Source organism: Caenimonas soli, from assembly GCF_013155545.1.
GTDB lineage: Bacteria > Pseudomonadota > Gammaproteobacteria > Burkholderiales > Burkholderiaceae_C > Ramlibacter > Ramlibacter soli.
In genome coordinates this window covers 111,789-169,459 of record NZ_JABJVV010000010.1, presented here as the reverse complement: position 1 = coordinate 169,459, position 57,671 = coordinate 111,789, and the positions used below count along the sequence as shown (strand labels likewise).

Genomic DNA, 57,671 nt, shown 5'->3' with positions numbered 1-57,671 from the left:
CCGACCATCTGGCCGGCGGCGATCGGGTCCAGCTCTGGATTCACGGCCATACCCACGACAGCTTCGACTACGACCTGAACGGCACCCGGGTGGTCTGCAACCCGCGCGGCTATGCCCGCGACGGTGTCAACGAGAACGCGCGCTTCGACCCGCACTTCATGGTCGAGGTCTGAGCCTTGCTGTCACCTTTTGTCGGCATCGAGCGTCTAACGACAAAGAAGCCGAGAAAGTTGAAATGCCTGCCCTGAACGCCATCTCCATCAGCCACACGGCTGCCGGCAACGCCGAGACCGACGTCGAGCTGGCGTTGAGCGCGGCGAGCGGGAACGCCATGGCCTTCGAAACCATCGTGCGCCGCAACAACCGCCTGCTCTTCCGCACCGCGCGCGGCGTGGTGCCCGACGACGCCGAGGCCCAGGACGTGGTGCAGGAAACCTATCTGCGCGCGTTCACCAATCTGCGCTCCTACCGCGGTGACGCGACGCTCGCCACCTGGCTCGCCCGGATCGCCATCAACGTGGCGGTGACGTCGCAACGCAAGAAGGGCCGTCTCGTGCAGTTGCAAGAAAGCGGCAGTTCCGCAGACCCGGACCCCGAGGAGCACGTCATGCCCCTGCACAGCCAAGACGACGAAGCCCCGGACGCCGCGGCCGAGCGCAAGGAAATGCGCGACCTGTTGCAAGCGTCGATCGAAGACCTTCCCGTGATCTATCGCAGCGTTTTCATCCTGCGCGCCGTCCAGGACCTCAGCGTGGAAGAGACTGCTTACTGCCTGGCCGTCAGCGAGGACGTGGTCAAGACCCGCTTCTTGCGGGCCCGGGCGATGTTGCGCGACAGGCTGGCGAGCCGCGTCGAGATCTGCGCGCAAGAGACATTCAGCTTCGCCGGGGAGCGCTGCGACGCCGTCCTCGCCCACGTCATGGCGCAGCTGCTGGAGCAGGGCTTGGTCCGGCTCCACTAAAAGGCCGCCCCTTTTTTCAACACCCACACCAAAGGACTCTCCATGAATAACCACCTCATCGTGCCGCCGGCTCAACTGTTCCAGGCGCGGCGCCGCGCGCTGGCTGTATCCGGGGCGGTCCTGTCGGGCGCCGCCGTGGCCCTGTTGGGCGGCCGCGATGCAATGGCGGCAGGCAAGAAAGCCAGCCAGGGGGAGCTCGAGGCGGACATCCGCATCCTGAACACGGCGCTGGGCGCGGAATTCGAAGCGATCGCCGCCTACCAGGTCGGCGCGGAGAGCGGCTTGCTGACCAGCGGCGTACTGCCGGTGGCCGTGCAGTTCCAGGGCCACCACAAGGAACATGCGGACGCGCTCGCCGCCACCGTGCGCAAAATGGGCGGCAAGCCGGTCGGCGCGAAAGCCCAATACTCGTTTCCGCTGGAAAAGCTCAAGAACCAGTCCGACGTGCTCCGATTCGCGGCCGGACTCGAAAAGGGCGCTGTTTCCGCTTACCTGGGCGCCGTGCCGCTCTTTGCCGATCGGTCGCTGTCGCAAGTCGCGGCCAGCATCTTGGGTGACGAAGCGATGCACTGGGCGGTGCTGCGCCAGGTGCTGGGCGAGTCGCCCGTTCCTTCGGCTTTCATGTCATGAAGCAGCGCCGGGCCCTGCGCGTCATGGTGGCTTTGGCAAGCCTGGCGATCGCGGGGCTGGCGAGCGCCGCGATCGACGAGGGCGCCCTGCGGCGCGGCGAGCAGGTGTATGCGCGCTGCGCCGCCTGCCATGCCGTCGAAAGCAACCGGACCGGACCGCGGCACTGCGGCCTGTTCGGCCGGCGGGCCGGCACGGCGCCGGGCTACACCATGTATTCGCAGGCCCTGCGCAATTCCAGGATCGTCTGGGATGCCCGCTCGCTGGACGTTTTCCTGCAGGACCCGATGAAAACCGTCCCGGGAACCACGATGGGGTACGCCGGGGTCAAGGATCCGAAGGAGCGCGGCGATCTGATCGCCTGGCTTCGCGAATCCACCCGCGCCGGGCAGTCGTGCAAGCTGGGCCAATAGGCGCCCGTCATCGAGGAGAAGACGTGATCAAGCAAATCTTGCGTGTGCGGGCGCTGCAACTGGCGGGCGCCGCGGCTGCCGCGGCAGCGGTGGTGATGGGTTGTGGGGGCGGATCCGGCAACGGCGAGGCGCAGCAGGCCGCGCTGGTCGCCCAGGGAAAGCAGATCTTTCGCTTCGACACCTTCGGCGACGAGGCGTTCTGGACCGACACGTTGAGGATGCACGAGGTCATCAGCGCCGCGGTCGATCCGGTGACGGCGCTTTCGGTGGGCTTGAAGGTCGATGCCGAAGCATTGCCCGCGGCCGTGGTCGACGGCATCAGGAACGGCAGCGTCGATCTCAACAGTCCCGCCACCACCATCGCCTTGCTCAAGCTGGATGCCGTGATTGGCGTCAAGGGCACCGTACAGACCGTGGGCGGCAAAGACGCGTTGGTTCGCGTCGGCATCACCTGCGCGCTGTGCCACTCGACTGTCGACAACTCGTTTGCGCCCGGCATAGGCAAGCGGCTGGACGGCTGGGCGAATCGTGACCTGAATCCGGGCGCCATCATCGCCTTGTCGCCGGCGCTGACCTCGGCCATGAAGGCCGTGTACAACTCGTGGGGAAAAGGCAAGTTCGACCCGCGCCACAACATCGACGGCCGCAACAAGCCGGTCGTGATTCCACCGGCCTTTGGGCTCGACGGCATCCACCGCATCACCTTCACCGGTGACGGCGAGGAGCTGGCCTACTGGAACCGCTATGTCGCGGTGGCCGAAATGGGTGGGCTGGGCAGTTTTGTCGAGCCGCGCCTGAACCTGGCGATCACGAACGGAACGGTGGACCTCGTCACCAGCAAGTTGCCCGCGCTGCAGGCCTACCAGTTGACGCTCAAGGCGCCGGCTCCGCCTCCCGGCAGCTTTGACGCAGCGGCGGCGGCGCGCGGCAAGCTGGTCTTCGAAGGGGCGGGAAAATGCGCGAGCTGCCACACCGGCACCAGTTTCACGGATGCCAATTCCATGCTGCATCCGCCCGGCGATTCGATGGCCGAGCCCGAGACCCCCAGCTATGCGTCGCGCTCGGCCACCAAGCAGTACCGCACCTCGCCGCTGCGTGGCGTCTGGCAGCATGCGCCGTATTTCCATGATGGCTCGGCGGCCACCCTGGACGACGTCGCACAAACCTACACCACCAGGAAGTCCCTTGGCTTGAGCGCACAGGAAGTGAGCGACCTGGCGCACTACCTCCGGTCGCTGTAGCCTTGGTGGATGGCTAGCGTTCGATCAGGAAGCGCGTGACCCGCGGCGGTTCCTCGCCGATGTGAAACGCCAGCTTGCGGTCGCGCAGCTGCACGTCGGCGGCCGTGACGCGGTCGAAGCGGCGCAGGTGCTCGGTCCACGATTCGTCGGTAACCTGTTCGACGACGCGGGCCGGGTCGTACAGGTCCTGCAGTACCTGCCACTCCAGCGCACCCTGGCTGATGCGGCTGCGACGGCTTTCCTGCATCAGCTCCATGAACTCGGCCGTTCGCGCCGGGTCGATGCGGTATTCGATGTTGACCTGGATGCGGCCCGGCCTGGGCGGCACCTGCGCCTGCGGCACCTTGAAGACGTTGGAAGGCGTCAGGTCCTCCTCGATGCCGCGGTCGACCACCAGGCGCTGGGCCAGGGCCATCAACACGACGCTGGACACCGCGGCGGTCGCCAGCGCGTCGTGGATGCCGGTCCAGGTGGCGACCTGCCCCCAGAGCGCGGCGCCGGCTGCGGTGGAGCCCATCAGGGCCATCTGGTAGATAGACATGCCGCGGGCGCGCACCCAGTCGGGCAAGGCCATCTGGGCCGCCACCGTGAGCGAGTTGGCCACGGTGATCCAGGCCATGCCGCCCATCATCATGCCGGGAACGGCCACGTAGATGTTGGGCGCGAAGGCGACTATCAGCGTCGCTGCGGATTGCAAGGCCGTGCCCGTGAACAGCAGCGTTTGCAGCGGCATCAGCTTGCGCAGGCGTTGCATCTGGAGAGCGGCGACGATGGCGCCCGCGCCCATCGACGCCAGCAGCACGGTGAAGGTGCCGGCCTGCCCGCCCGGCAGGCTGCGCGCGACCAGGGGCAGCAGTGCCAGCAGGGCGGTGGAGTGCAGGAAAAAGAGCGAGATGCGCAGCAGCACGGCGCGCAGGCGCCCCGACTGCCAGACGTACTGGATGCCGACCCGCATGGCGCTGGCCAGCCGCTCGCGGCCCAGCGGGCTTTCCTTGTGCTCGCGGCGCCAGCGCATGACGATCACACCGGCGGAGATCGACAGCACCGCATTGAGCGCGAAGACCCAGGCGCTGCCCGCGCTGGCGATCACGGCCCCGGCAACCAGCGGCCCGATGATGCGCGAAGCGTTCATCGACACGCCATTGAGTGCCAGCGCGGCGGGGAGTTGCGGGCGCGGCACCAGCTCGGGCACGATGGCCGCGAACACCGGCCAGCGCATGGCCAGCCCCACGCCGTTGCAGAAGGTCAGCGCCAGCAGCAGCGGCGCCGTCATCCAGCCCATCATCACGATGAGGCAGGTCACCGTGGCGATGCCGGCCACCCAGAATTGCGTGAGCATGAGGAAGCGCCGGCGGTCCAGGATGTCGGCCAGTGCGCCGCTGGGCAGGCCCAGCAGGAATACCGGCAGCGTGGAGGCCGATTGCACCAGCGCCACCCACAGCGGCGAGGGCGCCAGCGAGGTCATGAGCCAGGCGCCGGCCACGTCGTTCATCCACATGGTGGTGTTGGCGGCCAGCCAGGTGAACCACAGCATGCGAAACACCGGGTTGCTCAGCGGCGCCAGCGCCGAAGGCGATTCGTCGGCGGCCCGGACGGCCGCGGTTTCGGGGGGAGGATGCTCCGGCATGTTCGCTGTGCGCCCTAGAAACGGCGCTCCAGCACCATCTGGTCGTTGTCGCGCTTCATCTGGAAGCGGGTGAGGAAACTGTTGCCCAGCAGGATGTAGGGCATGGGATGGGGCGTCACCAGGGCCTCCACGTTGTGCACCTCCACGTCGCCGATGCGTACCGATGCGAGTGTCATGTGCCAGGCGGTCACCGTTCCGTTGGCGGTGCCGGCGTAGCCCTGCTGGCCGGTCTTGTAGTTCAGTCCCAGGCGTTCCGCATCCGACACGCCCATGCCGACCAGGGTGGCGCCCGTGTCCACCATGAACTGTACGGCGCGGCCGTTGATGGCGCCTTGCGTCAGGAAGTGCCCGCCGCTGGCGGCCGTCAAGACGATCTTGGAGCCGCGATTGGAGCTGACGTTGCCTCCCACGCTGGCCGGCGCGTCGCCCACCCGCAGGGTGTGGCGCTTGCCGTTGATCTCCAAGGTTGCCTGGTCGCCGGACGTCGAAACGACCTTCACGCCCTGGTGCGTGTCGCCGGGCGCCACCGACCTGGGGGCCGAGCCATCGACGATCAGCAGCGCCTTGTTGCCCAGCATGCCTTGCAGCGCCACCGACTGCGCGCCGGCGGCCAGACAGGCAAGCAACGCCGCACCTGCGACCAGGAACTGAATCGGCTTAATCACGGAAATTGTCGAAGGACAGCGGGACGTCGTCGATTTCCTTGCGGATCAGGGCCATGGCGGCCTGCAGGTCGTCGCGCTTGGCGCCGGTGATGCGCACCGCGTCGCCCTGGATCGCGGCCTGCACCTTGAGCTTGCTGTCCTTGATGAGCCGCGTAATCTTCTTGGCCTGTTCGGTCTCGATGCCGTTGCGCACCTTCAGCACCTGCTTGACCTTGTCGCCGCCGATCTTCTGCATTTCTCCCTTGTCCAGGAAGCGCACGTCGACGTTGCGCTTGACCAGTTTGGCCGTGAGGATGTCTTCCACCTGGCTGAGCTGGAACTGGGCGTCGCCGAAAAGCGTGATCTCCTTGTCCTTGAGTTCGAGGGCGGCGGACGTGCCCTTGAAGTCGAAACGCGTGCCGATTTCCTTGGCGGCGTTTTCGACGGCGTTCTTCACTTCCACCATGTTCGGTTCGCAGACTGTGTCAAATGACGGCATGGGCTCCCCCAGAGCTCTTTGTGCTGATGCGACAATTCTCCCATGATCGTGGAGCAAAACGTACCGCTGCAGGCGCACAACAGCTTTGGCATCGTCGCCAAGGCCCGGACGCTGGTGCGGGTGCGTTCCGAAGCCGACGTCCAGCAGGTGCTGGCGCACCCGGAGTACGGCTCCATCCCCAAGTTCATCCTGGGCGGCGGCAGCAACATCGTGCTCACGGGCGACGTCAGGCCGCTGGTGCTCAAGGTCGAGGTTGCCGGCCGCCGCCTGATCGAGGACGGCCCGCGGGCCCAGGTGGTGGAGGCCGGTGCCGGGGAAAATTGGCACGAATTCCTTACCTGGACGCTGGACCAGGGCTGCCCCGGCCTGGAAAACCTGGCCCTCATTCCCGGAACGGTGGGGGCCTCCCCGGTGCAGAACATCGGCGCCTACGGGGTGGAATTGCAGGACCGGTTCGAGTCGCTGGATGCGATCGACCTGTTCACCGGCAAGACCTTCAGCCTGGACGCAGCCCAATGCGCCTTCGGCTACCGCGACTCGGTCTTCAAGCACATCGCGGCCAAGGAGGGTGATTTCGGCCTGGGCGGCCGGGCCATGATCCTGCGTGTGCGGTTTCGCCTGCCCAAGCCCTGGAAGCCGGTGCTGGGCTACCTGGACCTCGAGCGCAAGATGCAGGAATCGGGGACCCGCCAGCCCACGGCGCGGCAGATCTACGACTGGATTTGTGCCATCCGCAGCGCCAAACTGCCCGATCCGAGGGTGATCGGCAACGCCGGCAGCTTCTTCAAGAACCCAACCGTGACGCCCGAGCAGTGCCAGGACATCATTGCCCGCGAGCCCAACATCGTCCATTACCCCATGCCCGACGGCAGCGTGAAACTGGCGGCCGGCTGGCTGATCGACGCCTGCGGCTGGAAGGGCAAATCGGTGGGAAACGCCGGCGTCTACGAAAAGCAGGCCCTGGTGCTGGTCAATCGCGGCGGCGCCACCGGCGGCGAGGTGGTGACGCTGGCGCGGGCCATCCAGACCAGCGTGTACGAGCGCTTCGGCATCCGCCTGGAACCCGAGCCGGTGGTCGTCTAGGCCCAGGGTGTCGGTCTTGGCCTACGCGCCGGGGCAGGCAAAAGCGCCATAGTTCGCCCGGATGACCCGGCGATTCCACAGAACGAGACAGGCCGCCTCCGTCGCTTTGGCCGCCCTCGTGATCGCCGCCGCGGCGATCGCCCAGGAGCCTTCCTTTGCCATCGACGTGCGCGCGCCCTCATCGGTGCGCCCGCTGCTGGAGCAGCATCTGGAACTGCGGCGTTACCGCGAAGTCACCGACCTGGACGATGCCGAACTGGCCCGCCTGATCGTGCTGGCCGAACGAAATGTGCGCGAACTGGTGGGCACGCTGGGCTTTTTCGATCCGCGCATCGCCATCCGGCGCGAGCAAGACGCCGCCGGCAAGCCGGTCATCGTGGTCGAAGTGGAGCCTGGCGAAGCGACCCAGGTGGCGAGCGTGAAGATCGAATTCGAAGGCGACATAGCGCAGACCACCGATAGTGGCGCCGTCACCCAGCGCGAGGAAATCCGCAGCGGCTGGCGCCTGCCGACCGGCCACCGCTTCACCCAGGACGACTGGGACCGGGCCAAGACCAACGCGCTGCGGCAGCTGGTGATGCGCCGCTATCCCGCCGGCCGCGTGAGCTACAGCCTGGCGGACATCGATGCGCCGGCAGGCCGGGCCGAGCTGGGATTGCGGCTCGATTCCGGCCCGCTGTTCCGCCTGGGCTCGATGCAGATAAGCGGCATCGAGCGCTATGACTCCAGGCTGGTGCCCCGGCTGGCGCGGCTGCCGCCGGGGAGCCTGTACGACCAGGAGGCGATCGTGCAGGCCCAGTTGCGGCTGTCGGGCAGCGGCTACTACGAGTCGGCGTTCATCTTCGTCGACCCCGAGGGCGACCCCAAGGCCGCGCCGGTGCAGGTTACCGTGCGCGAGACCCCGCTGCACAAGGTCGTGCTGGGCCTGGGCGTGTCCACGGACAGCGGGGTGCGCGCTTCGGCCGAGTACCGCAACAACCGGGTGCCCGGCATCGGCTGGCGCGCGGTGACCAAGCTGCAGCTGGAGCGCAAGTCGCCATTCGTGGAAACGGAATGGACGGCCATTCCCGGCGAAGACGGTTGGCGCTGGGGCGTACTGGCCCGCGCCGAGCGCGTGGACGACGGCGTGCTGCTGACACATGGCCAGCGGTTGAGAGTGGGCCGCAGCTGGGCCGGCGATCACATCGAGCGCAACGTCTACGCCCAGTACGACCGGGCCACCGTCAAAGTGCAACCCGGCGCGCCCGCCACCGTGCTGGACACGGGTGACGGGACGGCCGTGAGCGCCAATTACGTATGGAAAGGGCGGTACTTCGACAAGACGCCGTTTCCCTCCAGCGGCTTCGGCCTCGGGTTCGAGTTGGGAGGCGGCCTGACGCTGACCGGCAGCAAGAGCCCGTTCCAGCGCACCGTGGTGCGCTGGCTGGGCGTTCGCCCGCTGGCGCAGGGCCGGTTGCAGCTGCGAACCGAAGCGGGCGCGGTGCTGGCGCGTTCGACTGCGCGGGTTCCCTCGACCCAGCTGTTTCGCACCGGCGGAGACACCACGGTGCGCGGCTACGGCTACCGCGATATCGGCGTCGAGCTCCCGAGCGGATTGATTGCACCCGGCCGCTACATGGTGGTCGGCAGCGCCGAATGGCAGCGGCCCATCCAGCGTGCCGGTGTCGAAACCAATTGGGAGAGCGCGCTGTTCGTGGATGGGGGGGCGGTGGCCAACCGAGTGGGCGACCTGCGGCCCGTCTTTGGCGCCGGTGCGGGCGTGCGCTGGAAAAGTCCCCTGGGCCCGTTGCAGGCCGACCTGGCTTATGGCTTCAAGGCCAAGCGGGTCCGGCTGCACATGAACATAGGGGTCACGTTTTGAAGTCGCGTGCCGCCCGGGCCTTGAAGGGCCTGGCCGCCTTGGTGGCCGGGCTGGCAGTGCTGCTGGTGCTGGCGGCCGCGGGGCTGTGGTGGTGGGCCGGAACCGAGGGCTCGGTTGACTGGACGCTGAGGCAGCTCGCGCGCTGGCAACAGGTCACGGCCGAAGGTGTGCAGGGCAGCTTGCGTTCCGGCATGCAGGCCAAGCGGCTGCTGTGGGAAGCGGAAGGGCTCAAGGTCGAAGCCACCGACGTTCAGCTGGCCTGGCAACCCATGGCGCTGATCGTGGGCGTGGTGCAGCTCGACCATGCACGCGCGTCGACGCTACGGATCGAGGATCGGCGCCCGCCCAAGCCGCGAGTTGTCCCGGTGTCTCTGCTGATTCCGCTGCGAGTCACGATCGACGAAGCGAAGTTGGGCCAAGTGAAATGGGTGGCGGCCGCCAACTCATTCGAAGCCTCGGACGTCGCCGGCAGCTACAGCTTCAACGGCTTGCAGCACCAGGTGAAGCTGGACAGCCTGCGCTGGGCGGGGGGGCGCTACTCGGGGCAGGCGAGCGTGGGGGCGCTGGGCGCACTGCCGGTCGATGCGGCGCTGGAGGGGCGCTTCGAAACGCCGGTGCCGGGCAGCGCGAAGAAGCTCCCGCTGGTCTTCACGGCGACGCTGCGCGGGCCGATCGCCGATCTCCAGGCCCGCGCCTTGCTCGAAGGACAGACGGCTTCGCCCAGCGGCACTGCGCTTGCGACGGCCACCGCGCGCGTGACGCCTTGGGCGCTGCAGCCGGTGCCGCAGGCGCAGGCCGATTTTCGCCAGCTGGATCTGGGCGCGTTGTGGCCGCAGGCGCCCCGCACCAGCCTGGCCGGCCAGGTGCGGCTGCAGCCGGCAGGCACGGGAACCTGGGTGCTCAACACCGAATTCATGAACGAGCAGCCAGGACCCTGGGACAAGCAGCGGCTCCCGATCGAGCGGCTGAGCGCCAGCGGCGAATGGCGGCAGTCGGGACAGGCGCTGGTGCGCAGCCTGCAAGCGCGCGTTGGCGGCGGCAGCATCCAGGGCAGCGGGCAGTGGCAGGGCGCGAGCGGCTGGGCGATGGAAAGCAAGTTGACGGGCGTCAATCCCGCCGCGGTGCACAGTCTGATGGCGCCGCTGGCGGTGGGCGGGCGCGCCGACCTGAAAGGCGAAGGCAAGGCCGTCGCGTTCGACGTCGACCTGAAGGCCCAGGGCGCTGGGTCGAAGCGGTCGCCTGCTGCGGCGAACGAGCTGGCCGCGACCGTTCGAGCGCTCGAGCTGCGCGAGGCCATGGCCCGCGGCCGTTGGGCCGATGGCTTGTTGTCGCTGGCCGTGCTCGAGGTCCGCACGGCCGATGCGACGCTGACGGCCTCGGGCGAGGTGCGCCCCGATGCGCGCGCAGGCAGCGGCCGTGCCGACCTGCAGGCGCCTGGCCTGCAGGCGAAGGCGCAAGGCAAGCTGGCGGAAAGCAGCGGCGGTGGAACCCTCAATGCGTCGGCCACTAACCTGGCCCAGGCGCTGCGCTGGCTGGCGCGCCTGCCCGGCGTGCCTGAGGGCTTGCGCGAAATGCAGGCCGCCGGCCGTGCCGAGGCGCAGCTGGCGTGGCAGGGCGGTTGGCGCGATCCCGCCGTGCAAGCCAATCTGGCCGTGCCATTGCTCGATCTGCGCACCGGCGCCGCCGCGCCCTGGAGCGTGCGCGATGCCACTGCCACGGTGAACGGGCGGCTGAGCGATGCCCGGCTGGAAGCGCGCGGACGGGCGGAACAGGGCCAGCGCCGCGTGAGCCTGGATCTGTCGGGGCAGGGTGGTCGGCGCTCGCAAGCACCGGCCGTGTGGCAGGGACAGCTGGCGGCACTCAGGCTGTCCGCCAGTGATCCGGCAACGGGTACAGGTACCTGGACGCTGGGCCTGCAACGGGCCGTCGGTATGCGCTGGTCCACCGGCAGCTTCGACGCGGGAGCAGGCGAGGCCTTGCTCACCGCGCCGGCGCGCGCTCAAGCGGGCCGCGCTGCGGCAAGCGATCCCCCGGCCGTGCTGGCCTGGGAGCCCGTGCGCTGGCGCACCGGCGAACTGCGCACGGCGGGCCGTGTGACCGGGCTGCCCCTGGCCTGGATCGAATTCGTCGGCGGGCCGCAGCTGGCCGGCTCGGCCTTGTCGGGCGACATGGTGTTCGACGCGCAGTGGGACGCCAGCCTGGGCGCCACGCCGCGCTTGCGCGCTTCGCTGGCGCGCAGCCGCGGCGATGTCACGGTGCTGGCTGAAACGGCGGACGGCGCCTCGACGCGGGTGCGGGCGGGCGTGCGCGATGCGCGGCTGTCACTCGTGAGCGAGGGCGAGGCGGTGACAGCGACGTTGCGTTGGGACAGCGAACGCGGCGGCACGGCCGATGGCCAGCTGGCCACGCGGCTCGCGCGCGGCGGCGCCGCCGGCTGGTACTGGCCGGACAACGCGCCCTTGTCGGGCGGGCTGCGCGCGCAGCTGCCGCGAATAGGCGTGTGGTCATTGCTCGCGCCGCCCGGTTGGCGCCTGCGCGGATCCCTGGGCGCAAATGTTTCCGTCGCCGGAACGAGAGCGGATCCGCAGCTGGGAGGCACGCTCGCCGCCGACGATCTGGCGCTGCGGTCGGTCGTGGATGGCATCGAGTTGCAAGGCGGCCGCCTGCGCGCGCATCTCGACGGCCGCCGGCTGCTCATTGACGAGTTCCTGCTGCGCGGCCCGGGCCCGGCCGGAACCGGCGGCAGCCTGGTGGCCAGCGGGGAGGGCAGTTGGACAGCCAATGGCCCGCAGGCGCAAATGACGGCGCAGGTGGATCGCCTGCGCGCCAGCAACCGCTCGGATCGCCAAGTCACCGTTTCGGGCACGGTGGCGGCGAAGCACGACGCCTCCGGCACCGTGGTGAACGGCAACCTGAAGGTGGACCGGGCCTTGGTCATCCTGCCCGAACAGAACACGCCGAAACTGGGTGACGACGTGGCCGTGCGTGGCGCCGCGGGTCCGGTCACGCAGACCGAAGCGAAGGCATCGGAACAGGCGGCGCGGCCGCCGGCCCGGAAGCTTGTGCTGGCCGCTGAGCTCGACCTCGGCGACGAATTCCGCGTCCAGGGCCTCGGCATAGACACGCGCCTGCGTGGCAGCCTGGCGCTTTCCGGTCAGTCGATCACGGCTCCGCGCCTGGTCGGGACCATCCGCGCGGAGGGCGGCGAGTACCGTGCCTATGGCCAGCGCCTCGACATCGAGCGCGGCCTGGTGCGATTCACCGGGCCTATCGACAACCCGTCGCTGGATATTCTGGCGATCCGGCCCAACCTCGTGCAGCGCGTCGGCGTGCAGGTCACGGGGCGAGCGCTGGCTCCATTTGTCCGGCTGTACTCCGAGCCGGACCTGCCCGAAGCGGAAAAGCTTTCCTGGCTGGTGGTTGGCCGGCCTTCGGCCAGTGGCGGTGCCGAAGCGGCCTTGCTGCAGCAAGCCGGGATGGCGCTGCTTTCCAGCCGTGGCGGCGGCAGCAAGCGCGGGATCGCGGCGGCGCTCGGGCTGGACGAACTCTCGTTCAAGCGCGAAGGCAGCGACGGCCCGGCCATCACCCTGGGCAAGCGCTTCGGCCGCAACTTCTACGCTGCCTACGAGCGGTCGCTGTCCGGCGCACTGGGCACGCTGTACATCTTCTACGACCTCACGCGCCGGGTCACGGTGCGGGCCGAAACCGGCACGCGCACGGCCGTGGACCTGATCTTCACGTTCTCATTCGATTGAGCAGCTGGCCATCGGAGCCGGGCCGCTTGAACAGGGGCGAGGTGGCGCTGCTCATCGCCAGCTCGGAGGCAGCCGACAGCAGCGCAGGCCCGAGCTCCGACATGCGTTGAGCCGTGAGCCGCTGCAGCGGGCCGGCGATGGTGATGACGGCGACCGCGCCGCGGCCCTTGCGCAGCACCGGCGCGGCCATCGCGGTCATGCCCGGCGCGTACATCTCCACGATCATGCTGAAGCCGCGCTTGCGGTCTTCGTCGAGCACTTTCATCAGCGCCTTGAACGTGGTCGGCGCCTTCGGGCCGAAGTCGCGCGGGGCGCCGAAGCCCTGCTTCGCGACCAGTTCCGTGGCGCGTTCCTCCGACAGCGTCATCAGCCACGCATGCCCGCCGGCGCTGCACGACAGGCGAACATCGATTCCCATGTCGGGGTCGTAGCGCAGGCCGGAGCGCGCGCCTTGCGCCTTCGCCACGAAGGTGAGGCGGTCGCCATCGACCAATGCCAGCCTGACCAGCTCGCCCGAGGCGTCGGCGAGCCGGTCGATGATGGGCTGGGCGACATCGACGATGCCGGCCGCGCTGAGGAAGCCCAGGCCCAGGGCGGGCAGCTTGATGGTGAGGGCGTAGTCGCCAAGCTCGCGCAGCTGCCGCACGTAGCCGCAGCGCATGAGGTCGGCCAGCAGCCGGTGGCAGGCGCTGCGCGGAAGCTGCAGTTCGTCGGCCATCGCGACAAGGGCCGCCCCCTCCGGTTGCGAGGCCAGCAGCTCGAGGATGCGCATCGTTCTCTCGACGGTGCCCGAGGGCGCGGCGGCGTCTGGATTTGACATAGTGAAATGAAGTTCCGTCGTGGAATGGTGTTCTGACCGGCTTCCTATGATGCCCCAGCCGCGACTCCATGGTGGGATCGCGCTTCCATCCAAGGAGACATCCAGTGAAGACCCTCTTTCGCGGCGCCCTGCTCGGCACCGCCTTGGCTTTGGCGGCCGTTGCCGCCCCGGCGCAGGACGTCCAGGAACGCGTCATCAAGTTCGGCCACCTCAACAACACCGACCATCCCGTCAGCATGGGCGTCAAGCGCTTCGCCGAGCTGTTGGCCGCCAAGAGCGGCGGCAAGCTGAAAGTGCAGGAGTTCCCGTCCAACCAATTGGGCAACGAGCAGCAGCAGCAGTCCGCGCTGCAGGGCGGCGTGCAGGAAATGTCGGCGCCGGCGACCACGTCGCTGGCCGGCATCGTGAAGGAATTCGGCCTGGTCGACTTCCCGTTCTCGGTCGCGAATTTCGCGCAGGCCGATGCGCTGCTGGACGGGCCGCTGGGCCAGGCGCTGATCGCCAGGCTGCCGGAAAAGGGGCTGGTGGCCCTGGGCTACTGGGACCTGGGCTTTCGCAACGTCACCAACAGCAAGCGCGCGATCACGAAGGCCGAGGACCTGGACGGCCTGAAGATCCGCGTCATCCCCAACCCGGTGTTCCTGGAAACCTTCAAGGCGTTCAAGGCCAACCCGGTGCCGATGCCGTTTGCCGAGTTGTACGGCGCACTGGAGTCCAAGGCTGTCGACGGCCAGGAGAACCCTTTCTCGGTGATCCTCTCGAACAAGTTCTTCGAAGTGCAGAAGCACGTGAGCGCCACCAACCACGTGTACGCCGCCAACATCATGCTGGTCAGCAAGCGCTTCTGGGACCGCCTTTCGCCCGCGGAGCAGCGGATGATGCACGAGGCCGCCAACGAGTCGCGCGCCTACCAGCGCCAGGCCAGCCGCGCCGCCGCGCAGAAGGCCGTTGCCGAACTGCAGGCCAAGGGCATGCAGTTCAACGAAGTATCGCCGGCCGAGCAGGGCCGCATGCGCGAGATCGCCAAGCCGGTGACCGACAAGTTCGCCGCCAGCTACGACCCCGCCGTGGTCAAGCTGTACAACGACGAGTTGGCCCGGATCCGCAAATGAAAATCCTGGTATTGCACGGGCCGAACCTCAACCTGTTCGGCCGCAGGGAGCCCCACATCTACGGCACGACCACGCTGGCGGAGATCGACGGCCAGCTGGCCGCGCTGGCCGCGGAACTCGGGGTCGAACTCGAAACGCTGCAGTCCAACCATGAAGGCGACCTGATCGACTTCCTGCACCGGAACATCGACAGCGCGGCGGGCGCGCTGGTGAACCCGGCGGGGCTGACGCAGCACGGCGTGCCGCTGCACGACGCGATCAAGGCCATGCCGTTCCCGGTGCTCGAAGTCCACATGTCCAACATCGCGGCCCGGGAGCCCTGGCGCAGCCATTCGATCATTTCGCCGGCGGTGAAGGGCACGCTGCAGGGCCTGGGGCCGCTGTCGTATCTGCTCGGTCTGCGCGGCATCGTGGCGCTCGCGCAGCAAGCGGCCGCAGGCTAAGTGCGGTTTGAAGGGCGGTTGCGCCGGCCGGGCGCCGCCCTCTATACTTCATGAATGAACGAACTAGTACACGCGAAACGGGCGCGCGGCGCGGCGCCGGCGCGCAAGGAGACCGGGCGCACCAACGACCCGGAGCGGACCCAGGCGAACATCCTCGAAGTGGCGGAGGCCGAGTTCGGCGAGAAGGGGCTGGCCGGCGCGCGCATCGACGAGATCGCCGCCGCGACCCGCACCAGCAAGCGGATGATCTACTACTACTTCGGCAGCAAGGAAGGGCTCTACCTGGCCGTGCTCGAAGAGGCGTACCGGCGCGTGCGCGACATCGAGTCCGAGCTGCACCTGCAGGACCTGGAGCCGGAGCAGGCGCTGCGCCGCCTGGTCGCCTTCACCTTCGACCATCACCTGGCCCACGAGAGCTACATCCGCCTCGTGATGTCGGAGAACATCAACCGCGGCCAGTACCTGGCGCAGAGCCAGCGCATCCAGGAACTGAACGTGCCGGCGATCGAGGCGATCGGCAACCTCTACAAGCGCGGCATCGCAAGCGGCGCCTTCCGCAAGGGCCTGGACCCGGTGGACATCCACGCGTCGATCTCCGCGTTGAGTTTCTTCAACGTCTCCAACGCCCACACCTTCGGGCTCATCTTCAAGATCGACATGAAGTCGCGGGCCTACATCACGCACCGGCGCGACAACGTGGTCGAGATGATCGCGCGCTTCGTCCGCAAGATCTGATCCGCGCGGCGCGTGGAACCGGGACAACCTCGGGTTTTCCCTGGAAATAAAACTAACCAGTCCGTACAAAATACGGGGCAAGGAGACAGCGTGCTGCAAAAACTGATCGACGGCATCTGCCGACTTTTCTCGGTCCTGATGGTCGTGTGCCTGGGATTGATGGTCGTCATGGTGTTCGGCAACGTCGTGCTGCGCTACGGCTTCAACTCGGGCATCACCGTCTCGGAAGAACTGTCGCGCTGGCTTTTCGTGTGGATGACCTTCCTGGGCGCCGTCGTCGCCCTGCGATCGCACGGCCACCTGGGCACCGACACGCTGGTGTCGCGCCTGCCGGTGCGGGGCAAGAAGATCTGCCTGGGCGCGACGCACCTGATCATGCTCTACATGTGCTGGCTGATGGCCAAGGGCGGCTGGCAGCAGGCTGTCATCAACACCGGCACCACCAGCGCGGTGATGGAGGCCTCGATGGCCTGGTTCTTTGCCAGCGGCCTGGTCTTCGCCGTGCTCGGCGGGCTGATCATCGCGCACGACTTCTGGAAGCTGGTTTCCGGGCAGCTCGCCGATGACCAGCTGATCGGCATCGTCGAATCCGAGGAAGACGTGGCCGCCGCCGAGGCCGCGGCCCTCCAGAAAGCAGGGCGCGCATGACCATCACCATCTTCCTGGGTTCGCTGCTGGGCGCCATGGCGCTGGGCGTGCCGATTGCCTTCGCGCTGCTGGCGTGCGGCGCCGCGCTGATGTGGCACATGAACATGTTCGACGCGCAAATCCTGGCGCAGAACACGCTCGAAGGCGCCAACAGCTTCCCGCTGCTGGCCGTGCCCTTCTTCATGCTGGCCGGCGAGATCATGAACACCGGCGGGCTCTCGCGCCGCATCGTCCACCTGGCGATGACGCTGGTCGGGCATGTGCGCGGCGGCCTGGGCTACGTCGCGATCATCGCGGCGGCCCTCATGTCGGCGCTGTCCGGATCGGCCGTGGCCGACGCCGCGGCGCTGGCCGCTCTGCTGCTGCCGATGATGAACAAGGCCGGCTACGACAAGGCGCGCTCGGCGGGCCTGCTGGCGTCCGCCGCGGTGATGGGCCCCATCATCCCGCCCAGCATCGGCTTCGTCGTGTTCGGGGTCGCGGCCAACGTGTCCATCTCCAAGCTCTTCATCGCCGGCATCTTCCCCGGCATCCTGCTGGGCGCCTCGCTGTGGGTGACGTGGTGGTTCCTGGTGCGCAAGGAACGGACCGAGCCGCCGCCGCGCGCGACCCGGGGCGACGTCATCGCGGCCTTCAAGGACGCGACCTTCGCGCTGGGCCTGCCGCTGATCGTGATCGTCGGGCTGAAGTTCGGCGTCTTCACGCCCACAGAAGCGGCCGTGGTCGCCGCGGTCTATGCGCTGTTCGTCTCGATGGTGATCTACCGCGAGCTGAAACTCTCCCAACTCTACGGGCTGTTCCTGGCAGCGGCGCAGACCACGGCGGTGATCATGTTCCTGGTGGCCGCGGCGATGGTCTCGGCCTGGATGATCACGGTGGCCAACCTTCCCGCCGAGGTGGTGAAGCTGCTGCAACCGCTGCTGGACCAGCCGAAACTGCTGATGTTCGCCATCATGCTGCTGACCATGGTGGTGGGCACCGCCATGGACATGACGCCGACCATCCTGATCCTCACGCCGGTGCTGATGCCGCTGGTGAAGGCCGCCGGCATCGATCCGGTCTATTTCGGCGTGCTGTTCATGATCAACAACTCGATTGGGCTGATCACCCCGCCGGTCGGCACCATCCTCAGCACCGTGGCCGGCGTCGGCAAGATGAGCATGGACGAGGTGACCAAGGGCGTCTGGCCGTTCATGCTGGCCCAGTTCACGATGATGTTCCTGATGGTGCTCTTTCCCTCCCTGGTCACCGTGCCCGCCCGCTGGCTGTACGGCTGATCGCCGATCCAACTTACCCACTGGAGACAAGACCATGAAAAGACAATTCCTCAAGACGCTGCTCGCCGCTGCCGTGCTGGCCTCGTTCGGCCTCGCCCACGCCCAGACCAGGACCATCAAGTTCGCGAACCAGAACGCCAAGGGCCACCCGATCGTGAACGGGATGGAGAAGTTCGCCGAACTGGTCGAATCCCGCTCCGGCGGCAAGCTCAAGGTCACCGTATTCCCGGGCGGCGCGCTGGGCAGCGACCAGGCCAACATGTCGGCGCTGCAGGGCGGCGCGCTGGAGATGGCGTCCATGAACTCCGGCATCTTCGCCAGCGTGGTGAAGGACTTCGCCATCTACGACTTCCCCTTCCTCTTCGCCAACCCCAAGGAGGCGGACGCGGTGGTGGACGGTCCGTTCGGTAAGGCCCTGCACGCCAAGCTGGAAGACAAGGGCATGGTGGGCCTGGCCTACTACGAGCTGGGTTTCCGCAACATCACCAACAGCAAGCGCCCCATCGCCAAGGTGGAGGACATCGCCGGCCTCAAGCTGCGCGTCATCCCCAACCCCATCAACGTGGACTGGGTGAGCGCGCTGGGCGCCAACCCGACGCCGCTGCCCTTTCCCGAGCTGTACGCCGCGCTGGAGCAGAAGGCCGTGGACGGACAGGAGAACCCGGTCGCGACCATCCAGGGCGCCAAGCTCTACGAGGTTCAGAAGTACATGACGCTGACGAATCACCAGTACAACCCGCAGTCCGTCGTGATCAGCAAGAAGTTCTGGGACACGCTGTCGGCCGACGAGAAGAAGATCGTGCAGGACGCGGCCACCGAATCGGCGAAGTACGAGCGCGAGCAGTCGCGCGCCGCGGCCGGCACCATCCTGGAAAGCCTCAAGAAGAGCGGCATGCAGGTGACCGAGCTGCCCGCCGCGGAATTCGGCAAGCTGCGCGACAGGATGAAGCCGGTGATCGCCAAGCACTCGGCCAGCGTCGGCGAGGCCACGGTAAATTCGATGATGGCCGAGCTGGACAAGCTGCGCAAGTGAGCAGGGCCGCCGCCTGACCGTGAACAAGATGTCCCCGCAGATCGACGGCCAGACCGAGCTGATCGCCCACCTCGGCTTCCCGACGCATTCGTTCAAGGCGCCGATGATCTACAACCCCTATTTCGCGTCGATCGGCGTGAACGCGGTGGTGGTGCCGATGGCGTCCCGGCCCGAGTCTTTCGCGCAGGTCCTGCGCGGGCTGTTCACGCTGGAGAACATGCGCGGGGCGCTGATCACCATGCCGCACAAGGTGAGCGTGGTGGAACTGCTCGATGAAGCCACGCCCACCGTGAAGGTCGCGGGCGCGTGCAACGCGGTCAAGCGCCTGCCCGACGGCCGGCTCAGCGGCGAGCAGTTCGACGGCGAAGGCTTCGTGCGCGGCCTCAAGCGCAAGGGCCTGCGGCTGGCGGGCGCGCGGGCGCTGGTGGTCGGCTGCGGCGGCGTGGGCTGCGCCATCGCGGCGTCGCTCGCCGGCGCGGGCGTGGCCGAGATCTCCGTGTACGACGTGCAGCCCGGCGCGGCCGAGGGCCTGGCCGGGCGTCTGGGCACGCACTATCCGGCGGTGGCCGTGAGCTGCGGCCACAACGATCCGGCGGAGTTCGACCTGGTGGTCAACGCCACGCCGCTGGGCATGAATCCCGGCGATCCGCTACCGGTGGACGTGTCGCGGCTGGACTCGCGCACCTGGGTCGGCGAGGTGGTGATGAAGACCGAGACCACGGCGTTCCTGCAGGCCGCGAAGGCGCGCGGCTGCCCGGTACAGGTCGGCACCGACATGCTGTTCGAGATGATCCCGCCCTACCTCGAATTCTTCGGATTCCCGACGACCACCCCCGAGGCGCTGCGCTCGGTGGCCCGCCTGCAGTACTGAAAAAGAAGGCGACTCGAATGAGCGACCTGCTGCTTCATCCCGAACACGCGCGAGAGCCGATGCAGGCCTCGTTCAGCGACGAGGCCAACCCGCTGGGCCTGGACGGCGTCGAGTTCGTCGAGTACGCCACCTCCAAGCCGCAGGCGCTGGGCCATGTGCTGGAGATGATGGGGTTCCGGCCGGTGGCGCGGCACCGCTCGCGCGAGGTGCTGCTGTACCGCCAGGGTTCGCTCAACATCGTGGTGAACGCGCATCCGGTGAGCGGCGAGGATGCGCCGGCCCCCGACGAGGCCCCCGTGATCAGCGCGATCGCGCTGCGCGTGCGCGACGCGCGCGCCGCCTGGCGCTACGTGCTGGAGCGGGGCGGCTGGGAAGTGCCGGCGCATCCCGAGCCGATGGAGCTGAACATTCCCGCGATCCATGGCGTGGGCGGCAGCCGCATCTATTTCGTCGACCGCTACCGCGAGTTCTCGATCTACGACGTGGACTTCATCCCCATCCCGTCGGTGGACCCGGCGCCGCCTGCCGTCGCGGGCATCCATTTCTTCGGCATCGTCCAGTACATCGGCCTGGCGCGCAGCTACGACTGGATCGAGTTCTATTCCGAGCTGTTCGGCACCGAGACCATTCCGGACGCGCAGCGCTTCGGCATCATGCCCTCGGGCAAGCTGCTGCGGGCGCCGGCCCTGGCGCCCGCCAACTCGTTCATGCTGCAGCTCGTCGAGCCGGAGCTGGACGCGTTGGAGGAGTCCCGCGAGCACCTGCAGCGCATCGGCCTGGGCGTTCCTGACGTGCTGGCCGCCGTGCGGGCGCTGCGTGCGCGCGGCGTCGAATTCGTCGAGACCGAGGCAGCCCACACCGAGCGGCGCGGGGCCATCACCAAGACCTACCTGGGCAGCGTCGTGTTCGAGCTGGTGCACAGCGGCGGTGCCGCCGCGCAGGAAGCCGCATGAACGGTACCGCCGGCCATCACGACGCCCTGTTCGGCTTCGGCATGGACACCATCACGCTGGCCGGTCCGCTCGAGGCCAAGCTCGATGCCATGCAGGAGGCCGGCTTCAGCCAGGTGATGCTCAAAGCCAATGACCTGGTGGGGCACCCGCAGGGTTGGAAGGCCGCCGTGCGGGCAGTGCGCGCCAGCGGCCTGCGCGGCACCGGCTTCCAGGTGCTGCGCGATTTCGAGGGATTGAGCGGGCACCTGCACCGCTACAAGGTCGACATCGCCAAGACCATGCTGGAAATGTGCGCGGCCCTGGGCTGCGACGTGCTGCTGGCCTGTTCCTCGACGTCCACCCATGCCAGCGCCGACCTGGACGTGATCGCGCGCGACCTGCGCAAGCTCGCCATGCTGGCGGTGCCTTACGGCATCCGCATCGCGTACGAGGGGCTGTCGTGGGGCCGCACGGTCAACGAGTTCACGACCGCCTGGGACGCCGTCTGCCGCGCCGACAGCCCCAACCTCGGCGTCGGCCTGGATTCGTTCCATATCCTGGCGGCCAAGACCCCGCTGGCTGCCATCGCCGAGCTGGATCCGGCGAAGATCTTCCTGGTGCAGTTGTCGGACTTCATGTGGCAGGAGACCCGCACCTTCGAGGAGCGGATGGCCACCGCGCGCACCTTCCGCGTGTTCCCCGGCGAGGGCGTTCACACGCAGCAGCTGGTGGAAATGATGGCCAAGCTGGACGCGCTGGGCTATGCGGGCGACTACAGCTTCGAAGTTTTCAACGACGACTACGTGCAGATGCCGTTGCCGATGGTGGCGCAGCGCGCCCGCCGCTCGGCGCTGTGGCTGGCCGAGGACGTGCTGCGCCGCTCGGTGCCGCTGCCCAACCAGCTTCGGCTGCGCCGGCCGTCCCAGATTTCCTAACGCAATCCTGACACGGGCGGTGATACGCTGCCGTCCCATGAGCACCAACGTCTCCGAGAGGACAACGACGCCGACCGCGCGCGATTGGGCCATGGTGCTGTTGCTGCTCGCGGCAGCCACAGGCGTGGGGTTTCTTTTCGAGGGCCATGTATCACTGACCAGCCAGGCCATGTTCTATGTCCTGGCGGTGGTCATAGCGGCCTACAGCCTGCCCAGGGTGCCATCCTTGGTGTCCGCCTTCGGCGCGGTGACGGCTCTCAACTTTTTCTTCGTGCCGCCGCGGTGGACCTTCGAGGTCGAAAGCCAGGAACACCTGATTTCCCTCTTCGCCATGTTGACAGTGGCCCTGGTCATCAGCCACCTGGCTGCAGCCCTGCGGCGCGAGACGGCAGCTGCTCACCTGAACGAAGAACGGGCGCGCCAGCTCCAGGCGCTGGCGACGAATCTCGCCGACGTTTCAGACCCCGAGGTCGTCCTGGCAACGGGACGCGAGGCATTCGACGCCGCTTTTTCCGGCCCGTGCGTGATCGCCGGCTTCAACCGGCAAGGCGAGGTCGACTCGCCAGCCGGGCTGCGCGACGGGATGCTGTGTTGCATGCGGGAGGCCGCCACGCTGGGCCCCGGGACCGGCCGCTGGCCGGGACTCAATGCCTGGTACCTGCCGCTCGGCTACAAGGGGAAGATGCACGGGGCCGTTTGTGTCCAGAACATATCGGCGGCGGACCACAGCGGCCGCGAACACGCCCAGGCCCTTTGCACGCTGATAGCACAGGCACTTTTGCGCCTGCAGTTGACTCTATCCATGCAGGCGGCCCAGGAAGAATCCCAGCGCCACCATATTCAAAGCACTTTCCTGGCAGCAATTTCCCATGATTTGCGCACGCCCCTGGCGGCCATCGTGGGCGCCGCGTCATCGCTGCAGACGCAGCGGGACAAACTCAACCCGGCGGAGCAGGAGCGCCTTGTGGGCAGCATTCTCAGCGAAGCGATCTACCTCTCCACCCTCACCGAAAACACCCTTCAACTGGTGCGCCTGGGTAACGCCGGCGTGCTCAACCGCGATTGGGAATCCATGGAAGAAATCGTGGGGGCGGTGCTTGCCAGGGTCCGGCAGCGGGACCCTGCCCGGCGCATCAAGTCCAAGGTGCCGGCCCAGTTGCCTTTGATACTGGCCGACCCCGTGATGCTGGCGCAGCTGCTGGAAAATCTGCTGGACAACGCCTTGAAGTACAGCACCGACTCCATCGAGCTGGAGGTGTGCCGGAGCGGGCACGAGCTGCATGTCTGTGTCAAGGACCGCGGGCCTGGCATCGCCAAAGGCGAAGAGCTGAGGATTTTCGAGCCCTATCGGCGCAACGACTACTCCGGCACGCGGGGAGCCGGCCTCGGCCTGGCCGTGTGCCGTGCTATCGCGGATGCCCACGGCGGCACTTTGACGGTAGCATGTCGCAAGGGCGGGGGAAGCAGCTTCATGCTGACCCTGCCACTGGACCCGGCACCTCCCCAAGAACTGCCATGACTTTGCGTGTCCTCGTTGTAGAGGATGACCGCGAGATACGGTCGATGATGCAGTCCTCACTCGCCGTCGAGGGCTTCCAGGTCGCGACCGCCGTGTCGGTCAGCGAGGCCAAGGCGCTCTTGCACAACCTGCTGCCGGATGTCGTGGTGCTCGACCTGGGATTGCCGGATGGCGACGGCATCGAGCTCGTGCATGAGGTGCGCAAGCACCATTCACTTCCCATCCTGGTGGTCTCGGCCCGTCACCAGGAGTCGCAGAAGATCCAGCTTCTGGACGCCGGCGCCGACGACTACCTGATCAAACCATTCAGCGTCGGCGAACTGCTGGCACGGATCAGGGTAGCGCTGCGGCACCGGGGCACCGCAATCTCCCCGGCGCTCACCATCCACGAACTCGATGGTCTGCGGATCGACCTCAACTTGCGGCTGGTGCAGCTCGATGGCGTGCCCCTGCACCTGACCCCTACGGAATTCAAACTACTGGCGCGGCTGGTGCGCAACGCCGGCCGGGTCGTGACACACCGCCAGTTGCTGACAGACGTGTGGGGGCCCGATTTCTCCGACCACACGCACTACCTGCGGCTCTACATGGGCCAGCTCAGGGCCAAGATCGAGCGCGACCCTGCCGAGCCACGCCACCTGCTGACCGAGGCGGGTGTCGGCTACCGGCTTGCAGCCGATTGATGGGCGTCCTTATGCTTTCCTGATGCGTCCACGGGCAGACTGCGTTCGTGTTCATCTGTCAGTGAAAAGCAATGACAAATTCTTCCGGCGGGGAAACCCGCGCGGCACTCACGCTGGGTGCCCTGGGGGTCGTCTATGGAGACATAGGGACGAGCCCGCTCTACACCATGAAGGAGGTTTTCAGCCCCCACACCGGGATTCCCCTCGATGCCCAGCACCTCATAGGCGCGGTGTCCGTCATCTTCTGGGGGCTGATGATGGTGGTCACGCTGAAATATGTTCTGTTGATCCTTCGCGCCGACAACCGCGGTGAGGGAGGAATCATGGCCTTGACCGCGCTGGCCGCCAAGGCGGCCGGGACCACGCGGCGTCGGCGGATCGCCTTGCTTCTGGTGGGTGTTTTCGGCGCCGCGCTGTTCTACGGCGACAGCATCATCACCCCCGCGATATCCGTACTCAGCGCCGTGGAGGGACTGGAGGTGGCCACGCCCGCATTCAAGCCCTACGTATTGCCTATTTCGATCGCGGTCCTCATCGGCCTTTTCGCCGTGCAGCGATTCGGCACGGGGCTGGTGGGCAAGCTGTTCGGACCGGTTATAGCGATGTGGTTCGCCGTGCTTGCAGTGACCGGCATCGTCGAAATCGCGCAGCAGCCGGCCATCCTGGCGGCCCTTGACCCGCTGCAAGCACTGTCTTTCATGAGCGCGCAGGGCTGGCACATGTTCGTGGTCCTGGGCGCCATCGTCCTGGCCGTCACCGGGGCGGAAGCGCTGTATGCCGACCTGGGTCACTTCGGCAAACGCCCCATACAGCTTGCCTGGGCCGGGCTGGTCCTGCCCTCGCTGGCGCTGAACTACATGGGGCAAGGGGCGCTCCTGATGCGTGACCCGACGGCGCTGGCCAATCCATTCTTTCGACTGTTCCCGTCGGCCTGGCTCATTCCTGCGGTCGTACTGGCGACGGTGGCCACGGTGATCGCATCGCAGGCCGTCATCACGGGCGCCTTTTCGATGACCAAGCAGGCGATACAACTGGGGCTTTTGCCGCGAATGCACGTCCTGTACACATCGGCCAAGGAAATAGGCCAGATCTACATGCCGCTGGTCAACTGGACACTGTTGGCCGCCGTCTTGCTGGCCGTCGTGGGGTTCGGCAGCTCATCCGCCCTTGCATCGGCCTATGGCCTTGCCGTCACCGTCACCATGTTCACGACAACGCTGCTGACCTTTTTTGTGGTCCGGCACGCCTGGAAGTATCCGCTGCCGTTGGCGATTGGGGCAACGAGCGTCTTCCTGGCGCTCGACCTGCTCCTGGTCATTGCCTGTTCCCTGAAGTTCATGCAGGGCGGCTGGTTCCCGCTGGTGCTGGGCATCCTGGTTTTTTCCATCATGGCAAGCTGGAGACGCGGGCGCGAATTGCTTGTTGAAAGCATCGGCCAGGGAGACCCTGAGCTCGTTCCTTTCGTCGAGGCTCTCGTCGCCAACTCGGTTCATCGCGTTCCGAGAACGGCTGTTTACGCAGTCGCGTCTCCCCATACCGTGCCGCAGGCCCTGATGCACAACCTGAAGCACAACCAGGTCTTGCACGAACGCAACCTGATACTCACCGTGGTATTTCACGACGTACCGTGGATTTCGCCGGCCGAACGCGTAACCGTCGAGCCCTTGGCGGCAGGATTCTGGCGGATCCAGGTCAACTACGGCTTCAAGGACTCACCCGATATTCCAGCGGCCCTGGAACAATGCAGTTCGCACACGCTTCCCATCAACCTGTTCGAAACCTCGTATTTCCTCAGCCGTGAAATCGTTGTGCCGACGAAGGGGGCGGGGATGGCGGATTGGCGGGAAGGGCTGTTCGCCTTCATGTCCCGGAACGCAGGCAATATCGCGGACTTCCTGCGGCTTCCGAACAACTGCGTCATCGAGTTGGGAACGCGGATTCAGATCTGAGCCGCCCTCGTTTGGAGCTGCGCGTCTTCCGGAATCACCAACGCGTACCCGCGCTCTTTCAGCGCAATGATCACGTACTCCAGCACGCGCAACGAGTGCTCGCGGCCCTGGTGGAGGACGATGATCGCGCCGGGGCAGAGGTGGGGGAGGATGCGCGCGAGGATTTCCCGGGGGTCGGATCGCACGGCGTCGAAGCCGCGCGCGGTCCAGCCGATGAGGCGCATGCCGCGTCGGGCGAGGGTCGGGTGCACGGTGAAGTTCTTCATCCCCACCGGCGCGCGGAACCAGCGCGGCGCCGTGCCCGCGGCCGTGGCGATGGCGCGGTTGCAGGCGTCGATCTCGCTGGCCACGCGTCCCGGCGGCGAGCACCAGAAACTGCCCGACGGATGCGCGTGCGTGTGATTGGCCACCGTGTGGCCGCGCGTCAGCATCTCCTGAACGACGTCGATGTGCTGTTCGGCCAGGACGCCCTTCACGAAGAACGTGGCTTTGACGTCGTGCCGGTCGAACAGGTCCAGCACCGCGCGCGTGTCGTCCGTCGGACCGTCATCGATGGTCAGCCACACTTCGTTGCGCGACGTCGCGAAGTGCGTGATCACGGGCCCGAGCCACTGCACGTTCGGCCGCAGCGTGGGATAGAGCAGCAGCATGTGCGACAGTGCCACCAGTCCCGCGCCGGCCAGCGGCGCATGCGGCCAGAGAACGATCAGCGCCAGCGGCGCCGCGATCGCGAAGCCCAGGATCAAAGCTCGGATGAGAGACCTCTCGCGGCCTGCTCCATCATGAGATGCCGACGAGTGGTCGTGCGAACGCCGCAGGCCGTAGTGCGTCGGCTGGAGCGAATGGTCAGGCGTATGTCGTATGGCTCGATTCCTCATGGATCCCGGGTCAAGCCCGGGATGACGGCCCGTTAGCCAACCGGGTACTAGTCCTTGTCGTTACCCAGGCTCGGCAACGCCGCCCCGCCGCCGACGGAGAGCAACCCAGCCTTGGTATAGATACCCAGCTTCTCGCGCGTGTCCACGATGTCGAGATTGCGCATGGTGAGCTGGCCGATGCGGTCTTTCGGTGAGAAGCTCGACTCGCCCTTTTCCATGGTCAGCCGCTCCGGCTTGTAGGTGAGGTTGGGGGACTCGGTGTTGAGCAGCGAGTAGTCGTTGCCGCGGCGCAGTTCGACCGTGACTTCGCCGGTGACGGCGCGCGCGACCCAGCGCTGGGCCGATTCGCGCAGCATGATGGCCTGCGGGTCGAACCAGCGGCCCTGGTACAAGAGGCGCCCCAGCTTGCGGCCGTTGTCGCGGTACTGCTCGATGGTGTCCTCGTTATGGATGCCGGTCACCAGCCGCTCGTAGGCGATGAACAGCAGCGCCAGGCCCGGGGCCTCGTAGATGCCGCGGCTCTTGGCCTCGATGATGCGGTTCTCGATCTGGTCGCTCATGCCCAGGCCGTGGCGCCCGCCGATGCGGTTGGCTTCCAGGATCAGCTCGACCGGGTCGGCGAAGGTCTTGCCGTTCAGCGCGACCGGCTGGCCTTCCTCGAAGCGCACGGTGACTTCCTCGGCCTTCACGGCGACTTCGTCCTTCCAGAAGGCCACGCCCATGATCGGGTTGACGATCTTGATGCCGCTGTTCAGGTGTTCCAGGTCCTTGGCTTCATGCGTGGCGCCCAGCATGTTGGAGTCGGTGGAGTAGGCCTTCTCGGCCGACATCTTGTAGCCGAAGCCCGCTTTAGTCATGAACGCCGACATCTCGGAGCGGCCGCCCAGCTCGTCGATGAACAGCTGGTCCAGCCAGGGCTTGTAGATGCGCAGGTTGGGGTTGGTGAGCAGGCCGTAGCGGTAGAAGCGCTCGATGTCGTTGCCCTTGAAGGTGCTGCCGTCGCCCCAGATGTGGACGTCGTCTTCCTTCATGGCGGCCACCAGCATGGTGCCGGTCACGGCGCGGCCCAGTGGCGTGGTGTTGAAGTAGGTCGCGCCCGCGGTGGAGATGTGGAAGGCGCCGGCTTGCAGCGCCGCGATACCTTCATGCGCCAGTTGCAGGCGGCAGTCGACGAGGCGCGCCTTCTCGGCGCCGTACTGCATGGCCTTGCGCGGGATCTCGTCGTAGTCCGGCTCGTCGGGCTGGCCCAGGTTGGCGGTGTAGGCGTAGGGGATGGCGCCCTTCAGGCGCATCCAGTGCAGCGCGGCGCTGGTGTCCAGGCCGCCGGAAAAAGCGATGCCGACTTTCTGGCCGGTGGGAAGGTGCTCGAGGATGGTGCTCATGGCAGGTTGCGCCGCTGGTTAGCCGAAGTGGCAGATGTAGTGATAGGCCTGGGCTACGCGGATCTCGAAGCTGGAATTGCCCGGCACGCTGAATTGGTCGCCGGGACCGCTCTTGCGCCATTCGTCGGTGCCGGCGAGCTTGTACTCGCAGGCTCCGGCCACGCATTCCATGATCTCAGGCGCGCCGGTATTGAAAGTCAGTTGTGCGGGCAAGACCACGCCGACGGACTTTTTCGTCCCGTCGGCCAGGATAATGGAGTGGCTTACGCACTTGCCGTCGAAGTACACATTGGCCTGGGTCGTGACGCCGGCGACGGCTAATTTTTCGGTGGTCATGGCAAAGGGCTGGGGGGAAACGACCGATTTTAACTTCGGTCAACCCCCAGCCCCGGACCGCAGGCCCCGCCCGGACGCTATCGCCGGTGGTGGTGATGGTGGCCGCGTGAATACCCGAGGTTCAGCGACAAGCCGATGGGCGGGTAATAGTACGGACGCGCGTAGTAATAGGGGTAGGCCGCGGGATACGCCGGGTATGCCGAATATGCCGGGTAGTAGCTCGGGTACGTGACCACGGGCGCCGACATCACGGGCTGCACCATGGGCGTGCCGACGATGACGCCCACCGCAGTTCCCGGGGGGCCGGAGCTCGGGCCCTCGGCCACCGGCGCGGCAGTCGCATATCCGCCGGTCGCGGGACCGCTAGCGCCCGCCATCGGCGTGAGTTCCAGCCGGATGGTCGCGCCCGGGTCATAGGGCAGCTGGACGCTGTGTTGCCTGCCCGCGTATTCGTAGGTGACGTTGTAGCCTACCGTGCGGTTTTCGTAGGTGGTCTGGGTGGTGCATTGCTGCACGTTCTGCACGTAGCCGCTCGGGCCTTCGATGTTGTTGCCCACCGCGGCCCCGCCGACCAACCCGATCAGGGTGGCAGCCGCGCGGCCCGAGCCATGGCCGATCTGGTTGCCCAGCGCACCGCCCGCTATCGCGCCCAACACCGCGCCGCCGCCCGAATTGGGCTGCTGCACAACCATCGGCTGGTAGTTGCACACCTGCCGCGGCACAGCCACTTGCTGGACCACCGGCGTGCTGGAAATGACTCGCCCGACCTCTTCGGCGGCTTCGACCGTGCCGGCAGCAGCCAGCAACCCCATCGCTGAAAACAAAACAGCTCTTTTCATCGACCGCTCCTTCGGTTGCCTTCAATGCTGAAATTTTAGGCAAAACCCGCGCCGCAAGCGCTGCCATTTGGGTAAAGCGACGGTAAAAGTGCCTGTTCAGGCGCCCCGCAGCAACGCCCAGGCCGCCGGATCGAAGCCGACTGTGGTGTTCTCGCCCCATTCGACGACCGGGCGCTTGATGACGCTGGGCTGGTCCTGCATCAGTTTCCTGGCGCTGTCCGCGTCATTCACTTCGGCTTGAGCGGCCGGAGCCAGCTTGCGCCAGGTCGTGCCCTGCCGGTTGACGAGGCGCTCCCAGCCCAGTTGCGCGATCCAGCCGTCCAGCTGCTGCGCGGGCACGCCCTGCTTCTTGAAATCGTGAAACTCGTAGGCGATGCCGTGCTCGCCCAGCCAGGCGCGAGCCTTCTTCACGGTGTCGCAGTTGGTAATGCCATACATAACGATCTTCATGGATGGGCCTGTTCACACTATTTTTGCAAGATGCGTTGCGGATCAAAAAGGTCATGCGCAAGGCGCGAAACGCGGCCGGACTCAACGTCCGGCAAGGCTTCGCAACGCGGCGCATGGCCTTTTTGGCCGCAACCCGAAGGGAACGTGGTTAAAACAGCGCCACTCGTTGTTGCACTCCTAGCCCAGGCGGCCAGCCTGGGCGTCGTCGCGCGCCTAGATTGGCGCTGTTTTAACCGCGTTCGCACTTGCAAAAATAGTGTGAACAGGCCCAAATCATAGTGCTGGGACAATGCGTGCATGGAAACCCTGCAAGACTGGCTGGCGCACTGCGAAAGCCTGCACCCCAAGACGATAGAGATGGGCCTGGAACGCGTGCAGGCCGTGGCCACGCGGATGGGCCTGCGCTTTGACTGCCCGGTCATCACCGTCGCCGGCACCAACGGCAAAGGCTCGACCTGCGCCATGCTGGAGGCGATCGCCCTGCAAGCGGGCTATCGACCCGGCGTCTACACCTCGCCGCACCTCGTGCATTTCGAGGAGCGCTGCCGCATCCATGGCGAAATCGTCGCGCAACAGGACCTGGTGCCGCATTTCGAGCGGGTCGAGGCGGCGCGGCAAGGCGTGACGCTGACCTACTTCGAGTTCACCACGCTGGCTATCATGGGTCTCATGGCGGCTTCGGGACTTGATCTTGCGATCCTGGAGGTGGGCCTGGGTGGGCGCCTGGACGCCGTGAACATCGTGGACGCCGACTGCGCCGTGATCACCAGCATCGACCTGGACCACATGGACTATCTCGGCCCCGACCGGGAAAGCATAGGCCGGGAGAAGGCGGGGATCATGCGAACCGGCAGGCCGGTGATCGTGAGCGACCCGGTGGCGCCGCAAAGCGTGCTGGACCGGGCCGTCGAGATCGGGGCCGATCTCTGGACGCTGGGCCGCGATTTCAATTTCTCCGGCGACAAGCAGCAGTGGGCCTGGGCCGGCCGCGGCCGGCGCTATTCGGGCCTGGCCTATCCGGCCTTGCGCGGGGCCAATCAGCTCATCAATGCGTCGGGCGCGCTGGCTGCGCTGGAGGCGTTGCGCCAATCGGTGCCGGTCACGGCGCAGGCCGTGCGCAACGGCCTGGCCATGGTGGAGCTGCCGGGGCGGTTCCAGATCGTGCCCGGGCAGCCCGCGCTGGTGCTCGATGTGGCCCACAACCCGCACTCGGTCGCAGCGCTTGCGGCCAACCTGGACGCGATGGGCTTCTATCCGACTACGCATGGCGTCTTCGGCGCGATGGCGGACAAGGACCTGGGCCCCATGCTCGCGAAAGTCGGGCCGCTCATCGACCGCTGGTACTTCACCGACCTGCCGACGCCGCGAGCCGAGAGCGCGGCGCACCTGCTGGCGAAATGGCAGGCGCAGAACAAGCGCACCGATGTGGGTGCGAGCACCCACGGCGACCCGATGGAAGCGTTGCGTGCGGCGGTGGCCGCCGCGGACCCCGCTGATAGAATCGTGGTCTTCGGATCGTTCTACACCGTGGGCGGCGTTCTGAAGGACGGTTTACCCCGCCTTCAGGCCAAACATCTCGCGAGCTGACAGCATTCATGCCCTTTTTCAAATCCCGCAAAGGTGGCGACGAGTCGGCAGCCACCCACCGCCAGCCCGAAAGCATCGAGGCGATGCGCAGGCGCGCCAGGCACCGGCTGATCGGTGCCGGCGTGCTCGTGCTGATTGGCGTGGTCGGCTTCCCCTTGCTGTTCGACACGCAGCCCCGTCCGATCGCCGTCGACATCCCGATCGAGATTCCGGACCGCAACAAGGTCAAGCCGCTGCCCGTCCCGGCCCAGCCCGCTGTCCAGGCGCCGGCGCAGCCGAAGGTTGCCGAGGCTGCGCCCGCGGCCGAAAGCAAGCCCGAGGCCAGCCCCGAACCGAAACCTGAACCCAAACCCGAACCGAAGGCGGAGCCTCAGCCCGAGCCGAAGCCCGAGCCCAAGGTAGCGGCCAAGCCCGAAGCCAAGCCCGATAACGGCGCCAAGGCCAAGGCCCTGCTCGAGGGCAAGTCGAAGGCGGCCGCCGTCGAGGGCCGCTTCGTCGTCCAAGTGGGCGCCTTTGCCGACGTCGGCAAGGCCCGCGAGGCCCGCCAGAAGGTGGAACGCGCCGGGCTGAAGACCTATACGAACGTGGCCGAAACCAAGGACGGCAAGCGCATCCGGGTCCGCGTGGGCCCCTTCGCGAACCGGGCTGAAGCCGACAAAGCGGCTGACAAGATCAAGGGCCTGGATTTACCGGCCGCGATCCTCACCTTATAGATGGTCGCGCTCGACTGGGTGTTCCTGGCCGTGCTGGCCGCTTCGCTGCTGCTGGGCGCCTGGCGCGGGTTGGTGTATGAAGTGTTGTCGGTGATCAGCTGGGTGGCGGCGTTCATCCTGGCCCAATGGTTCGCGCCCAAGGCCGCGGCCCTGCTGCCGATGGGCAGCGCGGGCGAGGCGATGCGCTACGCGGCCGGGTTTGTCGTGGTGTTCATCGCCGTGGTGTTCACCGGGGGGCTGTTGGCCTGGCTGACCAAGAGGCTGGTCGAGGCCGTGGGGCTGCGACCGATCGACCGCGCCTTGGGCGCGGCGTTCGGCCTGATCCGGGGCGCGGTGCTGCTGCTGGCGCTGGCCGTGGTGATCAACATGACGCCGCTCAAGCGCGGCGAGTGGTGGGCGGAGTCGAAGGGTGCCGACGTCGCGACGGCGGTGCTCAAGGAAATGAAACCGGTATTGCCCGAGCGGTTCGGGCACTACCTACCGGGGTAAGAGGCTCTTATGTGTGGAATCGTCGGCGTTGTCAGTAGCGCCCCAGTCAACCAGCTGATCTACGACGCATTGCTGCTATTGCAGCATCGCGGCCAGGATGCGGCGGGTATCGTCACCCAGCAGGAGCGCAAGTTCTTCATGCACAAGGCCAAGGGCATGGTGCGCGACGTGTTCCGCACCCGCAACATGCGGGCCTTGCCGGGCACCGCAGGCCTGGGCCAGGTGCGCTATCCAACCGCCGGCAACGCCTATAGCGAGGAAGAGGCGCAGCCCTTCTACGTGAACGCTCCCTTCGGCATCGTGCTGGTGCACAACGGCAACCTCACCAACGCTCAGGAGTTGAAAGCCGAGCTGTTCTCCACGGACCATCGCCACATCAACACCGAGAGCGATTCCGAGGTGCTGCTGAACGTCTTCGCCCACGAGCTGGAGAAGTCCACGCGCGGCGTGCCGCTGCAGCCCGAGGACGTGTTCACCGCCGTGCGCAACGTGCACCGGCGCGTGCGCGGCTCCTATGCCGTCATCGTGCTGATCGCCGGCCACGGCGTGCTGGCTTTCCGCGATCCGTTCGGCATCCGGCCCCTGTCGATGGGCCGCAGCAAGGACGGCACCGTGATGGTGGCCAGCGAATCGGTTTCGCTGGAGGGCACGGGCCATGTGTTCGAGCGCAACTTGGCGCCCGGCGAAGCCGTGTTCATCGACCTGCAAGGCAAGGTCCACGCGCAGCAGTGCGCCGACGCGCCCAAGCTGTTCCCCTGCATTTTCGAATTCGTGTACCTGGCCCGGCCCGATTCGGTCATGGATGGCATTTCCGTTTACCAGGCGCGCCTGAACCTGGGCGAGACGCTGGCCAAGCGCGTGGTTTCCACGGTGCCGCCCAACGAGATCGACGTGATCATCCCCATTCCGGAATCCAGCCGGCCCAGCGCCACGCAGCTGGCGCATCTGCTGGGCGTGCCGTACCGCGAGGGTTTCGTGAAGAACCGCTACGTGGGCCGCACCTTCATCATGCCGGGGCAGGGTGTGCGCAAGAAGTCGGTGCGCCAGAAGCTCAACGTCATCGCCAGCGAATTCAAGGGCCGCAACGTGCTGCTGGTGGATGACTCCATCGTGCGCGGCACCACCAGCCGCGAGATCGTGCAGATGGCGCGCGACGCCGGCGCCAAGAAGGTGTACCTGGCCAGCGCCGCGCCGCCGGTGCGTTTCCCCAACGTGTACGGCATCGACATGCCCACCTCCAGCGAACTGGTGGCCCATGGCCGCACCATCGAGGAAGTGCGCCAGATCATCGGCTGCGATGCCCTGATCTACCAGGACGTGGAAGGGATGAAGCGCGCCATCGGATCGCTCAATCCCCAACTCGACGGCTTCGACGCTTCCTGCTTCGACGGCGTGTATGTGACGGGCGACATCAACGCCGACGACATCGCGCGCATCAACGAAGCGCGCATCGGCCAGGAAGACCCGCTGGAAGAAGACACCTCGCGGCTGGCCTTGCCGAACGCACAGGACGCATAAGATGTGTGCCCCCACGTTTGCAGCTACGCTGCTGCACTGCCCCCCGAGGGGGCCCAGCCCTTCTAGGGGCGGCCCGGCGAAGGTCTGATCATGCCCGAGAAGAAGCTGCCCGCGGGCCTGCACCTCGAAACGCTCGCGGTACGCGCGGCCGTGGACAAGAGCCAGTACGGCGAGAACTCCGAGGCGCTGTATCTCACCTCCAGCTTTACCCAGCCCGACAGCGCAACCGCGGCCCGCCGCTTCGCCGGCGAGGAAGAGGGCTACATCTACTCGCGCTTCACCAACCCGACCACGGCCAGCATGGAAAAGCGGCTGGCGGCGCTGGAGGGCATGGAAGACGCCATCGCCACTTCCAGCGGCATGAGCGCCATCCTGCTCCTGTGCATGGGCCTGCTCAAGGCGGGCGACCATGTGGTGTGCTCGCGCTCGGTGTTCGGCTCGACCATCAAGCTGATAGGTACCGAGTTCGGCAAGTTCGGTGTGGAGAGTTCCTTCGTTTCGCAAATCGATGTGGGCGAGTGGAAGGCCGCGATCAAGCCCAACACCAAGCTGTTGTTCGCCGAGACGCCGACCAATCCGCTGGCGGACGTCTGCGACATCCGCGCGCTGGCCGACATCGCGCACAACGCTGGCGCCTTGCTCGCCGTGGACAACTGCTTTTGCTCGCCGGCCTTGCAGCAGCCCGTGAAGTTCGGCGCCGACATCGTCGTGCACTCGGGCACCAAGTACCTGGACGGGCAGGGCCGCGTGGTCGCCGGTGCGCTGGTGGGCGGCGAGCAGCTGATCGCGGACAAATTCATCCCTGTGATGCGCAGCGCCGGCATGAGCCTGTCGCCATTCAATGCCTGGGTCGTGCTGAAGGGCATGGAAACGCTGGGCATCCGCATGGAAGCGCAGTCGCAGCGCGCGCTCGAGCTGGCCAAGTGGCTGGAAGGCCATCCCAAGATCGAACGCGTCTACTACCCGGGCCTCAAGAGCCACCCCCAGCATGAGCTGGCGATGGCGCAGCAGTCAGGGCGCGGCGGCGCCGTGGTGTCCTTCGACATCAAGGCCGCGGATGCCGACCATGCCCGCAAGAATGCCTTCCATGTGGTGGATTCGACCCAGCTGCTGTCGGTCACCGCCAACCTCGGCGACGTGAAGACCATCATCACCCACCCGGCGAGCACCTCGCACGGGCGCCTGACCGAACAGCAGCGGCTGGCCGCCGGCATCCGGCAGAACCTGGTGCGTGTTGCGGTGGGATTGGAACACCTGGAAGACCTGAAGGCCGACCTGTTGCGAGGGTTGGACACGCTGAACTAAGAACGGGCCCGGGCCCACTGGCATGGGGAGAGCGCGATGACCGAGCTTCGAATTTCCGCGGGCCGCTGAGAAGGCCCGCGCCATGCTGCAGACCCTCGCCGTCCAGAACTACCGCACGCTGCGCGACTTCGTCATTCCGCTGGAGCCGCTCAACCTGATCACAGGCGCCAACGGCAGCGGCAAGTCCAACATCTACAAGGCCTTGCGGCTGCTGGCCGAAACCGCCCAGGGCGGCGTGATCGGTTCGCTGGCGCGTGAAGGCGGACTGGCTTCCACGCTGTGGGCCGGGCCCGAGACGCTGTCGGCCGCGATGCGGCGCGGCGAGGTTCCCATCCAGGGCACGGTGCGCAGGAAGCCGGTGAGCCTGGGGTTGGGATTCGTCGGATCGGAATTCAGCTATTCGATCGACCTGGGGCTGCCGGCGCCCAGCTCGTCCGCCTTCAGCCTCGACCCCGTCATCAAGAGCGAATTCGTCTGGGCCGGACCGGTGCAGCGTCCCTCGGCCATGCTGGTCGAGCGCAAGGGCGCCTTGGTGCGATCGCGCGGGGACGACGGTGAGTGGCAGATCGTGCACGATCGCATGGCCGGCTTCGACAGCATGCTCTCGCAGGTCGCCGATCCGCGCCGCACACCGGAGATGCTGGCCTTGCGCGAGCAGATCCGCTCCTGGCGCTTCTACGATCACTTCCGCACGGACGCGCAGGCCCCGGCGCGCATGCCCCAGATCGGCACGCATACGCCCGTGCTGGGCCACGAGGGAGCCGACCTCGCCGCGGCCCTGCAAACCATCCGCGAGATCGGCGATCCGGCGGCGCTGGACCAGGCCGTGAACGATGCCTTTCCCGGCGCTGCCATTGAAATCGAAAGCCGGGACGGCCGCTTCGAGACCACCATGCGCCAGCATGGCCTGTTGCGGCCGCTCAAGGCGGTGGAGCTCTCTGACGGCACCTTGCGCTACCTGTTGTGGATTGCCGCGCTGCTTTCGCCGCGGCCTCCCGAATTGCTGGTGCTCAACGAACCCGAGACCAGCTTGCATCCCGACTTGCTGCCGGCGCTGGGCCGCCTGATCGGGCAGGCGGCCCAGCGTTCGCAGGTGTTCGTCGTTTCTCACGCCAATCGGCTGATCGCGGCCCTGCAAGAGCAAGGCTGCCAATCACTGACCCTGGAGAAGGAACTCGGCGAAACGCGGGTCGCCGCCCGGGACGAGTTCGACCGCCCCGCCTGGCACTGGCCAGCACGCCCATAAAATGGGCTCATGACAGTTCGCACCCGCTTTGCTCCCTCGCCCACGGGATTCATCCACCTGGGCAACATCCGCTCCGCGCTTTACCCCTGGGCGTTCGCGCGCTCCACCGGCGGCGAGTTCATTCTGCGCATCGAGGACACCGACGTCGAGCGTTCCTCGCAGGCCGCCGTCGACGTGATCATCGAGGGCATGGCCTGGCTGGGCCTGGACCATGACGAGGGCCCGTTCTACCAGATGCAGCGCATGGACCGCTACAAGGAAGTGCTGGGGCAGATGAAGGCTGCCGGCCTGGTGTACCCGTGCTACATGAGCGTGGGCGAACTCGACGCCTTGCGCGAGCGCCAGATGGCCAACAAGGAGAAGCCGCGCTACGACGGTACCTGGCGGCCCGAGCCCGGCAAGACGCTGCCGCCGGTGCCCGAAGGCGTGCAACCGGTGCTGCGATTCAAGAACCCGATGGGCGGTGTCGTGGCCTGGGAGGACAAGGTGAAGGGCCGCATCGAGATCAGCAACGACGAGCTGGACGATCTGGTCATCGCCCGTCCCGACGGCACCCCTACGTACAACTTCTGCGTCGTGGTCGATGACATCGACATGCGCATCACGCACGTGATCCGCGGCGACGACCACGTCAACAACACGCCCCGCCAGATCAACATCTTCCGCGCGCTCGGCGAGGAGCCGCCGGTGTACGCGCACCTGCCCACCGTGCTGAACGAGCAGGGCGAGAAGATGAGCAAACGCAGCGGCGCCAAGCCGGTGACGCAGTTCCGCGACGAGGGCTTCCTGGCCGACGCCGTGGTGAATTACCTGGCGCGACTGGGCTGGTCGCACGGCGACGACGAGATCTTCAGCCGCGAGCAGTTCCTGCAGTGGTTCAACCTCGATCACCTGGGCCGCAGCGCGGCGCAGTTCGACGAAGCCAAGCTTCGCTGGGTGAATGCACAGCACATGAAGGCGATGGCCGACGGGCCGCTCGCGCAGCTGGTGGCGCAGCAACTGCAAAAGCGCGGCATTGCCGCCGACGATCGCCTGCCCGGCATCTGCGCGCTGTTCAAGGATCGCTGCGACACGACAGTGGCGCTGGCCGATTGGGCCGTCAAGTTCTACACCCCGGTGCAGCCCGATCCCAACGAGGTTGCCAAGCATGTGGTCGAGGGTGTGCGACCGGCCGTCGGCATGCTGGCCGCGATGCTTGAGAGTTGTCCGTGGAACAGGCCCGCCATTGGCGAGGCCATCAAGGAAGTGCTGCGTGCCACCGGCATGAAGATGCCGCAACTCGCCATGCCGGTGCGCGTTTTAGTGATGGGAACGGCGCAAACACCATCGCTAGATGCGGTGCTGGAACTATGCGGCCGCGAGGAAGTACTCAGCAGGTTGAAGGCGGTCTAGAAAAACTGGCTATAATTCAAGGCTCGGAAATTGACGGGCTGGCGCGAAGCGGCAGACCGGAAATAATGGGGGTATAGCTCAGCTGGGAGAGCGCTTGCATGGCATGCAAGAGGTCATCGGTTCGATCCCGTTTACCTCCACCACCGAAGTCAGTTCAGGTTTTGACCCTATCGTCTAGAGGCCTAGGACATTACCCTTTCACGGTAAGTACCGGGGTTCGAATCCCCGTAGGGTCGCCAAATTAACCGCAGGTTAACAAGGCAACAAGCCGGCAGCACTTGGCCCGTAAGGGCGAAAGCAGCCTACCAGGAGTGGTAGTTCAGTTGGTTAGAATACCGGCCTGTCACGCCGGGGGTCGCGGGTTCGAGTCCCGTCCACTCCGCCAAGCATCTGGGGGCTTTGTTGCTATGAAAGTAGGAGCAAAGCCCCTTTCTCATTCCAATGTTTGGAATTCGAAGGCGCACATGAGGCTCGACAAGCAGGCGCGAAAGAGGGCGGCCGAGCTGAGCGGGCACCATCATTATTGGCAGATCGACGAACGCCAGGATTGATCCAATCGCATGGCATGCAACGCCTTAGCTGCCGAGAGGTCTCGCCGACGGCGCTTCGCCGGGTGCGAAACTCTCATGGTGCGCCAGAGCCGACACATGGCAGTTCCGTGGCCTAAAGCAGCGCGGACCAACACGTCCCCCGCAGCGAACTTCAGTGGCGTCACGCGCCGGTAAGCGCCTTGGTCACGTGCGCGTCCACCCAGCGCACTGCATTGTCGACGCACTGGCGGGACACGCGCTGGAGACAAACAGGTAGGGATTGGTAGTGTCGGCCAGAAGCGGTCGGTAGTCGCACAGGTAAGTCTCCAGATCCCGTAGACCTCGGGGCGAACCGGCACGTCATAGGCGTAGTCCTTGGCCGCCCCCGACATGTTTTTGAAGTCTTTCCTGTCGATCCCGATGCGCTACTGACAGTCCACCTTGCCAAGTTGCGCCGGGTCACCAAAGGCGCTCTGTCAGCAGCTTCAGATTTTCGTTCGCTCAGATCGCTTCAGCTTGGCCGCCGGTCGTGGGCCGCGCGGCATGCAGCCTGAGCTAGCGCCGGCTACGTTGGACGGAAGCAGACGGCCTGGCATTGCTTGCCTGAGGGCCCACCGGCGGTAGGGATGACGCGGGGTCGCTCTGCCTAGAAACTGTTGTTGCGGCGCTGCGCCTCTTTTCCGTAGCTGGCGGTACGGTGCGAAGTCGCGCACAATTCGTTACTTCGACATTATGGACAAGGCCCCGCCGCAACTCCTGTCAGTCGCCGGGCGCACCCTGGCATCGCGGGATGCTGTGTTGCGCTGCCAGGCGGCGCTGCTATCACGCAGGCCGCTTGCTGATGCCGCCACGGCGCTCGCGGCGGAACTGGCGGAGATTCTTCGCTGCCGACGGGTGAGTGTCGGCCTTCTCAAAGACGAACGAATAGTCATAGCCGGAAGTTCTCAGACGGGCGAGATCGACCTTCGGCTGGAGGCCGGCGCTGCGATTGCAGCCGCCATGCACGAATCGCTGGATCAAAGCCAAACAGTGCGGTGGCCACCGCTCGAGGCGCACCCGCACGTTACGCTCGCGCACCGACAGCTAGCTGGAGCCGCCGAGGCCTGCAGCGTTCCCATCGTGGCAAGTGGGCAGGCGATTGGCGCGTTGACTGTTGAAAGTGGCTCCGACACGCCGCTGACGCTGGTAGAAATCGCGCTATGCGAGGAAGTCGCTTCGTTTTCAGGGCCTGTCCTGGCCATGAAGCAAGACGCCGAAGCGCCCTGGCGCGCTCGCTGGCGCAACACACTGCGTGAGCGCCTGGCAACGCGCGAGCGGCGTCATCTCGCCATGGGCACCGCCCTGGCGGCCCTGTTGCTGGCCCTGGCAGCGCCGCTGCCGTGGCGCGTGAGCGCACCCGCGCGGCTGGAAGGTTCGGTTCAACGTGCCGTCGTGGCCGCCGCTGACGGATTCCTGCAACAGACCAACGTTCGGCCCGGCGATCATGTCAAAGCCGGCCAGGTATTGGCGAGGCTGTCGTCGCAGGACTTGGAGCTGGAGCGCAGGCGCCGAGAAAGCGAGTTACGACAGCACGAGAATGGCTACCGGGCCGCGCAGGCCCGCAACGACCGGACTCAGATGGTCGTGAGCCAGTCACGGGCGGCGGAAGCGCAGGCGCTGCTGACGCTGGCCGAGACTCAGCTCGAACGCAGCCAACTGACGGCGCCCTTCGACGGCATTGTGATCAAGGGCGACCTGACGCAGAACCTCGGAGCGCCAGTGCACAAAGGCGAGGTGCTGATGGTGTTGTCCGCCTCGGACGGCTTCCGGCTGATAGTCGAAGTCGACGAGACGGACATCGGCGCGGTCCACCCGGGACAGCCCGGACAGCTGGCGCTAGCTGCACGGCCCGAGAAGCCGCTGCGGTTCACCACCAAGCGCATCGTGCCCGTGGCGACTGCCGCCGACGGCCGCAACTATTTCGAGGTGGAGGGCGTGCTGGACGATCGGCAGGCCGACCTGCGGCCCGGCCTGAGCGGCATTGCCAAGATCGAGGTGGGGCAGCGCTCCGTAGCCTGGCTCCTGTTTCACCGTGTCGCCTCCTGGCTTCGCCTGGCGCTCTGGACGCTGGCCCCGTGAGCGATTCGCTGACCAGCGGTTCGTGGTACCGGGTCGCCCCGCTGAAGCCTAGCCTGGTGGACGGCCTTAAGATCGTTCGCCAGCGGGTGCGCAACCAGCTCTGGCACGTGCTGGTGGAGCCGGGCTCCGGCCGACAGCTTCGGCTGAATCCCGCAGCGTATATCTTCGTCGGCCAGTGTGACGGCCGTGCGACGGTCGAAAGTCTCTGGCAGGGGATGCTGCGGCAGCAGGGAGATGAGACGCCCAGCCAGGACGACATCCTGCGGCTTCTGGCGCAGCTCTATCGCGCCGGCATGTTGCACTTCGACGCCGCCCCGCATCTGTCGCTACTGTTCGCGCGTCGTGGGGAACATGAGGAACGGCGTCGGCGCGCCTTCATCAATCCGCTGATGCTGCGCATCCCGCTGTTCGATCCCACTCGGCTGCTAGAGCGGTTGGCGCCGGTGGGGGCGGCTCTGGCCGCCTGGCCCGTGTTCGCGCTGTGGGCGTTAGCGATATTGCTGGCGGTAGTAGCCGCAGCAGTAAGCTTCCCACAGCTAAAGGCGGACGCCCTGCGGGTTTTGGCTACGCCGGCTAGCTATGCGATCGCCTGGGTCGCATATCCGATCATCAAGGCTCTGCACGAGTTGGCTCATGCGCTTGCGGTACGCATTTTCGGTGGCGCCGTCCACGAAGTCGGCATTTCGTTGCTGCTGCTCACACCGGCGCCGTATGTCGATGCGAGTGCGGCAAATGCTTTCGAGAGTGCCCGGCAGCGCGCACTCGTGAGTGCCGCCGGCATCATGGTCGAACTGGCGCTGGCCGCAGGAGCAATGTTTGCCTGGGCCGTGCTCACGCCCGGGCTGCTGCGCGACGCGTCGACCGTGGTGCTGCTGATTTGCTCGATTTCGACCCTCCTGTTCAACGGCAATCCGTTGCTGCGCTTGGACGGCTACCACCTGTTGTGCGACCTGCTCGAATTGCCCAATCTGGCAGTGCGCAGCCGAGCTTGGTGGGCCTCGACCTGGCAGCGAAGGATCGGCGTTGGGCAGCCATTGCCAGCGGGTGCGCTGGCCGCAGGGGAAGCGAAGTGGCTCGTGGTGTACGCGCCGGCCTCGTGGGCATACCGGCTCGCGCTGCTGTTCGCCTTGGTGCTCTGGGTAGGACGCCACTCGTGGTTGCTCGGATGGCTCGCGTCGCTCGTTTTGGTTGGCTGGCTGGTCACCACTGTGGGCGGCGGACTGTTGCGCTCGGCCGCCGCGGCGCCCGAGCTCGCGGCACGGCGGGGCGTCCTGACCATCGGGGCCGGCGCCGTCCTGGTGCTACTGGCGGGCCTGTTCCTGGTTCCCGTGCCGGCCAGCGTGATGGCGCGTGGCGTCGTGTGGCCGCCCGATCAGGCCCAGTTGCGACCGGAGGTTAGCGGCTTTGTGGAGCGGCAGCTAGTGGCCGATGGAGCGATCGTCACCGCAGGCGACGTGGTGTTGGACCTGTCCGATCCGGAGTTGGTGGCACAGCACGAGAAGACAGTCGGCGAACGCGGCGGACTGTTGGCACAGCAATACCAAGCGCTGTTACAGGATCCCGCGCGCGCGGGAGATCTGAACCAGCAGATCGAGCGCAACGCCGCCGAACAGGAGCATGCGGAGGAACAGCTCGCTGGGTTGAAGGTTCGCGCCCGGAGTGCCGGCCGGGCAATCTGGCCGCGCGAGGAGGACGCCTTGGGCACCTACGCCCAGCGCGGCAGAATGGTCGGATACCTGCTCGGCTCCGATCCGGCACTGGTGCGGCTGGTGCTGCGCGATGAGGACCTGCTACGCGTGCGCGGCCGCGTGCAGTCTGTGGAAGTTCGGCTGGCGGAAGCGCCCTGGATTGCGCATGCGGCCGTCTTGCAAAACGAGACGCCGGCAGCCACCCGCCAGCTCCCAAGCGCCGCCCTGGGCGATCGCCACGGCGGGCCCGTAGCCGTGGACCCCGCGGACGGCGACGGATTGCGAACCCAGCTTCCTGTCTTCCTGATGGACGTGCAGGTGCCGGCCCTGCCCGCGGGCCACGTCGGCGGCCGAGCATGGGTGAAGCTCGCGCTGCCACCGGAGCCGCTCGGCTGGCAGGCGCTGCGCATGGCGCGGCAGCTGCTGCTGCGCCAGTTCAACCCTATTGGACAAACATGAGCCGCGCGGGCGCGGTCCGCGGGTGGCCCTTCCCGGGCGTAGTCTGGGGTGAGTATCCGGAGCAGACACCGCAGCCGGGCGCACGGCGCTACCAGTGTTGCCTGGGACTGCGGGCCGTTCAGCGCTTTGCCGATGCTGCCGCAGCCGCCGGTGTGATTTCGGAGTCAGCCTTGTCGGCACGCCTGATGGCGCTTCCGGGGCTGGCGGAGGACGCAGATGCTTGGCTGCTTGAGGCAACCGTGCTCGCAGCCAGTGCGCTCGCCCATACCACCGGCTACGCCCCGCACAGGCAACAGCTGATGGCTGCGCGAGTGCTGCTGGACGACCGGCTCGCGGAGATGGCCACCGGCGAAGGAAAAACCGCAGCCATCGCGATCGCGGCAGCTGTGGCCGCGCTCGGTCGCGCGCCGGTCCACGTGGTCACCGCCAACGACTATCTGGCGCAGCGCGACGCGGAGACGTTGCGTCCGTATTTCAACCGGCTGCAACTCAGTGTTGGTGCTGTCACGCAGGCGATGCACGCGGTCCAGCGGCGCCAAGCTTATCGCGCGGACGTGACCTACTGCACTGCGAAGGAGCTGGCCTTTGACTATCTGCGCGACGGCCTCGCGCATGCAGCGGACCTGTCACCACTGGAGCAGCGCGCCCGCCGGCTGGCAGGCACAGAGGGCCTGCCGCCGCCGGTTTTGCGCGGCTTGTGCGTGGCGATACTTGACGAAGCCGATACGGTGCTGATCGACGAAGCGCGCGTGCCGCTGGTGCTGGCGCACGCGCAGGGCTCCCCCGCCGAGTCCGTTTTCTACCGGGAAGCCCTTGCAATGGCGCGGCGACTGGCTGCGGACGACGATTACCAGCCGTGCGGCGATGGCCGACGCTTCCAACTGACGGGACGCGGTAGGCAGCAACTCGCCGCCTGGCCCATTGCCAACGATTCACTGCTCGGGCACCGCGCGCACCGGGAAGCCGCGGTGGAACTCGCGCTCGTGGCCCTGCACGTGCTGAACCGCGACCATGACTACGTTGTGCGGGACGGCAAGGTGGTGCTGATCGACGAGACGACTGGACGAGCCGCTCAGGGGCGCGCATGGTCCGCCGGACTGCACCAGTTGGTGGAATGGAAGGAGGGCGTTCCGGCGTCGCACCGCAACTCGACCGTGACCGAGATCACGTTGCAGCGCTTTTTCCCGCGCTACCTTCGTCTGGCGGGTGCCAGCGGCACGCTGGCGGAATCACGCGACGAGCTCCGGCAGGTATACGGCCTGGATCTGGTGGTCATTCCCCCGCGGTTTCCCTCACGCGTCAAGATGGCGCCGCTCCGCCTGTTACCCGATAGCAGTGCGCTGTGGGACGCCGTCGCCCTGCAGGCGCGCACCCTCGCCAACGAGGGCAGGCCGGTGTTGATCGGCACGGAAACGGTGGCCCACTCCGAGGCCCTATCGGCCGTGCTGGCGCGGCAAGGCTTGCCGCATGAGGTGCTGAACGCGCGCCAAGACCAGCAGGAGAGCCAACTCATCGCCTTGGCGGGACGGGCCGGCCGCATCACGGTAGCGACCAGTATGGCGGGCCGTGGCACCGACATCCGCTGCGATCCCCAAGTATTGGAACGCGGTGGCCTGCATGTGATCTTGTGCCAAGTGAATGCGTCCGCGCGCATCGACCGGCAATTCCTCGGGCGAGCCGGGCGGCAGGGGCAACCCGGCAGCGTGCAGCGAATGGTGTCTGCGGACGCTTTGGTGCTGCAGCGCTGGTGGCCTCGCGCTTGGCTCCAGGCGCTGGCACTCAACGGAATCCCGGAAATCGTGCCAAAGATCACGCTTATGATCGCGCAACGACGTGAATCCTTTACATATCGTTACCATCGTGCCAGACTGAGCCGTGTCGCCGAATCCGTGGAGCGCGACTTGACGTTCAGTCGGCAGGTGCAACATGAAAAAGCTTAGATGGGTGGTTGCCGCGTCGTTCGCGGTTCCCGCCGCCACTCTCGCGCAGGCGTTAGGGTGTCTGATCGAGCCGTTTCGCGTGTCCGAAGTGGGCAGCCCGACGATTGGGGTTATCGATTCGACCGCGGTTGACCGGGGCGAACGAGTGCGCGCAGGACAGGTGTTGGCCACCCTGCGCTCCAACGTCGAACGCCAGTTGCTTTCAGTTGCTCAGAGCAAGGCCGAGGCCATCGGTGAGCTGCGGGCTGCCCAGGCCAATGCAGATCTGGCACGCCAGAAGCTAGGGCGGGCTAAGGATCTTGCCAACCAGCAGTTCATTTCAGACCAGGCGCTGGAGCAGGCCCGCGCAGAGGCCATCGTTGCCGAAAACCGGCTCACGCAGGCACGCGAGCAGCGACAGGTCTATGCGCGCGAGCACAGCCTCGCGCAGGCACAACTCGAACAGCGCACTATTCGCAGCCCGATCTCGGGCGTCGTGGTCGAGCGCTACCTCGCCACCGGCGAACGAGTTGAGGAAAAGCCCGTCTACCGGATCGCCGTCGTCAACCCGCTGCGGGTGGAGGTCGTGCTGCCGGCGAAAAACTACGTCGACGTGCGCCACGGCATGAACGTCATGGTCACGCCTGAGTTCCCGGGTGCCGAGCCGAGGCTGGCCAAGGTAACACTTGTGGACCGCGTTATCGATGGAGCCAGCAATACATTCCGCATCCGGCTGGAGTTGCCGAATGCCGACTTCTCCCTGCCGGCTGGCCTGCGCTGCAAGGCTGACATCGGCGGCGCCACTGCCCGGCAGAGCGTCCCTACCGCGTCTTCGCCGCGGCTGAGCCCGTCGCCAGCGGGTCGGTTCGAGCCGGTGCGGGCGAACTCGCTGCCCGCTAGACCCTAGGCGGACCGAACATGCCTCGATCTCAGCGCCTCCGTCCCGCCTCGCTTCGCCCGGCGCCCATGGCGGAGTTGCTGGAGCCGCGGCTTCTGTTTTCGGCCGATCTTGCCGCGGCATTGCCACTGGACATGGATACGGCCGATGCGCCGGTGGAGCAGCGCACGCTGGACACCAACGGTGAATATGCCGCCGAAACGACCGCGCCTGGGACAGCGGCCGCTGTCGCCACCAACTACGCCGCTACGACGCTTACCTTTGAGGTCAACGAAGGACAGGCCGCGGAAGGCGTGGACTTCATCGCCTATGGCGGGGGTTACGGTATTTCGCTGCAGGGCGGCAACGCGTCCCTAACCCTACTGACTGATAGCGGCCAGCGTACCGTTCAACTGGAGCTCGCAGGCGACGCTCGTTCCGCCGAAGCCGAAGGCCAAGCCCAGCTGCAGACCCGCAGCAACTACGTCATCGGGAACGATCCTTCCGCATGGCAGACCGGCATCGCCAACTACGGTGCCGTGGTCTACCGCAGTGTCTACGAAGGCATCGACGTTCGCTACTACGGCAACCAGCGGCAGCTGGAGTACGACTTCATTGTTGCCGCCGGCGCTGATCCGTCAGCGATCAGCTTGCGATTCGAGGGGGTTTCGACGGCCTCTATCGCTGAGAACGGGGACCTCGTGCTGCGCGTGGAAGGCACCGATAGCGATGTCCGTTTTCGAGCGCCGGTGAGCTACCAGCGGGGCCCCGACGGACTTGAAGAGGTGGCGAGCCGCTACGAGATCCGGGCCGACGGCAGTATCGGCTTCGTCGTCGAAAACTACGACCGCTCGCGTGAGCTGGTGATCGACCCCGTGCTGGACTACGCGACCTACTTCGGCACGACCGGAAGCGAGAGCGCGCCCGCCATCGCGGTGGATGCAGCGGGCAACGTCTACATCACCGGCCGCACCACCAGCAACAATCCGCCCCTTGGCGGCGTGCAGGGATCTGGTGGCGGGCCCGGAGACATTTACGTGGCGAAATTCTCGCCGGATCTCTCGACGCTGTTGTTTTCCACGCGGATTGGCGGCAACGGCGACGAGCAAGGCAACGCCATTGCTGTCGATGCCGCCGGCAACATAGCCGTCACCGGCTGGACTCAGTCCGGTGATTTTCCGATGCAGTCGGCGGCCGACAGCTCGCGTTCTGGCGCCCAGGATTCAGTGATTTTCAAGCTGAACGCTTCTGGCAGCCTGGTGTTCAGCACCTATTTCGGCGGCAACAGCACCGGCGACTCCGGCAATGCGGTCGCAATGGATTCCGCCGGCAACGTCTACGTGGCTGGTCAGGCCAGCGATGACGGCCTGCTTCCGCTGGTGCTGCAACTGCTGTTCGGCTCCTCGGACAATGCCTTCATCAACAAATACGACGCCAATGGTGGCGTGGTCTATCAAGAGTTGTTCGGGGGCAGCTCGACGGATGTGGCCACGGACATCGCCCTTGGCAGCACCGGCGACGTCTACGTCGTCGGTAATACCCAGTCCTCCAATTGGAGCGCGACCGGCGGAGCAGATGGCTCGCTGGGGGGCGCGATCGACGGCTTTTTGCTCCATCTGGATGCGGCCGGGAACACAAGCTACTCTACTTACATCGGCGCGAGCAACGCGGACACGGTGACGGGCGTAGCCACCGATGGCAGCGGCAAGGCCTATGTGGTTGGGGTGACGCGCACAGGGGTTAGCTTCCCTACTACCGCCGGCGCCTTCCAGACCACGACCGCGGTCAGCAACGCGGACACCGGTTTCCTGCGCATCTACGACACCAACCAGACTGGGGCCGCCTCGCTGGTGTATTCCAGCTACCTTGGAGGGTCCAGTTCTGACCGTCCAACCGACGTCGCATATGCCAGCGGCCGTGTGATCGTGGTGGGGAAGGCTGGTTCCACGGATTTTCCGATCACCGCCGATGCCGTGCAGTCGACCCATGCCGGCTCGCCGATGTACTTGGCCGTGATCACCCCCGCTGGCGCGGGCGCGGCCGACCTGGATTACGGTACGTACTACGCAGGCGACATGGTCAACGTAGGCGACATTGCGATCTCAGGCAACCACGCTTATGTATCGGGCGATATATCCGGTAGCGGGTGGGCGACGACTGGCGCGTATCAGACAGCCAACCAAGGAAGCGATGCGTTCATTGCCGCCTTCACGCTGCCCAATTTCGCGCCGGTCCTGAATGGCGTGTCCCAGCCGGCGGCCATCCCGGAAGACAGCGGCGCCGGCGCTGGATTCCTGATTTCATCTCTACTGGCGGGCCAGGTCACCGACTTGGACACGGGTGCACTCCAGGGCATCGCCATCATCGGATTCGACTCCAGCAGCGGCAGCTGGGAGTACACGGTCGACGGCAGCAACTGGAATGCCGTCACGGCTCCTTCGGTGGCAAGCGCGCTGCTGCTTGCTGCGGACGCGCAAACTCGGCTCCGATTTGTGCCCGCTGCGAACTTCAACGGTACGGTGGCGTCAGGGCTGACCATTCGCGCGTGGGACCGCACGTCCGGCACCGCCGGCGGCCGGGCCGACACCACGACCACCGGCGGCACCACAGCGTTCAGCAGCGCAATTGGCAACGTGAACATTACTGTCACCCCGGTCAACGACGCGCCGACCAGCGCGCCGGTGACGTTGCCGGCAACTAGCGAAGACAGCGCAGCGATCACCATCACGCCGACCCAGCTGCTGGCCAACGCCGGCGATGTGGACGGCGACACTCTCACGGTCAGCGGGCTGGCGGCCAGCAGCGGCAGCCTCATTGCCAACGCCGATGGCACCTGGAGCTTCACCCCGGCCGCCGATTTCAACGGCACGGTCAGCTTCAGCTACACCATCAGCGATGGCACGGCCATGACCCCCGGCAGTGCCAGCTTGCTGGTGACCCCGGTCAACGACGCCCCGAGCACCACGCCGGTTGCCTTGCCGGCGGTGAGCGAAGACAGCCCCGCAATCACCATCACGCCGACCCAGCTGCTGGCCAATGCCGGCGATGTGGACGGCGACACCCTCACGGTCAGCGGCCTGGCGGCCAGCAGCGGCAGCCTCACGGCCAATGCCGATGGCACCTGGAGCTTCACCCCGGCGGCCGACTTCACCGGCACGGTCAGCTTCAGCTACAGCGTGAGCGATGGCACTGCCGCGGTCGCCGGCAGCGCCAGCTTGACTGTCACCCCGGTCAACGACGCACCGACCAGCGCGCCGGTGACGTTGCCGGCGATCAGCGAAGACAGCGCCGCGATCATCATCACGCCGACCCAGCTGCTGGCCAACGCCGCTGATGTGGACGGCGACACTCTCACGGTCAGCGGGCTGGCGGCCAGCAGCGGCAGCCTCGCTGCCAACGCCGATGGCACCTGGAGCTTTACCCCGGCCGCCGACTTCAATGGCATGGTGAGTTTCAGCTACAGAGTGAGCGACGGTGTTGCCACGGCCGCTGGCAGTGCCAGCCTGCAGGTCACCGCGGTCAACGATGCGCCGACCACCGCCCCGCTGACGTTACCACCGGCCGCCGAGGACAGCGCCGTCATCATCCCGCCGACCCAGCTGCTGGCCAACGCCGGCGATGTAGACGGCGACACTCTCACGGTCAGCGGGCTGGCGGCCAGCAGCGGCAGCCTCATTGCCAACGCCGATGGCACCTGGAGCTTCACCCCGGCCGCCGATTTCAACGGCACGGTCAGCTTCAGCTACAGCGTCAGCGACGGTGTTGCCGCAGTCGCCGGCAGTGCCAGCTTGACTGTCACCCCGATCAACGACGCGCCAACCACCGCGCCTGTCACCTTGCCGGCGATCAGCGAGGACAGCGCAGCGATCATCATCACACCGACCCAGCTGCTGGCCAATGCCGCTGATGTGGACGGCGACGCCCTGACCATCACCGGCCTGGCGGCCAGCAGCGGCAGTCTGAGCGCCAACGCCGATGGCACCTGGAGCTTCACTCCGGCGGCCGATTTCAACGGGACGGTGAGTTTTAGTTACAGCGTGAGCGACGGTGTTGCTGCGGTCGCCGGCAGCGCCAGCCTGCAGGTCACCCCGGTCAACGACGCACCGACCACCGCCTCCGTGACGTTGCCAGCGATCAACGAGGACAGCGCGATCACCATCACGCCGACCCAGTTGCTGGCCACCGCCGCTGATGTGGACGGCGACGCCCTCAGCGTCACCGGCCTGGCGGCCAGCAGCGGCAGCCTCACTGCCAACGCTGATGGCACCTGGAGCTTCACCCCGGCCGCCGACTTCAACGGCGCGGTGAGCTTCAGCTACTCGGTCACCGATGGCACTGCCACGATCGCCGGCAGCGCCAGCCTCACGGTCACCCCCGTCAACGATGCGCCGACCAATGCGCCTGTCACCTTACCGGCGATCAGCGAAGACAGCGCCGCGATCACCATCACGCCGGCGCAGTTGCTGGCCAACGCCAGCGATGTGGACGGGGACGCCCTCAGCATCAGTGGGCTGGCCGCTAGCAGCGGCAGCCTGAGCGCCAACGCCGATGGCACCTGGAGCTTCACGCCGGCCGCCGATTTCAACGGCACGGTGAGCTTCAGTTACAGCGTCAGCGACGGTGTCGCCGCGGTCGCCGGCAGTGCCAGCTTGACTGTCACCCCGGTCAACGATACGCCAAGTACCGCGCCGGTGGCGGTGACGTTGCCGGCGATCAACGAGGACAGCGCGATCACCATCACGCCGACCCAGTTGCTGGCCAACGCCGCTGATGTGGACGGCGACGCCCTCAGCGTCACCGGCCTGGCGGCCAGCAGCGGCAGCCTCACTGCCAACGCTGATGGCACCTGGAGCTTCACCCCGGCCGCCGATTTCGCTGGTACCGTGAGCTTCAGCTACTCCATCAGCGATGGCACTGCCGCAGTCGCCGCCAGTGCCAGCCTGCAGGTCACCGCGGTCAATGACGCGCCAAGTACCGCGCCGGTGGCGTTGCCGACGGTCAGCGACGAACCCGAGGAAACGGTGAGCATTGGCGGCCCGGCTACAGTCAGTTTCACACCGCTTGATCCGACGCCGACCACGTTGCCGCCTGACACCGCTGCACCAACAATTTTTGCGGGGCCGTCAGGTGCGGGCGAGACGGTAGCTTCAGGGGGGAGCCGAACCTCGGGATTCATCCTAGGTGCCCAAGGCGTCGCCACGGAGCCATCCGACACTGCCCCGACGTCAGTCGGATCGTCAGTTACCGGGCGTCTCGTGCTTGTAGCGGATTCGGGCCAGAGCCACCGCAGCGTGGTGTTCGATCCCACAGGCCTCCAACTGATCTCCATGCGAGCGGAGGTCGAGCTCGTGCTGGCGCGCTTTGGCATCGACAGTCAGTCGGATGACGCGCGACTAGAAGAATTTCAGAGCGCGGTGCGGTCGGCCGCTTTCATCGGCGAGCTGGACCGCCTGCGGGAATCAGCACGCGAAGATCTGCAGTTGGACAAGTCGGTCACCATCTCGGTCGCGAGCGTGTCGCTTGGACTCTCCGTGATCTATATCCTGTGGCTGATTCGAAGTGGCGTGCTTCTGGGTAGCTATCTCTCGGCCCTGCCCGCGTGGCGCTTCCTGGATCCCCTGCCCGTGCTGTCGCGTATGACGGATGAGGAGGACGATGGGGAGGACGATGGGGAGGAGGAGCCGCTCGATTTCGACCGCGGCAGCCCCCGCGATGACCTGCGAGGTTTCGCATGAAGATCCTGAACACGCGGACTTATATCTCGCTCGGCCTCGTGTCCTTGGTCAGCACAGTGCTGCTGGCCGCCTCGTTCTTAGGCCTGGTGCCGGACCGCAATAGCGCCATCCGCGATGGGCGGATCGGATTGGCGGAGTCACTAGCGGCCAGCAGCACTGCCATCCTGAGCAGCGTCGACCCGCGGCCCCTGGAGGATGTATTCCGCTTCGTGCGGGCGCGCAACGAGGACCTCCGCTCGATCGGCTTACGGGCGCACGACGGTAAGCTGCTCATCGCTGTCGGCGACCACCTGGGCAACTGGGTGCCGATCGAAAACGCGGCCACGAACGACGCGCAAATCCAGGTTAATTTAGAAGCTGGCGGACGAGCCTGGGGGCAACTGGAGCTCCGGTTCCAGCCAACCAGGTTATCGGGACTGATGGGCCTGCTGCAGACTCCGTTGATGCCACTGCTGGCGTTTTGCTCCCTTCTGTGTTTCCTTGGCTTTCACGTGTATCTCACACGGGTCCTGCGCCACCTCGATCCCTCGCGGGCGATCCCAGGCCGCGTGCGTTCGGCATTGGATTCGCTCACTGAGGGCTTGGTCGTCATCGACCAGAACCAGACAGTGGTGCTCGCCAACGAGGCCATCGTGAAGCTGCTGGGGAAATCGAACGAAGATCTGATGGGCGGGCCAGTGTCCGCGATTGCGTGGCTCGATGCGACAGGTCGGCCGCTCACGCCCGGGTCGTTTCCATGGGCTACCGCGCTCGCGCAAGGGGTCGTGCAGCGCGACCTGCACATCAAGCTCAAGGACGCGAACGGGCAGGAACGCACTTTCGTGGTGAATTGCTCCCCGGTCATGACTACCGGCAAGCGTGCCTCCGGTGTTCTCATTAGCCTCGAGGACATCACTCTACTTGAGCAGAGCCGGGTGGAATTGCGCTTTGCAAAGGAAGAGGCGGAGGCAGCCAATCGAGCGAAGAGCGAATTCCTGGCGAACATGAGCCACGAGATCCGTACTCCGATGAACGCCATACTCGGCTTTACGGAACTGCTGCGCCGAGGCTTCGGCAAGAGCGAACGCGAATCTTCACGCTATCTCGACACGATTCACCACAGTGGCAAGCACCTGCTGGGGCTGATCAACGACATTCTTGACCTTTCGAAGGTCGAGTCCGGCCAGCTGACCGTGGAGAAGATCCCCTGCGCACCGCACCAACTGGTCCAACAGGCAGTGGCCGAGCTGCGGCTGAAGGCGGAGGAGAAAGGCATCCGGTTGTCGCTTGGCCTTCTCACACAAGTGCCGGAACACGTGCAGTCTGACCCCGCGCGCATCCGGCAGGTTGTGCTCAACCTGCTTAGTAACGCCATCAAGTTCACGGAAAAGGGCAGCGTTGAGGTGCTGCTTGCCTGCAACGGCGCCATCTACACGGTGGAAGTACACGACACCGGTATTGGCATGGAGCCGGAGAAGGTCGAGAGCATGTTCGACCCCTTCACGCAGGCAGACGCATCAATCACGCGGCGTTTCGGCGGCACCGGCTTGGGCCTGGCGATCAGCCGCCGCTTTGCACGCGCGCTCGGTGGCGAACTAACAGCTACCAGCCAACCGGGCGTGGGCACCAAGATGCTCTTCAGTTTCGAGAGCAGTCCGCTCGCAGGCGTACAGCTGCTCGATGCGACGCAATTCGTGACTGCGGCGAGTTCCGCCGGCGGCGACAGTCGCAGGCGCTGGCGCCTCCCGGCGGCCCGTGTGCTGGTGGTCGACGACGGCGCCGAGAACCGCGAGCTGCTTTCGCTGGTGCTGGCCGAACAAGGCCTTTGGGTTGAGGAAGCCGAGAACGGTCGGCAGGCGCTGGACAAGCTCGCGCAGGCCAGCTACGACTTGGTGCTGATGGATATGCAGATGCCTGTGCTGGATGGCTATGATGCAACCGTTGAGCTGCGCCGCCGCGGCTTGGACGTGCCGGTCGTAGCGCTTACAGCGCATGCGATGAAAGGCTACGAGGAGGAGGTGTTGCAGGCAGGGTGCACTGCCTTCCTGACGAAACCAATCGACATCGACGCGCTGCTGCAGCAGGTCGCGCAACTGCTGGGGGCTGAGATCCAAGAGTCAACCCAAGACTCACCGCCCGTGATGGCCGATTCGACGACGACCCTGCCCAAGGAGGCGGAGATGGTTACCGGACCCATCTGCTCGCGCTTCGCGGACAACGCCAAACTAGCGCCAATTGTCCGCAAGTTCGCGGTCCGGCTGCATCAGCAGCTGCGGCAGGCCCAGGAAGCGGTCGAGGCCGGAGATCTACCCGAAGTCGAGCGGCTGGCGCATTGGCTCGCGGGAGCTGCCGGTACGATGGGCTATGACGCCTTCACCGATCCAGCCCGCGAAATGGAGGCAGCGGCCAAGGCGGGAGAAGCGTCCCTGGCTGAAGGGTTGTTGCAACGCCTAAGCCGCATGGCGGACCAACTCGATATCCCTGAAATCGCTATCGGCTGACACAGACTCAACGAGCATCCCATGCAATACACCGACACGAACAGGCCAAAGGAGCGAATGAGCGGCGATTCGGAGCTAGACGCTCTGACCACGCAGCCAACAATCTTCGCGCGCGGAGAGGACAAGATATCAGAGCGGGCATTGCGAGCGCTGTCGCCACAGGAGATGCTGTGGCGACACAGCTCAGTGGCTGGCTTGTCGGATGCGTTGATCATGATGGTTGACGACGAAGTGTTGAACATTGAAATGACGGAGGCCTTTCTCATCGAGGCCGGTTACAAGCATTTTGTGAACACAGATGCCCCCGAGCTTGCGGTGCCCATGATGCGCAAGGAGCTGCCGGCCGTGCTGCTGCTGGATCTGAGCATGCCCAAGGTGAGCGGTTTGGACATTCTGGCCACCATGCGGGATGACCCCGTGCTACGCCACGTGCCGGTGATCGTGTTGACCAGCAGCATCGATCCGCACGTCAAGTTGAAGGCTCTGGAGATGGGCGCGATGGACTTCCTGTCGAAGCCGGTCGACCCAACTGAGCTGGGCCTGCGAATCCGCAACACACTGGCTGCGAGCGCCTACCGCGATTATCTGAGTCAGCACGACGGGCTGACCGGCTTGCCGAACAAGCAGCGCTACCATCGGGAGGTGGCTGTCGCTCTAGCTGCCGCGAAGGTGGAGGGTTATCACGGCGCTCTGCTGCACGTTGGCGTGGACGCGCTCGGTCGCATCAACGATGCGCTGGGCCGCTCGATTGGCGATCAGCTGCTCCAGCGGATCTCAAAGCGGTTAGCCAGCTGCGTGCAGACGGAGTGGGGCGGTGAACTGAGCTCTGAGCATCACAATCCAACTCTGTATCGTTTTGATGGCGACGAATTCGCGATCATCGTGCCGCGCATGGACGGAGTGCATAGTGCGGCAGCATTCATCAACAAGCTTCTTGAGGATGCGACCGTCAGCTTCCGCCGTCACGGCTCGCCGGAACTATTCGTCACCAGCAGCGTCGGGGTGTCGGTGTTCCCCATCGACGGCATGGACCCTGACATCCTGACCCGTAACGCCGGGCTGGCCCTGCGCCATGCCAAGCAGGCGGGGCCGCACCGGTATGAGTTTTTCTCTCCCAAATTCAATGAGCTGGCGCAAAGCCGGCTGGACCTCAGTGCCGAGCTTCGACATGCAATCAGCCGCGACGAGATCGAACTACTCTACGAACCGCGAGTGGAGCTCGCCACTGGGCGAGTGGTCGCAGCGCAAAGCGTGTTGCGCTGGAGGCATACTTCTGGCCGAATCATTGAGGGCGACGAACTCACGGAGCTGGCGGGCAGTTCCGAAATGGACGTGGCGCTGCTCGAATGGCAATTCGAGGAATTGAGCAAGCACGCCCGGAACTGGCGTGCCGCCGGTCTCCACCCGATCCCAGTTGGAATCAGCGCGTCGTTGGCGAACATCCGCCCCAGTGATCTCGGTCACCTAGCCGACGCCACCATTGCTGCTGGCATGGAGGCGCGCCACCTGACGCTGGAACTGCAGCACGTCGGCGTCATTGACCGTCTGCCAGCGCGCGAGACAATGGAAATGGCTGCTCTTCGCAAGAAGGGCTTTCGGCTAGCCATCGACCGGTTTGGCTCCACTTCCTCGGTAGCGCATCTGCGCAGCCTTCTATGCGACGAAATTAAGGTTGAAGCCTCATTCCTGCGCGACTTGGGAAGAGACGCGACCTTGCAGGCGATGCTGCTAGGCATAGGCGATCTCGCCCGCCGGCTCCGCCTGACGTGCGTCGCCTGCGGCATCGATACGGCCGCGCACCTCGCCTTCCTAAAGAAGAACGGCTGGGACCAGGGGCAGGGCCGGCTGTTCGGAGAGCCGCTCTCCGGTCTGGCGTTCGCGGCAAGATGGCTCACCCGAAGCGGCAAGACGCACCGCGTGTTGCTCCCTGGTGAAAGCGAGTGACGGTTGATACGGCGCGCTTGATTGAGTTTTCAGATCCGGATGGCATGGGTTTGCGCCTCATGCTTGAAGAGATCCGAGGACCGATCTTTGGCTATTACGTCGCGGGGTACGCCATCGCGACACATAGTGGCTACGTTGCGGACACAAAAGTTTGCAAAGACCGACCCTTATCGGTTTGGGACACGCCGACTGCTGTCTCAAAAATGGCCTTGGGGCCCTGCAAGAGACCCGCAAGGACCTTCTTCATTCGGCCTTCAAGGAGCCAGGGACTGTCGCCTTGGTCTGAAGGCGCCGTTCCAGCCGCCTGTACACGGCATGAAAGAGCCGGTCCATGACCCAGCATCTCGAGGTTGCACACAACGCAGTGCTCATCGGCGGGCCAGACACGGGTAAGACGCATCTGGTCACGGCCATCGGCATAGAGGCGATCCAGCAGCACGCCAGCGGGTGCGTTCTACGAGGTCTATGTCGTAACCGACGCCTCCGGCGGCGTCCGCCGAAGCCCATGAAATGGCCGTGCGACGCATGGTCGCAGCGGGAGCGGTGCCGATCACCTGGCTTGCGGTTCAGGCTGAGTGGCAGCGCGATTGGGCGCGCGAAGCCACGGTGGCGGCCTTGGGCGAGATTCTGATGCAGCATGCCGGCGGTACCGGTGTGCACTCGCCTGGGAATTGCAACTGCTCGCTGGCAAGGCTGGAGCCGGCGCCTGATCCGACATGACGTGTCGGGATTTTGTCATTTGGTCAAGTTGTTGATGCAGACTCATCGAGCGCTGCATCTGCGGCAAACCCCGTTTGGTTGTCGTCGCCAATTTCGATGTGTGCACGATTCATCAGCTCTCGACTGAGGCGTTGCAGTCGCTCGCCTATCACGGCTTGGCGTGCGCCGCTCAGCCTGGACGCACTCGCAATCAAGACGATGGCCGCAACTGGGCGGCCATCGCGTTGCAGAAGCGGCACTCCGACACCCCAGTAGCCTGGTACGAGGATGCCGGGGATCGAGCAATAGCCCCTCTCGCGGGTTTCTTGCAGGAGTTTCCTGATCACACTGACTGTCATGCTTGGAAACTGCTTGGCAATCGCATCCGCATTGATCGAAAGCACCAGGTCGACTTCATCATCCGGCATCGCCGCGAGAATCGACAAACCACCGGCTCCTAACCCCAAGGGGTGACGGTCGCCGACCTTGAGCGACGAGTGCGGGTAGGGGACGTCTCCGTTCGCACGGGAAAGGCATATCACCTCCAAGCCGTGCCGAACCGAGAAGAAAACCCAGTCGCCGGTCTCCAGCGCCAACGCACGAAGCGACGGTGCTGCAATTCGCTGAAGCGCATAGCTGGGCTCCGCGGCCAGCCCCACCGCAAACGCCTCCGGACCCAACTGATAACGACGAGAACTCGCGTCCTGCGCCAAGAACTTCTCGTCCATGAGCGTACGCGCCAGTCTCAAGGTAGTTGCCTTATCCAGTTGGAGCTTTCGCGCCATGTCGCTCACTCCCAAGCCCGTCGGCTGGTAGCGGGCAAGGAGCTTCAGGATGCTCAAGCCACGGCGCAATGTTCGTGAGCCCTGCTTTTCAATGGTGCTGTCTTGGATTTCTGCCATAGTGAAAACCCTGCGTTCTAGTTTCAACAGATGAACCGAATCGATGTTATGAATCTATGGTAACCCCTTTTTTCGCCTGATTTGCGGTGGCACACTGCAAACGCGTTCACCCAGTGAACCGATTAAGCGGCGCGCCGACGATGGGCGCAACCTTTCGATTCCCACCAAATGACTATTACTCAAGAACCATCTCGTGTTGCTCTGATCACCGGCGCCGCCAGTGGTATCGGGCGGCGAATAGCCGAAGGCCTGGCCATTCAACGGGGGATCAGCGTGTACATCGTCGACAAGGACGCCGGCGCGGCTTCCGAAGTGGCACTGGCCATCAGCGCGGCAGGGGGGCGCGCAAAGTCTTGCGTTGTGGATCTGCGAGACTGCGCCGCGCTTCAGAAGGCACTCCCGGAATTGACAGCCGAATTCGGCGTGCCCGACATCGTCGTCAACAACGCTGCAATGGCAGCTCTGATGCCGGCAGCTGAATACTCGCTTGACCATTGGACGGCAACGATGGCGGTGA

Annotated in this window: 46 protein-coding genes, 3 tRNA genes and 1 pseudogene (2 of these 50 cut by a window edge); 40 read left to right on the top strand and 10 right to left on the bottom strand. The window is 65.9% G+C overall.

Annotated elements, in window-relative coordinates; all coding sequences use genetic code 11:
* The 5 genes from HNE04_RS17115 to HNE04_RS17095 form a co-directional block, all read left to right on the top strand.
* On the top strand, window positions 1–173 hold the final stretch of the coding sequence (locus HNE04_RS17115; protein WP_172221660.1) for a metallophosphoesterase. The gene continues 589 nt to the left of window position 1, outside the view; the window shows 173 of its 762 coding nt (coding positions 590–762); the start codon falls outside the window, past its left edge; the stop codon is at window positions 171–173.
* A gap of 62 nt (window positions 174–235) precedes the next feature.
* The gene (locus tag HNE04_RS17110) at window positions 236–961 is read left to right on the top strand and encodes an RNA polymerase sigma factor (RefSeq protein ID WP_172221658.1); all 726 of its coding nucleotides are present in this window, start codon (window positions 236–238) and stop codon (window positions 959–961) included.
* Window positions 962–1,003: 42 nt separating this feature from the next.
* Window positions 1,004–1,591: a ferritin-like domain-containing protein gene (locus HNE04_RS17105; protein ID WP_172221656.1), complete on the top strand. Its 588-nt coding sequence runs from the start codon at window positions 1,004–1,006 to the stop codon at window positions 1,589–1,591.
* Window positions 1,588–2,001, top strand: coding sequence for a c-type cytochrome (locus HNE04_RS17100; protein WP_172221654.1), 414 nt, complete (start codon window positions 1,588–1,590; stop codon window positions 1,999–2,001). Before HNE04_RS17105 ends, HNE04_RS17100 begins: the two co-directional genes overlap by 4 nt.
* A gap of 23 nt (window positions 2,002–2,024) precedes the next feature.
* Window positions 2,025–3,242, top strand: a complete 1,218-nt coding sequence (locus HNE04_RS17095; RefSeq protein WP_328700353.1) for a c-type cytochrome — start codon at window positions 2,025–2,027, stop codon at window positions 3,240–3,242.
* Between the two features lie 13 nt (window positions 3,243–3,255).
* Here HNE04_RS17095 and HNE04_RS17090 read toward each other — a convergent pair whose 3' ends face one another.
* The 3 genes from HNE04_RS17090 to HNE04_RS17080 all read right to left on the bottom strand — a co-directional run bounded on the left by HNE04_RS17090 (window position 3,256) and on the right by HNE04_RS17080 (window position 6,012).
* Window positions 3,256–4,869: an MFS transporter gene (locus tag HNE04_RS17090; RefSeq protein ID WP_172221652.1), complete on the bottom strand. Its 1,614-nt coding sequence runs from the start codon at window positions 4,867–4,869 to the stop codon at window positions 3,256–3,258.
* Between the two features lie 14 nt (window positions 4,870–4,883).
* Window positions 4,884–5,447: a retropepsin-like aspartic protease family protein gene (locus tag HNE04_RS17085; protein WP_172221877.1), complete on the bottom strand. Its 564-nt coding sequence runs from the start codon at window positions 5,445–5,447 to the stop codon at window positions 4,884–4,886.
* Window positions 5,448–5,526: 79 nt separating this feature from the next.
* A complete protein-coding gene (locus tag HNE04_RS17080; RefSeq protein WP_172221650.1) occupies window positions 5,527–6,012 on the bottom strand; it encodes a YajQ family cyclic di-GMP-binding protein in 486 nt (161 codons plus the stop codon).
* A 42-nt stretch (window positions 6,013–6,054) separates the two neighbouring features.
* Here HNE04_RS17080 and murB point away from each other — a divergent pair, with 42 nt between their 5' ends.
* From murB to HNE04_RS17065, 3 genes are all read left to right on the top strand, one after another.
* Window positions 6,055–7,095: a UDP-N-acetylmuramate dehydrogenase gene (murB, locus tag HNE04_RS17075; RefSeq protein ID WP_172221648.1), complete on the top strand. Its 1,041-nt coding sequence runs from the start codon at window positions 6,055–6,057 to the stop codon at window positions 7,093–7,095.
* A 61-nt stretch (window positions 7,096–7,156) separates the two neighbouring features.
* Entirely contained in the window at window positions 7,157–8,956 is a 1,800-nt protein-coding gene (locus HNE04_RS17070; RefSeq protein WP_172221646.1) for an autotransporter assembly complex protein TamA, read from the top strand.
* Window positions 8,953–12,711 (top strand): translocation/assembly module TamB domain-containing protein, encoded by a 3,759-nt coding sequence (locus HNE04_RS17065; protein ID WP_172221644.1) that lies wholly within the window; start codon window positions 8,953–8,955, stop codon window positions 12,709–12,711. The genes HNE04_RS17070 and HNE04_RS17065 overlap by 4 nt, the downstream gene beginning before the upstream one ends.
* Here the strand turns inward: HNE04_RS17065 and HNE04_RS17060 are convergent.
* A complete protein-coding gene (locus tag HNE04_RS17060) occupies window positions 12,692–13,531 on the bottom strand; it encodes an IclR family transcriptional regulator (protein WP_172221641.1) in 840 nt (279 codons plus the stop codon). The two genes, HNE04_RS17065 and HNE04_RS17060, sit on opposite strands and share 20 nt — an antisense overlap.
* Before the next feature lie 104 nt (window positions 13,532–13,635).
* Here HNE04_RS17060 and HNE04_RS17055 point away from each other — a divergent pair, with 104 nt between their 5' ends.
* The 12 genes from HNE04_RS17055 to HNE04_RS17000 all read left to right on the top strand — a co-directional run bounded on the left by HNE04_RS17055 (window position 13,636) and on the right by HNE04_RS17000 (window position 25,668).
* Window positions 13,636–14,643, top strand: coding sequence for a TRAP transporter substrate-binding protein (locus HNE04_RS17055; RefSeq protein WP_328700351.1), 1,008 nt, complete (start codon window positions 13,636–13,638; stop codon window positions 14,641–14,643).
* A complete protein-coding gene (locus HNE04_RS17050) occupies window positions 14,640–15,086 on the top strand; it encodes a type II 3-dehydroquinate dehydratase (protein ID WP_172221635.1) in 447 nt (148 codons plus the stop codon). Before HNE04_RS17055 ends, HNE04_RS17050 begins: the two co-directional genes overlap by 4 nt.
* A gap of 54 nt (window positions 15,087–15,140) precedes the next feature.
* Window positions 15,141–15,821 carry a TetR/AcrR family transcriptional regulator gene (locus HNE04_RS17045; protein WP_172221632.1) on the top strand — a complete coding sequence of 227 codons (681 nt, stop codon included), beginning with the start codon at window positions 15,141–15,143 and terminating at the stop codon, window positions 15,819–15,821.
* 90 nt (window positions 15,822–15,911) lie between these two features.
* A complete protein-coding gene (locus tag HNE04_RS17040) occupies window positions 15,912–16,469 on the top strand; it encodes a TRAP transporter small permease (protein WP_172221629.1) in 558 nt (185 codons plus the stop codon).
* The gene (locus HNE04_RS17035) at window positions 16,466–17,746 is read left to right on the top strand and encodes a TRAP transporter large permease subunit (RefSeq protein ID WP_172221627.1); all 1,281 of its coding nucleotides are present in this window, start codon (window positions 16,466–16,468) and stop codon (window positions 17,744–17,746) included. The genes HNE04_RS17040 and HNE04_RS17035 overlap by 4 nt, the downstream gene beginning before the upstream one ends.
* Before the next feature lie 34 nt (window positions 17,747–17,780).
* A complete protein-coding gene (locus HNE04_RS17030) occupies window positions 17,781–18,779 on the top strand; it encodes a TRAP transporter substrate-binding protein (RefSeq protein WP_172221624.1) in 999 nt (332 codons plus the stop codon).
* Between the two features lie 28 nt (window positions 18,780–18,807).
* Window positions 18,808–19,650 (top strand): shikimate dehydrogenase family protein, encoded by an 843-nt coding sequence (locus tag HNE04_RS17025; protein WP_172221621.1) that lies wholly within the window; start codon window positions 18,808–18,810, stop codon window positions 19,648–19,650.
* A 17-nt stretch (window positions 19,651–19,667) separates the two neighbouring features.
* Window positions 19,668–20,603, top strand: coding sequence for a VOC family protein (locus HNE04_RS17020; protein WP_172221618.1), 936 nt, complete (start codon window positions 19,668–19,670; stop codon window positions 20,601–20,603).
* The gene (locus HNE04_RS17015; RefSeq protein WP_172221615.1) at window positions 20,600–21,517 is read left to right on the top strand and encodes a sugar phosphate isomerase/epimerase family protein; all 918 of its coding nucleotides are present in this window, start codon (window positions 20,600–20,602) and stop codon (window positions 21,515–21,517) included. Before HNE04_RS17020 ends, HNE04_RS17015 begins: the two co-directional genes overlap by 4 nt.
* 37 nt (window positions 21,518–21,554) lie before the next feature.
* Window positions 21,555–23,036: an ATP-binding protein gene (locus tag HNE04_RS17010; RefSeq protein ID WP_172221612.1), complete on the top strand. Its 1,482-nt coding sequence runs from the start codon at window positions 21,555–21,557 to the stop codon at window positions 23,034–23,036.
* Window positions 23,033–23,719 (top strand): response regulator, encoded by a 687-nt coding sequence (locus HNE04_RS17005; RefSeq protein ID WP_172221609.1) that lies wholly within the window; start codon window positions 23,033–23,035, stop codon window positions 23,717–23,719. Before HNE04_RS17010 ends, HNE04_RS17005 begins: the two co-directional genes overlap by 4 nt.
* A gap of 71 nt (window positions 23,720–23,790) precedes the next feature.
* Window positions 23,791–25,668: a potassium transporter Kup gene (locus tag HNE04_RS17000; RefSeq protein WP_172221606.1), complete on the top strand. Its 1,878-nt coding sequence runs from the start codon at window positions 23,791–23,793 to the stop codon at window positions 25,666–25,668.
* Here HNE04_RS17000 and HNE04_RS16995 read toward each other — a convergent pair.
* The 5 genes from HNE04_RS16995 to HNE04_RS16975 form a co-directional block, all read right to left on the bottom strand.
* Window positions 25,659–26,414 (bottom strand): polysaccharide deacetylase family protein, encoded by a 756-nt coding sequence (locus HNE04_RS16995; protein WP_172221603.1) that lies wholly within the window; start codon window positions 26,412–26,414, stop codon window positions 25,659–25,661. The genes HNE04_RS17000 and HNE04_RS16995 overlap by 10 nt on opposite strands.
* Window positions 26,415–26,593: 179 nt before the next feature.
* Window positions 26,594–27,928, bottom strand: coding sequence for an argininosuccinate synthase (gene argG / locus HNE04_RS16990; protein WP_172221601.1), 1,335 nt, complete (start codon window positions 27,926–27,928; stop codon window positions 26,594–26,596).
* An 18-nt stretch (window positions 27,929–27,946) separates the two neighbouring features.
* Window positions 27,947–28,264, bottom strand: a complete 318-nt coding sequence (gene ppnP / locus HNE04_RS16985) for a pyrimidine/purine nucleoside phosphorylase (protein ID WP_172221598.1) — start codon at window positions 28,262–28,264, stop codon at window positions 27,947–27,949.
* Between the two features lie 77 nt (window positions 28,265–28,341).
* Window positions 28,342–29,103, bottom strand: coding sequence for a glycine zipper 2TM domain-containing protein (locus tag HNE04_RS16980; RefSeq protein WP_172221594.1), 762 nt, complete (start codon window positions 29,101–29,103; stop codon window positions 28,342–28,344).
* Window positions 29,104–29,199: 96 nt separating this feature from the next.
* Complete coding sequence (locus HNE04_RS16975; protein ID WP_172221591.1) at window positions 29,200–29,553, bottom strand: ArsC family reductase; 354 nt, start codon at window positions 29,551–29,553, stop codon at window positions 29,200–29,202.
* 297 nt (window positions 29,554–29,850) lie between these two features.
* Here HNE04_RS16975 and folC point away from each other — a divergent pair, with 297 nt between their 5' ends.
* The 19 genes and pseudogenes from folC (at window position 29,851) to HNE04_RS28100 (ending at window position 56,273) form a co-directional block, all read left to right on the top strand.
* Window positions 29,851–31,140, top strand: a complete 1,290-nt coding sequence (gene folC / locus HNE04_RS16970) for a bifunctional tetrahydrofolate synthase/dihydrofolate synthase (RefSeq protein WP_172221588.1) — start codon at window positions 29,851–29,853, stop codon at window positions 31,138–31,140.
* A gap of 8 nt (window positions 31,141–31,148) precedes the next feature.
* Window positions 31,149–31,853 carry an SPOR domain-containing protein gene (locus HNE04_RS16965; protein ID WP_172221585.1) on the top strand — a complete coding sequence of 235 codons (705 nt, stop codon included), beginning with the start codon at window positions 31,149–31,151 and terminating at the stop codon, window positions 31,851–31,853.
* The gene (locus tag HNE04_RS16960) at window positions 31,854–32,342 is read left to right on the top strand and encodes a CvpA family protein (protein WP_172221582.1); all 489 of its coding nucleotides are present in this window, start codon (window positions 31,854–31,856) and stop codon (window positions 32,340–32,342) included. It begins immediately after the preceding gene.
* A 9-nt stretch (window positions 32,343–32,351) separates the two neighbouring features.
* A complete protein-coding gene (purF, locus tag HNE04_RS16955; protein WP_172221579.1) occupies window positions 32,352–33,860 on the top strand; it encodes an amidophosphoribosyltransferase in 1,509 nt (502 codons plus the stop codon).
* Window positions 33,861–33,950: 90 nt separating this feature from the next.
* The gene (locus HNE04_RS16950) at window positions 33,951–35,165 is read left to right on the top strand and encodes an O-succinylhomoserine sulfhydrylase (protein WP_172221577.1); all 1,215 of its coding nucleotides are present in this window, start codon (window positions 33,951–33,953) and stop codon (window positions 35,163–35,165) included.
* Window positions 35,166–35,247: 82 nt separating this feature from the next.
* Window positions 35,248–36,411, top strand: coding sequence for an AAA family ATPase (locus HNE04_RS16945; RefSeq protein WP_172221575.1), 1,164 nt, complete (start codon window positions 35,248–35,250; stop codon window positions 36,409–36,411).
* 9 nt (window positions 36,412–36,420) lie between these two features.
* Window positions 36,421–37,803, top strand: a complete 1,383-nt coding sequence (gene gltX, locus HNE04_RS16940; protein ID WP_172221573.1) for a glutamate--tRNA ligase — start codon at window positions 36,421–36,423, stop codon at window positions 37,801–37,803.
* 67 nt (window positions 37,804–37,870) lie between these two features.
* Window positions 37,871–37,946, top strand: a tRNA-Ala gene (locus HNE04_RS16935).
* Window positions 37,947–37,966: 20 nt separating this feature from the next.
* Window positions 37,967–38,042: transfer RNA gene (locus HNE04_RS16930), tRNA-Glu, on the top strand.
* Window positions 38,043–38,111: 69 nt separating this feature from the next.
* A tRNA-Asp gene (locus tag HNE04_RS16925) sits at window positions 38,112–38,188 on the top strand.
* Window positions 38,189–39,065: 877 nt separating this feature from the next.
* Window positions 39,066–40,451: an HlyD family efflux transporter periplasmic adaptor subunit gene (locus HNE04_RS16920; RefSeq protein ID WP_172221570.1), complete on the top strand. Its 1,386-nt coding sequence runs from the start codon at window positions 39,066–39,068 to the stop codon at window positions 40,449–40,451.
* Entirely contained in the window at window positions 40,448–42,598 is a 2,151-nt protein-coding gene (locus HNE04_RS16915) for a PqqD family peptide modification chaperone (protein WP_172221567.1), read from the top strand. The genes HNE04_RS16920 and HNE04_RS16915 overlap by 4 nt, the downstream gene beginning before the upstream one ends.
* Window positions 42,595–44,538, top strand: a complete 1,944-nt coding sequence (locus HNE04_RS16910; RefSeq protein ID WP_172221564.1) for a preprotein translocase subunit SecA — start codon at window positions 42,595–42,597, stop codon at window positions 44,536–44,538. Before HNE04_RS16915 ends, HNE04_RS16910 begins: the two co-directional genes overlap by 4 nt.
* Window positions 44,525–45,424 (top strand): efflux RND transporter periplasmic adaptor subunit, encoded by a 900-nt coding sequence (locus tag HNE04_RS16905; protein ID WP_172221561.1) that lies wholly within the window; start codon window positions 44,525–44,527, stop codon window positions 45,422–45,424. The genes HNE04_RS16910 and HNE04_RS16905 overlap by 14 nt, the downstream gene beginning before the upstream one ends.
* 11 nt (window positions 45,425–45,435) lie before the next feature.
* On the top strand, window positions 45,436–51,129 hold the full coding sequence (locus HNE04_RS16900; RefSeq protein ID WP_172221558.1) for a cadherin-like domain-containing protein: 5,694 nt from the start codon (window positions 45,436–45,438) through the stop codon (window positions 51,127–51,129).
* Window positions 51,126–53,609 carry a hybrid sensor histidine kinase/response regulator gene (locus tag HNE04_RS16895; RefSeq protein WP_172221556.1) on the top strand — a complete coding sequence of 828 codons (2,484 nt, stop codon included), beginning with the start codon at window positions 51,126–51,128 and terminating at the stop codon, window positions 53,607–53,609. The genes HNE04_RS16900 and HNE04_RS16895 overlap by 4 nt, the downstream gene beginning before the upstream one ends.
* A gap of 21 nt (window positions 53,610–53,630) precedes the next feature.
* Window positions 53,631–55,553, top strand: coding sequence for an EAL domain-containing protein (locus HNE04_RS16890; RefSeq protein WP_172221553.1), 1,923 nt, complete (start codon window positions 53,631–53,633; stop codon window positions 55,551–55,553).
* A gap of 337 nt (window positions 55,554–55,890) precedes the next feature.
* A pseudogene (locus tag HNE04_RS28105) lies at window positions 55,891–55,992 on the top strand (ATP-binding protein); the annotation flags it as partial.
* A gap of 71 nt (window positions 55,993–56,063) precedes the next feature.
* The gene (locus HNE04_RS28100; RefSeq protein WP_235965133.1) at window positions 56,064–56,273 is read left to right on the top strand and encodes a hypothetical protein; all 210 of its coding nucleotides are present in this window, start codon (window positions 56,064–56,066) and stop codon (window positions 56,271–56,273) included.
* Between the two features lie 23 nt (window positions 56,274–56,296).
* On the opposite strand, the gene HNE04_RS16875 is transcribed toward HNE04_RS28100, so the two are convergent.
* Window positions 56,297–57,154 (bottom strand): IclR family transcriptional regulator, encoded by an 858-nt coding sequence (locus HNE04_RS16875; RefSeq protein ID WP_172221551.1) that lies wholly within the window; start codon window positions 57,152–57,154, stop codon window positions 56,297–56,299.
* A 168-nt stretch (window positions 57,155–57,322) separates the two neighbouring features.
* On the opposite strand from HNE04_RS16875, the gene HNE04_RS16870 reads away from it, so the two are divergent.
* A protein-coding gene (locus HNE04_RS16870; RefSeq protein ID WP_172221548.1) for an SDR family NAD(P)-dependent oxidoreductase crosses the window boundary here: on the top strand, window positions 57,323–57,671 show its beginning. 491 nt of this gene lie beyond the right edge of the window; 349 of the gene's 840 nt are visible here — the first part of the coding sequence; it begins with the start codon at window positions 57,323–57,325; its stop codon lies beyond the right edge, outside the window.

Coding starts and splice junctions, on each gene's coding strand:
- HNE04_RS17110 (WP_172221658.1), top strand. CDS start 236: ATGCCTGCCCTGAACGCCATCTCCATCAGCCACACGGCTGCCGGCAAC.
- HNE04_RS17105 (WP_172221656.1), top strand. CDS start 1,004: ATGAATAACCACCTCATCGTGCCGCCGGCTCAACTGTTCCAGGCGCGG.
- HNE04_RS17100 (WP_172221654.1), top strand. CDS start 1,588: ATGAAGCAGCGCCGGGCCCTGCGCGTCATGGTGGCTTTGGCAAGCCTG.
- HNE04_RS17090 (WP_172221652.1), bottom strand. CDS start 4,869: ATGCCGGAGCATCCTCCCCCCGAAACCGCGGCCGTCCGGGCCGCCGAC.
- HNE04_RS17085 (WP_172221877.1), bottom strand. CDS start 5,447: ATGCTGGGCAACAAGGCGCTGCTGATCGTCGATGGCTCGGCCCCCAGG.
- HNE04_RS17080 (WP_172221650.1), bottom strand. CDS start 6,012: ATGCCGTCATTTGACACAGTCTGCGAACCGAACATGGTGGAAGTGAAG.
- murB (WP_172221648.1), top strand. CDS start 6,055: ATGATCGTGGAGCAAAACGTACCGCTGCAGGCGCACAACAGCTTTGGC.
- HNE04_RS17070 (WP_172221646.1), top strand. CDS start 7,157: ATGACCCGGCGATTCCACAGAACGAGACAGGCCGCCTCCGTCGCTTTG.
- HNE04_RS17060 (WP_172221641.1), bottom strand. CDS start 13,531: ATGTCAAATCCAGACGCCGCCGCGCCCTCGGGCACCGTCGAGAGAACG.
- HNE04_RS17050 (WP_172221635.1), top strand. CDS start 14,640: ATGAAAATCCTGGTATTGCACGGGCCGAACCTCAACCTGTTCGGCCGC.
- HNE04_RS17045 (WP_172221632.1), top strand. CDS start 15,141: ATGAACGAACTAGTACACGCGAAACGGGCGCGCGGCGCGGCGCCGGCG.
- HNE04_RS17035 (WP_172221627.1), top strand. CDS start 16,466: ATGACCATCACCATCTTCCTGGGTTCGCTGCTGGGCGCCATGGCGCTG.
- HNE04_RS17030 (WP_172221624.1), top strand. CDS start 17,781: ATGAAAAGACAATTCCTCAAGACGCTGCTCGCCGCTGCCGTGCTGGCC.
- HNE04_RS17025 (WP_172221621.1), top strand. CDS start 18,808: ATGTCCCCGCAGATCGACGGCCAGACCGAGCTGATCGCCCACCTCGGC.
- HNE04_RS17020 (WP_172221618.1), top strand. CDS start 19,668: ATGAGCGACCTGCTGCTTCATCCCGAACACGCGCGAGAGCCGATGCAG.
- HNE04_RS17015 (WP_172221615.1), top strand. CDS start 20,600: ATGAACGGTACCGCCGGCCATCACGACGCCCTGTTCGGCTTCGGCATG.
- HNE04_RS17010 (WP_172221612.1), top strand. CDS start 21,555: ATGAGCACCAACGTCTCCGAGAGGACAACGACGCCGACCGCGCGCGAT.
- HNE04_RS17005 (WP_172221609.1), top strand. CDS start 23,033: ATGACTTTGCGTGTCCTCGTTGTAGAGGATGACCGCGAGATACGGTCG.
- HNE04_RS17000 (WP_172221606.1), top strand. CDS start 23,791: ATGACAAATTCTTCCGGCGGGGAAACCCGCGCGGCACTCACGCTGGGT.
- argG (WP_172221601.1), bottom strand. CDS start 27,928: ATGAGCACCATCCTCGAGCACCTTCCCACCGGCCAGAAAGTCGGCATC.
- ppnP (WP_172221598.1), bottom strand. CDS start 28,264: ATGACCACCGAAAAATTAGCCGTCGCCGGCGTCACGACCCAGGCCAAT.
- HNE04_RS16980 (WP_172221594.1), bottom strand. CDS start 29,103: ATGAAAAGAGCTGTTTTGTTTTCAGCGATGGGGTTGCTGGCTGCTGCC.
- HNE04_RS16975 (WP_172221591.1), bottom strand. CDS start 29,553: ATGAAGATCGTTATGTATGGCATTACCAACTGCGACACCGTGAAGAAG.
- folC (WP_172221588.1), top strand. CDS start 29,851: ATGGAAACCCTGCAAGACTGGCTGGCGCACTGCGAAAGCCTGCACCCC.
- HNE04_RS16965 (WP_172221585.1), top strand. CDS start 31,149: ATGCCCTTTTTCAAATCCCGCAAAGGTGGCGACGAGTCGGCAGCCACC.
- HNE04_RS16960 (WP_172221582.1), top strand. CDS start 31,854: ATGGTCGCGCTCGACTGGGTGTTCCTGGCCGTGCTGGCCGCTTCGCTG.
- purF (WP_172221579.1), top strand. CDS start 32,352: ATGTGTGGAATCGTCGGCGTTGTCAGTAGCGCCCCAGTCAACCAGCTG.
- HNE04_RS16950 (WP_172221577.1), top strand. CDS start 33,951: ATGCCCGAGAAGAAGCTGCCCGCGGGCCTGCACCTCGAAACGCTCGCG.
- HNE04_RS16945 (WP_172221575.1), top strand. CDS start 35,248: ATGCTGCAGACCCTCGCCGTCCAGAACTACCGCACGCTGCGCGACTTC.
- gltX (WP_172221573.1), top strand. CDS start 36,421: ATGACAGTTCGCACCCGCTTTGCTCCCTCGCCCACGGGATTCATCCAC.
- HNE04_RS16920 (WP_172221570.1), top strand. CDS start 39,066: ATGGACAAGGCCCCGCCGCAACTCCTGTCAGTCGCCGGGCGCACCCTG.
- HNE04_RS16910 (WP_172221564.1), top strand. CDS start 42,595: ATGAGCCGCGCGGGCGCGGTCCGCGGGTGGCCCTTCCCGGGCGTAGTC.
- HNE04_RS16905 (WP_172221561.1), top strand. CDS start 44,525: ATGAAAAAGCTTAGATGGGTGGTTGCCGCGTCGTTCGCGGTTCCCGCC.
- HNE04_RS16900 (WP_172221558.1), top strand. CDS start 45,436: ATGCCTCGATCTCAGCGCCTCCGTCCCGCCTCGCTTCGCCCGGCGCCC.
- HNE04_RS16895 (WP_172221556.1), top strand. CDS start 51,126: ATGAAGATCCTGAACACGCGGACTTATATCTCGCTCGGCCTCGTGTCC.
- HNE04_RS16890 (WP_172221553.1), top strand. CDS start 53,631: ATGCAATACACCGACACGAACAGGCCAAAGGAGCGAATGAGCGGCGAT.
- HNE04_RS28100 (WP_235965133.1), top strand. CDS start 56,064: ATGGCCGTGCGACGCATGGTCGCAGCGGGAGCGGTGCCGATCACCTGG.
- HNE04_RS16875 (WP_172221551.1), bottom strand. CDS start 57,154: ATGGCAGAAATCCAAGACAGCACCATTGAAAAGCAGGGCTCACGAACA.